This window comes from Paenibacillus sp. FSL R5-0378 (assembly GCF_038009285.1).
GTDB classification, from domain to species: domain Bacteria; phylum Bacillota; class Bacilli; order Paenibacillales; family Paenibacillaceae; genus Paenibacillus_AQ; species Paenibacillus_AQ favisporus.
Genome location: NZ_JBBPAY010000001.1, coordinates 2,725,101 through 2,782,771, shown reverse-complemented (window position 1 = coordinate 2,782,771; position 57,671 = coordinate 2,725,101). Strand labels below are relative to the sequence as shown.

At 52.1% G+C, this 57,671-nt stretch carries 50 protein-coding genes (2 of these 50 cut by a window edge); 22 read left to right on the top strand and 28 right to left on the bottom strand.

What is annotated here, in order from left to right; translation table 11 throughout:
• The 19 genes from MKY74_RS13050 to MKY74_RS35715 form a co-directional block, all read right to left on the bottom strand.
• Nucleotides 1–1,337, bottom strand: partial view of a hypothetical protein gene (locus tag MKY74_RS13050; RefSeq protein ID WP_076169078.1) — the 5' portion only. The gene continues 1,063 nt to the left of window position 1, outside the view; the window shows 1,337 of its 2,400 coding nt (coding positions 1–1,337); the start codon lies at nt 1,335–1,337; the stop codon falls past the left edge of the window.
• Nucleotides 1,338–1,437: 100 nt separating this feature from the next.
• Entirely contained in the window at nt 1,438–3,066 is a 1,629-nt protein-coding gene (locus tag MKY74_RS13045; RefSeq protein WP_076169080.1) for an extracellular solute-binding protein, read from the bottom strand.
• Between the two features lie 6 nt (nt 3,067–3,072).
• Nucleotides 3,073–3,969: a carbohydrate ABC transporter permease gene (locus MKY74_RS13040; protein ID WP_084203807.1), complete on the bottom strand. Its 897-nt coding sequence runs from the start codon at nt 3,967–3,969 to the stop codon at nt 3,073–3,075.
• Between the two features lie 25 nt (nt 3,970–3,994).
• On the bottom strand, nt 3,995–4,909 hold the full coding sequence (locus MKY74_RS13035) for an ABC transporter permease (protein WP_076169082.1): 915 nt from the start codon (nt 4,907–4,909) through the stop codon (nt 3,995–3,997).
• A gap of 160 nt (nt 4,910–5,069) precedes the next feature.
• On the bottom strand, nt 5,070–6,788 hold the full coding sequence (locus tag MKY74_RS13030; RefSeq protein WP_076169085.1) for a sensor histidine kinase: 1,719 nt from the start codon (nt 6,786–6,788) through the stop codon (nt 5,070–5,072).
• A gap of 3 nt (nt 6,789–6,791) precedes the next feature.
• Nucleotides 6,792–8,315: a response regulator transcription factor gene (locus tag MKY74_RS13025; RefSeq protein WP_244169248.1), complete on the bottom strand. Its 1,524-nt coding sequence runs from the start codon at nt 8,313–8,315 to the stop codon at nt 6,792–6,794.
• 605 nt (nt 8,316–8,920) lie between these two features.
• Entirely contained in the window at nt 8,921–10,381 is a 1,461-nt protein-coding gene (locus MKY74_RS13015) for a multicopper oxidase family protein (protein ID WP_076169089.1), read from the bottom strand.
• 121 nt (nt 10,382–10,502) lie between these two features.
• Entirely contained in the window at nt 10,503–10,715 is a 213-nt protein-coding gene (locus MKY74_RS13010; protein WP_076169091.1) for a hypothetical protein, read from the bottom strand.
• Between the two features lie 276 nt (nt 10,716–10,991).
• Entirely contained in the window at nt 10,992–11,342 is a 351-nt protein-coding gene (locus MKY74_RS13005) for a VOC family protein (RefSeq protein WP_076169093.1), read from the bottom strand.
• 117 nt (nt 11,343–11,459) lie between these two features.
• Complete coding sequence (locus MKY74_RS13000) at nt 11,460–11,867, bottom strand: DUF6220 domain-containing protein (protein WP_076169095.1); 408 nt, start codon at nt 11,865–11,867, stop codon at nt 11,460–11,462.
• Between the two features lie 18 nt (nt 11,868–11,885).
• Nucleotides 11,886–12,614 carry a VOC family protein gene (locus MKY74_RS12995; protein ID WP_076169097.1) on the bottom strand — a complete coding sequence of 243 codons (729 nt, stop codon included), beginning with the start codon at nt 12,612–12,614 and terminating at the stop codon, nt 11,886–11,888.
• Nucleotides 12,615–13,844: 1,230 nt separating this feature from the next.
• Entirely contained in the window at nt 13,845–14,756 is a 912-nt protein-coding gene (locus MKY74_RS12990) for a hypothetical protein (protein ID WP_076169099.1), read from the bottom strand.
• Between the two features lie 226 nt (nt 14,757–14,982).
• Nucleotides 14,983–15,471 (bottom strand): VOC family protein, encoded by a 489-nt coding sequence (locus MKY74_RS12985; protein ID WP_076169101.1) that lies wholly within the window; start codon nt 15,469–15,471, stop codon nt 14,983–14,985.
• A 62-nt stretch (nt 15,472–15,533) separates the two neighbouring features.
• Nucleotides 15,534–16,421: an RNA polymerase sigma-70 factor gene (locus tag MKY74_RS12980; RefSeq protein WP_076169104.1), complete on the bottom strand. Its 888-nt coding sequence runs from the start codon at nt 16,419–16,421 to the stop codon at nt 15,534–15,536.
• 12 nt (nt 16,422–16,433) lie between these two features.
• Complete coding sequence (locus MKY74_RS12975; RefSeq protein WP_076169106.1) at nt 16,434–17,723, bottom strand: phytoene desaturase family protein; 1,290 nt, start codon at nt 17,721–17,723, stop codon at nt 16,434–16,436.
• 126 nt (nt 17,724–17,849) lie between these two features.
• Nucleotides 17,850–18,341: a DUF3995 domain-containing protein gene (locus tag MKY74_RS12970; RefSeq protein ID WP_076169610.1), complete on the bottom strand. Its 492-nt coding sequence runs from the start codon at nt 18,339–18,341 to the stop codon at nt 17,850–17,852.
• A 76-nt stretch (nt 18,342–18,417) separates the two neighbouring features.
• Nucleotides 18,418–18,702 (bottom strand): sensor histidine kinase, encoded by a 285-nt coding sequence (locus MKY74_RS12965; RefSeq protein WP_076169109.1) that lies wholly within the window; start codon nt 18,700–18,702, stop codon nt 18,418–18,420.
• Nucleotides 18,703–18,728: 26 nt separating this feature from the next.
• A complete protein-coding gene (locus tag MKY74_RS35720) occupies nt 18,729–18,980 on the bottom strand; it encodes a histidine kinase dimerization/phospho-acceptor domain-containing protein (RefSeq protein WP_445671807.1) in 252 nt (83 codons plus the stop codon).
• 6 nt (nt 18,981–18,986) lie between these two features.
• Nucleotides 18,987–19,148: a HAMP domain-containing protein gene (locus MKY74_RS35715; protein ID WP_445671806.1), complete on the bottom strand. Its 162-nt coding sequence runs from the start codon at nt 19,146–19,148 to the stop codon at nt 18,987–18,989.
• 802 nt (nt 19,149–19,950) lie between these two features.
• Between MKY74_RS35715 and MKY74_RS12960 the strand changes: the two genes are divergently transcribed.
• The 4 genes from MKY74_RS12960 to MKY74_RS12945 all read left to right on the top strand — a co-directional run bounded on the left by MKY74_RS12960 (nt 19,951) and on the right by MKY74_RS12945 (nt 24,184).
• Nucleotides 19,951–20,952, top strand: coding sequence for a ketoacyl-ACP synthase III (locus MKY74_RS12960; protein ID WP_076169114.1), 1,002 nt, complete (start codon nt 19,951–19,953; stop codon nt 20,950–20,952).
• A gap of 263 nt (nt 20,953–21,215) precedes the next feature.
• Nucleotides 21,216–22,115 (top strand): LysR family transcriptional regulator, encoded by a 900-nt coding sequence (locus MKY74_RS12955; protein ID WP_076169116.1) that lies wholly within the window; start codon nt 21,216–21,218, stop codon nt 22,113–22,115.
• A gap of 158 nt (nt 22,116–22,273) precedes the next feature.
• Complete coding sequence (locus MKY74_RS12950; RefSeq protein WP_076169118.1) at nt 22,274–22,759, top strand: DUF1572 family protein; 486 nt, start codon at nt 22,274–22,276, stop codon at nt 22,757–22,759.
• A 255-nt stretch (nt 22,760–23,014) separates the two neighbouring features.
• Nucleotides 23,015–24,184: an MFS transporter gene (locus MKY74_RS12945; RefSeq protein ID WP_076169120.1), complete on the top strand. Its 1,170-nt coding sequence runs from the start codon at nt 23,015–23,017 to the stop codon at nt 24,182–24,184.
• A 257-nt stretch (nt 24,185–24,441) separates the two neighbouring features.
• On the opposite strand, the gene MKY74_RS12940 is transcribed toward MKY74_RS12945, so the two are convergent.
• Entirely contained in the window at nt 24,442–27,171 is a 2,730-nt protein-coding gene (locus tag MKY74_RS12940) for an alpha-L-rhamnosidase (protein ID WP_076169123.1), read from the bottom strand.
• 290 nt (nt 27,172–27,461) lie between these two features.
• Between MKY74_RS12940 and MKY74_RS12935 the strand changes: the two genes are divergently transcribed.
• Nucleotides 27,462–28,334 carry an AraC family transcriptional regulator gene (locus MKY74_RS12935; protein ID WP_076169125.1) on the top strand — a complete coding sequence of 291 codons (873 nt, stop codon included), beginning with the start codon at nt 27,462–27,464 and terminating at the stop codon, nt 28,332–28,334.
• Between the two features lie 143 nt (nt 28,335–28,477).
• Here MKY74_RS12935 and MKY74_RS12930 read toward each other — a convergent pair whose 3' ends face one another.
• Both MKY74_RS12930 and MKY74_RS12925 read right to left on the bottom strand, forming a co-directional pair.
• Entirely contained in the window at nt 28,478–29,239 is a 762-nt protein-coding gene (locus MKY74_RS12930) for an SDR family NAD(P)-dependent oxidoreductase (protein WP_076169127.1), read from the bottom strand.
• 322 nt (nt 29,240–29,561) lie between these two features.
• Nucleotides 29,562–30,050, bottom strand: a complete 489-nt coding sequence (locus tag MKY74_RS12925; protein ID WP_076169129.1) for a MarR family winged helix-turn-helix transcriptional regulator — start codon at nt 30,048–30,050, stop codon at nt 29,562–29,564.
• 404 nt (nt 30,051–30,454) lie between these two features.
• Here MKY74_RS12925 and MKY74_RS12920 point away from each other — a divergent pair, with 404 nt between their 5' ends.
• The 11 genes from MKY74_RS12920 (at nt 30,455) to sigJ (ending at nt 45,928) form a co-directional block, all read left to right on the top strand.
• A complete protein-coding gene (locus MKY74_RS12920; protein ID WP_076169131.1) occupies nt 30,455–31,387 on the top strand; it encodes an AraC family transcriptional regulator in 933 nt (310 codons plus the stop codon).
• A 94-nt stretch (nt 31,388–31,481) separates the two neighbouring features.
• The gene (locus MKY74_RS12915; protein ID WP_076169133.1) at nt 31,482–33,368 is read left to right on the top strand and encodes a class I mannose-6-phosphate isomerase; all 1,887 of its coding nucleotides are present in this window, start codon (nt 31,482–31,484) and stop codon (nt 33,366–33,368) included.
• A 41-nt stretch (nt 33,369–33,409) separates the two neighbouring features.
• On the top strand, nt 33,410–34,330 hold the full coding sequence (locus tag MKY74_RS12910; protein ID WP_167372857.1) for an ROK family protein: 921 nt from the start codon (nt 33,410–33,412) through the stop codon (nt 34,328–34,330).
• A 72-nt stretch (nt 34,331–34,402) separates the two neighbouring features.
• Nucleotides 34,403–36,922: a glycoside hydrolase family 38 N-terminal domain-containing protein gene (locus tag MKY74_RS12905; RefSeq protein ID WP_076169138.1), complete on the top strand. Its 2,520-nt coding sequence runs from the start codon at nt 34,403–34,405 to the stop codon at nt 36,920–36,922.
• A 566-nt stretch (nt 36,923–37,488) separates the two neighbouring features.
• Nucleotides 37,489–38,811 (top strand): ABC transporter substrate-binding protein, encoded by a 1,323-nt coding sequence (locus MKY74_RS12900; RefSeq protein WP_076169141.1) that lies wholly within the window; start codon nt 37,489–37,491, stop codon nt 38,809–38,811.
• A 115-nt stretch (nt 38,812–38,926) separates the two neighbouring features.
• A complete protein-coding gene (locus tag MKY74_RS12895) occupies nt 38,927–39,820 on the top strand; it encodes a carbohydrate ABC transporter permease (protein WP_076169143.1) in 894 nt (297 codons plus the stop codon).
• Nucleotides 39,820–40,653 (top strand): carbohydrate ABC transporter permease, encoded by an 834-nt coding sequence (locus tag MKY74_RS12890; protein WP_076169145.1) that lies wholly within the window; start codon nt 39,820–39,822, stop codon nt 40,651–40,653. The genes MKY74_RS12895 and MKY74_RS12890 overlap by 1 nt, the downstream gene beginning before the upstream one ends.
• A gap of 29 nt (nt 40,654–40,682) precedes the next feature.
• Nucleotides 40,683–42,491: a cache domain-containing sensor histidine kinase gene (locus MKY74_RS12885; RefSeq protein ID WP_076169146.1), complete on the top strand. Its 1,809-nt coding sequence runs from the start codon at nt 40,683–40,685 to the stop codon at nt 42,489–42,491.
• A gap of 30 nt (nt 42,492–42,521) precedes the next feature.
• The gene (locus MKY74_RS12880; RefSeq protein WP_076169147.1) at nt 42,522–44,015 is read left to right on the top strand and encodes a response regulator transcription factor; all 1,494 of its coding nucleotides are present in this window, start codon (nt 42,522–42,524) and stop codon (nt 44,013–44,015) included.
• A 176-nt stretch (nt 44,016–44,191) separates the two neighbouring features.
• On the top strand, nt 44,192–44,851 hold the full coding sequence (locus MKY74_RS12875) for a peroxiredoxin-like family protein (RefSeq protein WP_076169148.1): 660 nt from the start codon (nt 44,192–44,194) through the stop codon (nt 44,849–44,851).
• 213 nt (nt 44,852–45,064) lie between these two features.
• The gene (gene sigJ, locus MKY74_RS12870; RefSeq protein WP_076169149.1) at nt 45,065–45,928 is read left to right on the top strand and encodes an RNA polymerase sigma factor SigJ; all 864 of its coding nucleotides are present in this window, start codon (nt 45,065–45,067) and stop codon (nt 45,926–45,928) included.
• An 82-nt stretch (nt 45,929–46,010) separates the two neighbouring features.
• Here sigJ and MKY74_RS12865 read toward each other — a convergent pair whose 3' ends face one another.
• Nucleotides 46,011–46,844, bottom strand: a complete 834-nt coding sequence (locus tag MKY74_RS12865; protein WP_076169150.1) for an SDR family oxidoreductase — start codon at nt 46,842–46,844, stop codon at nt 46,011–46,013.
• A 233-nt stretch (nt 46,845–47,077) separates the two neighbouring features.
• Here MKY74_RS12865 and MKY74_RS12860 point away from each other — a divergent pair, with 233 nt between their 5' ends.
• Nucleotides 47,078–47,863: a glucose-1-dehydrogenase gene (locus MKY74_RS12860; RefSeq protein WP_076169611.1), complete on the top strand. Its 786-nt coding sequence runs from the start codon at nt 47,078–47,080 to the stop codon at nt 47,861–47,863.
• A 44-nt stretch (nt 47,864–47,907) separates the two neighbouring features.
• On the top strand, nt 47,908–49,593 hold the full coding sequence (locus MKY74_RS12855) for a glycoside hydrolase family 13 protein (protein WP_076169151.1): 1,686 nt from the start codon (nt 47,908–47,910) through the stop codon (nt 49,591–49,593).
• Between the two features lie 104 nt (nt 49,594–49,697).
• On the opposite strand, the gene MKY74_RS12850 is transcribed toward MKY74_RS12855, so the two are convergent.
• Entirely contained in the window at nt 49,698–50,576 is an 879-nt protein-coding gene (locus MKY74_RS12850; protein ID WP_076169612.1) for a sigma-70 family RNA polymerase sigma factor, read from the bottom strand.
• A 211-nt stretch (nt 50,577–50,787) separates the two neighbouring features.
• Here MKY74_RS12850 and MKY74_RS12845 point away from each other — a divergent pair, with 211 nt between their 5' ends.
• Nucleotides 50,788–51,213 carry a VOC family protein gene (locus MKY74_RS12845; RefSeq protein WP_076169152.1) on the top strand — a complete coding sequence of 142 codons (426 nt, stop codon included), beginning with the start codon at nt 50,788–50,790 and terminating at the stop codon, nt 51,211–51,213.
• 163 nt (nt 51,214–51,376) lie between these two features.
• Here MKY74_RS12845 and MKY74_RS12840 read toward each other — a convergent pair whose 3' ends face one another.
• Entirely contained in the window at nt 51,377–52,012 is a 636-nt protein-coding gene (locus tag MKY74_RS12840) for a CBO0543 family protein (RefSeq protein WP_143811823.1), read from the bottom strand.
• 121 nt (nt 52,013–52,133) lie between these two features.
• On the opposite strand from MKY74_RS12840, the gene MKY74_RS12835 reads away from it, so the two are divergent.
• A complete protein-coding gene (locus tag MKY74_RS12835; RefSeq protein ID WP_076169153.1) occupies nt 52,134–52,919 on the top strand; it encodes a hypothetical protein in 786 nt (261 codons plus the stop codon).
• Nucleotides 52,919–53,416 (top strand): hypothetical protein, encoded by a 498-nt coding sequence (locus MKY74_RS12830; protein ID WP_341012256.1) that lies wholly within the window; start codon nt 52,919–52,921, stop codon nt 53,414–53,416. The genes MKY74_RS12835 and MKY74_RS12830 overlap by 1 nt, the downstream gene beginning before the upstream one ends.
• On the opposite strand, the gene MKY74_RS12825 is transcribed toward MKY74_RS12830, so the two are convergent.
• Nucleotides 53,411–54,340, bottom strand: coding sequence for a phosphotransferase family protein (locus MKY74_RS12825; protein WP_076169154.1), 930 nt, complete (start codon nt 54,338–54,340; stop codon nt 53,411–53,413). The two genes, MKY74_RS12830 and MKY74_RS12825, sit on opposite strands and share 6 nt — an antisense overlap.
• A gap of 268 nt (nt 54,341–54,608) precedes the next feature.
• Between MKY74_RS12825 and MKY74_RS12820 the strand changes: the two genes are divergently transcribed.
• The gene (locus MKY74_RS12820) at nt 54,609–56,156 is read left to right on the top strand and encodes an MFS transporter (RefSeq protein WP_076169155.1); all 1,548 of its coding nucleotides are present in this window, start codon (nt 54,609–54,611) and stop codon (nt 56,154–56,156) included.
• A 75-nt stretch (nt 56,157–56,231) separates the two neighbouring features.
• Here MKY74_RS12820 and MKY74_RS12815 read toward each other — a convergent pair whose 3' ends face one another.
• Nucleotides 56,232–57,029: a TetR/AcrR family transcriptional regulator gene (locus MKY74_RS12815; RefSeq protein ID WP_076169156.1), complete on the bottom strand. Its 798-nt coding sequence runs from the start codon at nt 57,027–57,029 to the stop codon at nt 56,232–56,234.
• A 138-nt stretch (nt 57,030–57,167) separates the two neighbouring features.
• Nucleotides 57,168–57,671, bottom strand: the 3' portion of a protein-coding gene (locus MKY74_RS12810; protein WP_076169157.1) for an AraC family transcriptional regulator. 303 nt of this gene lie beyond the right edge of the window; only the last 504 of its 807 coding nucleotides appear in the window; its start codon lies off the right edge, out of view; its stop codon occupies nt 57,168–57,170.

The window sequence follows — 57,671 nt, the reverse complement described above, 5'->3', positions numbered from 1 at the left end:
ACATCATACGGATGATCCCATAAACGGCCGATTTCCGAACCTTCCAGATGCGGGGCCGGGGCGGTTCCGTGTATGCCGCGTTTGACACCTGTCAGCTTCCACGGAGCGTTCTCCGAAACACCGCCATACTCGATGAGTTCCTTATCAATTTTGGCCGTACGCCGGAACAAGTTGGCTGTAAAAGGGCGAGGATCCTCAATCCCGATCTCCTGGTCGAGCGATCCGATCGATGCCACCAGCCTCGCCGTGCCGACCTTTTCCAGTCCTTCATCAGGAACGGGAGCAACATAAGGATCGTTCAGCGTTGTGAAGTTGGACAAGGTATGAACGCCGACATGCACCCCTTCGTTCTCCGCCAGCTCGACACATCGCTTCAAGCTTCGGTCTCCTTCAGGGAAATGCTTGGGCTTCAGCTTGAAATGCCCCCAGTTCTCAAACGGATCCGGATGGTATACATAGTTCAAACCGGCAAGCCTCGTATACCGTACGGCCGCTTCCATCGTCTCCTCAGAAAAATCGGTAATCAAATAAGACCGGGTAGCCACGAGCGACGTTTTCCCCCAGACACCGTCAAATTCCGGATGAGGCAGCCCTTCCCCAAGCTCAATCGCTTCAATTGTCGCCAGCACCCGATCAACCGTACAGCCGAACAAGGCAATTTTGGTTCCCGGAATATGGGCGTCATCACCGTCCATGCCCTCTACTTCTGCATTCGGCAAATTCCATACCGGGCGATGCGCGGGTTTGGTCCTGTTGCGGGCGAATGACTGCAGCAAGCTCCCCCCTTTGACTACAGGCCAGGCCGTGGACACTTCGTAGTCGAACTTATTGTCGGACAGCTGCCGTCCGCCGGAATCCGTATTGTCGCTGGCGGCATAGGTCGGCTGGACAAATGCCATCCTCTCCAGCTCGGCTGGCCATCCCCCGACAGTTTTCATATTCAGTGCCTGCATCCCGATGGCAAAATCACCGCCTTGAACAACGCCTACCGATTCTCCGATCGAGGCGTCAATCGACATGACGATCGGTCCCCAGATCAAGGTATCTGGATCTGCACCGTCGATACGGATCACTTCAAAGGTTGCGTAACATTCCTTGCTTGCTATGGAAACGGTCACGATAGCTCCACTAGGATAATGTAACGTCAGCTCCCCTGACGCTGCATTGTATTTTGCCGCTGAAGGCGCTTCTAACTGCTGCCCGGTTGCAAGACGAATGAGCGGCGAGTTATACGCTGTGTTCGCATACGATTTCTCGCCTTCTGCATCTGATAGCGTCGTCACTTCCCCGGTATCGCTGATTCGAATAGCCATCGATCCAGCCTGTATATTAAGCATGGTTTGGTGTCCTCCTTAATGACCTCTAACGTTTTAGGGAATGTAAGGAGGCCCCCTCATCATCTAACGCCGGAATAAGGCCTCCCACTTTTCTAACAAATTATTTTAAATTTTCATCATATATTTTTTGAGCTTCTTCCAGCACCTTGTCTCCGCCCATCTTCTTCCACTCGGCAACAAATTTGTCGAATTCATCGAGAGATTTGCGACCTGTAATAAAGTCGATGTAGGTGGTAAGCGTGAACTGTTTTAATTTATCTTGATAATCGTTGTATACCGGCTTATTGAACGGTGATAAAATATCGATTACTTGTGTACCTTTCGCCCGGGTATCTTGCGCCAAATTGCGCAAGTCTTGATCCGACGTATATGCGGTTTGGAAATTGTAGTCATTGAAGGAGCCTGGCAAAGAGAAACCGCCGATTCCTGCTTTTTTGCGTACTTTTTCATCATCGTACGGCGGGATGAATTCGATCGTGCCTTTATCACTCTTCTTCCAGTGCTGACCTTCCACGCCGAAGTTCATCAGCTCATACTTAGCCGGATCAAACTCCGTAGCTTCAAATACCTGCATATATTTGATCAGCTTGTTTTGATCCTGTGCCAGCTGCTTGCCGAACATGATGCCGGAAGCGTAAGCCGGATTGTATTGCGAGATACCGTAGCTGCCATTTGGACCCTTGACGCCGCCCACCGTTTCAAAATTAAATTCCGGGTGCTTCTTTTTGAGCTTGTCATACCATTGTTCGCCGCCCAGGAAAGCATTGCCCGGAAGGAATGACCACCAGTAGAATTCTATGGCGCCGATCTTGTCGGCCAGCACTTTATCCTCAACGTTGCTCCCTTTGTTAACGACAAATTCAGGGTCGATCAACTCATTCTTATACCAGCGGTTCAGCACGGTAAGCGCCTCTTTGGCCCCCGGCTCAATCTCGCCGCGGACAATCTTGCCGTCTTTTTGCCGGAAAATATTCGGATACGCATCAAAGGCGCCAAATACGGAACTGAACATCGCTTCGACATTATCTGCCGAAGCGGTGATGCCATAGGTATCCTTTTTGCCATTGCCGTCCGGGTCGTCATTTCGGAATTTGGTAAGCGCTGTTTCCATTTCTTCCAGCGTTTCCGGCGTTTTGGCGATACCGACCTTCTTCATCCAGTCACTGCGGAAAGCAAGCTGGATCCCGTCGATTCCGATATCCCATATAACCGGCAGTCCATAGATTTTGTCTTCTCTTCTTACATATTTGAAGGGATCATCGCCAAGATATCTTTTCAACCATGCAACGTATTTGGGCATATACTGCTCGATTAGATTCTGCGGGATCTCAGTCGCAACCCCTTGCTCTATCAGCTTGTCGTAATCCGGAAAGTTCGGTTCCTTCCACCAATCGGGGATCTCGTTAGAAGCGATCATCAGGTTCAGTTTTTCTTTCATTGCATCTCTTGATGAACTAATAAAATCAATATCGATGTTGTACTCCTGTTTCAGCTTCTCAACAATCGGTGAATTCGTGGTTGTCGCATCATCCAAATTCCAAAATGTCAGCTTCATCTTCTCCTCGGCCTTGGTTCCATTCTCCGAGGCGCTGCCGGGATCGGCTCCCTTGGTGGATTCCGACTTGCTGCAGGCCGACAGGACTGAGATAAGCAGGGCGCCTGCCAATATTCCGTTCAACCAGCTTCTCTTCAATTTAATCATCCCTTTCTTGAGATCGCTTTCAAGCATGATTAATCAACCTTTAACCGCGCCGATCATAACGCCTTTAACGAAATATTTCTGAATAAACGGATATACCACGAGCATCGGAATAATGGAAAGCATGACGACCGTCGCCTGCAGCTGCCTGCCGGAGAAGACAGTCTCCTTCCCTATGTTCTGGATCACATTATTGATATCTGTCATATCGTTCTGAATGATGATTTTGCGCAATACAATTTGCAGCACCTGCTTGTGCGGATCTGAAATATAGATCATGCTGTCGAACCAGGCATTCCAGTGCCCGACTCCGACCCACAGAGCAATGGTGGCAAGCACGGGTTTTGAGAGAGGAATGACGATTTGAACGAATATTCGAAGATAGCCGGCGCCATCGACTCGGGCCGATTCTTCCAGTTCATGTGGAATGGATCTGAAGAAATTTCGCATAATCAGTACGTTGAATGTTCCGATCATACCGGGGATGACAAGTGCCCACAGCGTGTTCAGCATATGAAGTTCTTTGATGATGAGGTAAGTAGGGATTAAGCCGCCGCCGAAGAGCATCGTGAACAGGATGAAGCTGGTCAGCGTCCGATTGAACGGAAGGTCTCTTTTGGCCAGCGGGTAAGAGGACAGCGCCGTAAAGAATACGGATACAACGACGCCTACGGTCGTACGAACAATGGTATTCCAGTACCCTCTCCACAGTTCATCGAACTCCATGGCCAGTTTGTAGCTTCCAAATGTCCATTGCTTGGGGAAGAGAACCAGGCCCGTGGCATAAGCGGCTCCTTCCGTATCCGCTCCGTCAAGCGAAATGACAATTTGCGTCCAGAACGGGTACAGCGTAGCGATCATGATCAGCAGCATAATCAGATACAGCAGGGCGTCCACCACTTTGTCCCCCGTCGTCTTCTTGATGTTCATCATACCGACCGCTCCTTCGTTAGAAACTCTACCATAATGCGTGCTCCTTCCCGCCCAGCCGCTTCACTACAGTATTGACGGTAACAATCAAGAGCAAAGCGATGACCGATTTAAACAACCCTACGGCTGTAGCATAACTGTAGTCCATTTCAACCAGGCCTTTGCGGTACACATAAGTGTCGATAATGTCCGCGACGTTATACACTTTGACATTGTACATATTGAAGATTTGATCGAATCCGGCATCCAGTATGCCCGACATGGACAGAATGAGCATGATAGCGATTACAGGAGCAAGCATAGGGATGGAGATGTGGAACATCCGTTGAAAGCGTCCGGCGCCATCCATGACAGCCGCTTCATGCAGTTGGGGATCAATATTCGATAATGCAGCGAAATAAATGATCGAGCCCCAGCCAAAGCCCTGAAAGATGGACGTAACCACAAGAATTGTCCGAAAATATCGTTCATCTGCCAGAAAGAGCGCTTTCTCGCCGCCAAACAGGTGGACAATCATATTGACCGGACCATCAAGCGAGAAAATCGTAAAGAAAATTCCCCCTAATACAACCCAAGAGATGAAGTGCGGCAAATACGATACCGTCTGTACCACCCTTTTGAATTTCGTACTGGTAATCTCGCTTAGCATTAAGGCAAACAGAACCGGAACGGGGAAACCAAAGAGAAGCTTGTATACACTGATAATGAGCGTGTTGCGTAGTACCGTGTAGAAGTAGGGATCTTCAAAAATCATTTCAAAATGCTTGAACCCGACCCAAGGACTTCCTAAAATCCCCTGCGTAATCTTGAAATCCTTAAAAGCCAGCAGCACACCATACATCGGAGCATAGTTAAAAATGATGTAATAAATGACCGCTGGGACCATCATCAGCAGCAGGACACGATACTGCTTGATCTTTTTTCTGGTAACTTTTGTCATCATGCGTTATGCACCTTGGATGTACACGATTCTTTCATTGTCATCACCCCTTTCTATAGTGAAAACTATAGCAGAGGCTCAAAGTAAAGAAATTATCAAATATTTTCGAAATGATTCAGTTTTTTACGGACTTCATGGGGCTTGTCAGCTGCCAAAATTCGTATCATCCATCCATGGTATTTTGATGATATTGCGGGACGGTGATGGTCATGATCGTGCCTCGCCCTAGCTGGCTGCTGACGGAAATCCCGTACTCCGGCCCGTACAGAAGCTGTATTCGGTCATTCACATTTTTTAGCCCGTAGCCGGTGGAATACACCGTCAGAATTCTCTCGGCCGTATCCGGCGGCATTCCCGGCCCGTTATCTTCCACGTCAAAGACTATCGCGTTGTCACATAATCTTGCCCTCACTTTCAGCAGGCCGCGTCCCGCCTCCTTCTGGTCAATGCCATGGAGGATCGCATTCTCGACAAGCGGCTGAAGGATCAGATGGATCGTGTAGCAAACGTATACCGCTTCCTCAATTTCATATTCAACGTCAAAGCTGTAGTCACGCATGATCTGGATAATTTCCACATAGGACTTCATATTTTCGAGCTCATCCCTGACGGAGGTAATATTGTTCCCCCGGTTGAGCGCCGTCCGGTAAAACTTCGAAAGAGAGGTCACCACGTGGCTGATCTCATAAGAGTCGCTTTTTATCGCCTGCCAGTTGATGAAAGATAACGTGTTGTACAAAAAATGCGGGTTGATTTGCCACTGCAGCGCTCTCAGCTCCGCCTCCTTCTGCACAATTTTGCTGCGGTAGGATTCGTCAATCAATTCATTAAGCCTGATCAGCATTCGTCCGAACCGGTTTGTCATCTCTCCGATCTCGTCTCTGGACGTGCTTGCCACCCGAAGGCTCAAATCCCCCATCTCTACCCGCTTCATCATAGAGTTGAGCGCATAAATGCGCCGAATCATCGTTCGGGAGAAAATATAAATAATAACGAGCAACGCAGCAATGCAGATCAGAATCAAACCCAGGGTAACCCTGATAATTGAGCCGGCTCCCTCTGTTAATTTCTTCGTTGGGACAAAGCAATAGAAGGTCCAGTTCGTCTGCTGGATTTCCTTCTTGACCAGAAAAAATGAAGTTTGCCCGTCCCTGATCAGACTACCGTCTTCATTCGACAAATCCCCGGACAGCAGGTACTGACGCTGCTTAGCGTTTGGGTTGGCATAGATTAATCGCTGATTCTCATCTGCGATGAAAATAGCATTCTCCTGTAGTGTATTCGATAAATTAAACAAATCCTTCGAATTGATCCTCATATAGACGAGGTTCGTATTTCCTTTCGTATAAAAGCTGGGGAACTGCGCAGTCACGATCAATCCGTCGTCGAAAAACCATTGATTCCGGTTCGGAGCCGCCAGAAGGGCATCATGGTACCACCGCTCCTCGCTAACCCGTGATGCGGAGAGAAGAGCATCTCCATATTCCGGAACGGAGCTTTGAGTGTAGAACGTGATCTGTTCAATGTTCTGGTCCATGTTTTTCATCATGTTAAAATACGGCATCAAGTAGCCGTTCAGATCGCGGGACAAATTAACGAGGTCGATATAGTCGTTCGTCACAATTTTCTCAAAGGTCGTATTATAAATAATAGATTGTATCGTATGATTGTACCGTTCCAGAGACTTCTCAATGCTCTCCGTGATCGTGCCCGCGTTCTTTTCAATTCCCTGCAACGCCTGATACTCCAACATTTGCTTGGACTGATGATAGGCGTATAGCCCGAGCACCAGAATGGGGATAATGATCACCGTCAAATAGGATACGAACAGCTTGTGCCTGAAACGCATCCCGTCAAATAGACACAACCGCTCCCGTCTCATGGCTCAAATATCTCCCCGGTATTGTGATGGTGATACGCCATAATGGCTTTTGAACAACGAACTGAAATAGGGAAAATTGCTGTATCCCACATCCTGACTGATGTCGATAATTTTACGGTTCGTCGTCAGCAGCAGTTCCTTGGCTTTCTCCATTCGGTACATGGTGATGAATTTGTTGATACTGATCCCTTTTTCCTTTTTGAACAAGTAACTTAAGTAGCTTGGAGACAAATAGACCTGCTTCGCCAGCCATTCCAGCGATAGATCGGTTTGGTACCTGGTATGTATCATCCGAACGACTTCCTCGATCGCCTTCGGCATCCCGTCCCTGTAACCTTCGCCAGAAGGAATATGCTCATCCAAAATAACCTGCATCACTCTGCGCAAATCGTGCAATCTGGCCGCGTTATTGATTTTCTCAAGTTCTTTCTTGAACAAGCCGGGTTCTTTGCTCGAAGTTTCGTCAAAGATCGATCCGACGATCTCCATGCATACATATTTGATGTAGACGACGGAGAGCTGCTTGCAGTTCTGTACGGTGTCGAACAATTGCTCGAACCTCAGTCTGACAATACTCCAGCGGCTTAGCTGGATATACTGCTTGATTTCCTCCATGGCATTATGGACGGAAGCCATCATATCGCCCTCCCCCGTCAGGAACGTCCGGTTTGCCTGCAGCACGGTTCCTTCCTCCAGAAAAAAAGAAATCTCCAGAAGGGGCTCCAGTTCCTGGTAAGCCTGATACAGCTGATTGGCCTCGTCAATCGGACCGCTAACAGCAACCATCATGTTCTGGCCGTAATCTTCCTTGACCCGGTTGATGATTTCCAGACCCAGCTCTGTAAACACCTCAACTGACTCATCCGCAGCAGCTTCAACGAGAAGCAGCCCCTGAAACTCATTCAAATGAATCAATTCAGATCCACGGTCTACCGCCTCCGCCAGCTTCACTTCAAAATCCTCCCGGTCAAACAGCCGGCTGCGCGAAGTTAACATTAGCATACGGATCAGGGAATAGCCGCATATGCTGCTGATCGGCATCGTCACCGGTTCCTTTTCGGTTTGCCCTAGAATGAGATTGGTGAGTACCTTCTGCTTCTCGAAACGGACCTCCTTCAAATAGGCTTCCTGCATCCGCTCCTGCTTCTCTTTCTGCAGCCGTTCCTGTTCACACTGCTGAATCACATTGGACAATACCTTGACGAACTCTCCAACCTGAACCGGCTTCAGCAAATAGCGTACCGCCTCCAGGCTGATGGCGCGCTGTGCATACTCGAATTCGCCGTAGGCGCTCATGAAAATAACCTTGATAGGCCGTCCGGTTTCCCGTACTTTCTCTGCTAGCTGCAGTCCGTCCATTCCCTTCATCCGAATGTCGGACAGCAAAATATCGACGTCATGGTGATCCAGATAAGAAATCGCCTCTTCGCCGCTTCCCGTTTCGGCGATTTCCAGATCAAATCCATATTTCTCTACCAAAAAACGGACACCATCCCGCTCAAACTTGTCGTCGTCAACAATGAGCATCTTTAGCACATCTTGCACCACCTTATACCCAAACATAATGAATTTAAATGGATGGCATGTACGACCAACTCTGCACGCTCACTCAGCAAAGTTCTCCATCCTCGCGCACAAAGGCCAAAATATAAAGCGTTTACAATTCGGAACAATTCTAACACAAATGTATAGGTCGAATAAGATCCTCGATTATCATTTTGTGCCCTTTTCCCGGAACTGGTGTTTGATGCATCTGAGGGATAAAATGAAGATCGGGGTAATCGGTATTTCAGGAAAAGGAAAATCAACTCTTTTGAATTTTCCCCCGAAAAATGCAAAATTTCTATAAAGTTAAGCTGCCTAAAGATCTTGAAGAGGAATACTTTGATTGGCGCCTCAGAAAGGAGCGAATACAATATGATATTTACAGTTCCACTTCGTATGTGCTTGTCTGCTCTTGTCCATCCTTTTTCCTCCTTGCTAAGTTTGAGCGGTTGGCAGACCAGCTCTAGCTTATCATTAAAGGTCAAAGGATGACTACTCATAGCTATAAGCTTGACTGAATCCCCAGTCGAACTGGGGGGGTTCTTGCACAAATAAAAACGGCAGCCAAGCAGCCGCCGTGTCTTATATTAATTTTCATGACTTCCCTTGCTTAACTCTTTCGATACTTGGGATTCGGTGCCTGGTTCGACAATGACAAACTGCCCCATCATCCCGCTATCCTCATGATACAATAAGTGACAGTGATACATGTACGGTGTATCGGGATCAGGATAGCTTCCAAAGTCAACGGCCAGTCTGACTGTTGTGCCATTCGGAATAAAAACCGTATCTTTTCTCCCACGCTCATATAATGGTGGCAATTCTCCATTCTTGTCCATTACGGTGAATGCTGCATCATGAATATGGAAGTTATGATCCCAACCCTTATTTGTGATCTCCCATATTTCACGTGCGCCAGCCGGAATAACCTCATCAATACGATTCATGTCCATTTCCTTGCCATTAATTGCAGATTTCGTGGTGAGCTCAAATTTACGGACCTTTACGTTTTCGGGAACATCGATCAGCGGCTCAGCAGTCAGGTGATTCGGGAGTGGCGAAGAAGCCGATAAACTTGTATCCGCGATCATCTTGACGAGATCAAATTCCCCATTCTCGATCCCGTCTTTTCCTGCAAAGCTGTGCAAGATCGTTTCTTCGCCAGGTTCAAACTCCACCACGATCTCTGTACGTTCACCCGGACTTAGCAACAAACGATCTAATAAAACCGGTTCAGGTAAAAGTCCCGCATCATTGCCGAGCAAATAAAATGAACGATTATCCGAAAAGCCGATATTATAAGCTCTCGCATTCGAACCATTCAGCAATCTAAAACGAACCTGACTTGCAGTGATCTCCAGGTATGGATCGTATGTCCCATTGACTAAGATTTGATTGCCTAACAACCCAAACGGAGTCATACTCATATTTTCGTTAAAAGAACCGTCACCCTTAATTAATTTATCCTGGATGATCATCGGGATATCGTTAACACCATATTCCGAAGGCAGCTTTTTAGACTCCTCATCTTCAACGATAAATAATCCTGCAAGACCGCGATAAACGTGCTGCGCTGTCTTCCCATGCAAGTGGGGATGATACCATGTAGTCGCGGCTGGCTGCTCGATTGTCCAATGAGGTTCCCAGGTTGCTCCTGCTTCGATCATCTGATGCGGTCCGCCGTCCATGACTGCGGGTAATCGCATCCCATGCCAATGCAAGGTTGAGGTTTCATTCAATTGATTGATCACATCGAAAGAAACTTGGTCGCCGCGCGAAACCCGGAGGGTAGGACCTAAATAAGATCCGTTAATTCCCCAAGTGGGTGTCTGCTTCCCTTCCAAAAACTCAGTCGATCCTGACTGCATGGTTAAGGTAAAGTGTTTCTTCCCCTCTGAATCCGTCCTTGGCTCAAGTATTGGCGGAATTTGCAATGGATTCTTAAATTCGAGCTTACCGACGTTCGTGGTCGTATCCTCATCACATCCAGCTAATGAGAATGCGGATAAAATGAGCAGCAGCGTGAGCAGTTGAAGGTGTTTTTTCATGTTCTATACTCGCTTTCCTCATTGATGATGAAATCAAATTAAATTTTGAACATCTTTTTAATTACTGACGCAATCAATCCTGAGCATAATCCCCAAATGGCATGGATAACGATGAATACACTCAATCTTGCCCAGCTTTTTTTGTAAAACGTCTGGTCAGCATGACGGCGGCTATCCCCCCGGCTAAAGGTAATATCATAGAAAGAGCTCCGATGAACGTGACCGGCAACGTGTTCATTTGCCGCAACACGATCCGCACGATGAATTCAAAAAGGATAAACCCTACTAACATGCCAGCAACAAAAGCGAGAAACAGCATTCCCGTCTTCTTCATTCCTATGTCTCCCCCATGTCTCCTTTTATTCTCAATAAGTCTACATGTGACTCGTTTATGTAATGATCATATTAGAGGAATATTGTGAACTTATGACGATGAGTTGCGGTACCTGTGAACTTTTAAAAAGATATTTTAGAAGCAGGTTAATTACGAAAAAACAATGTAATACGAACACAAAAAAGGCCAACCAAAAGTTTCTGGCTAGCCTGATAATACGAACCGCTAAAAAGCACAGTAAAAGATTTTGAATTGCAACTATTTTCAATGAATTATTTAAAGATGGATCAGAATATTGATAAGTTTCCCGAATGGGTCTCTGACAAAAAAGCGCCGAACTCCCCATGGCTCATCAGTGGGTCCATACTCGATGTGAATGCCTGCTTCTTTTATACGAGTTAACGCGGCATCAAGATCATCAACCTCAATTGACAGATCAGGCACAGGTGCCCCGGATCCTCCCTCTGACAGGAAACTAACCTGAGCGCCCATTTTCCCATGCGAACCGTATGTTGCAATAAAACCCATATCCATTAGTTGATCAAGTCCAAGTAACTCTCCGTAAAAATACGAAGCTTTTGAAGTATTCTGCGTCTCAACATTTGCAACAATTCGTTTGATCTTCATTTTTCATCCTCCTAAAGTTTGATATCCAATTTTTACTCAACCATAGTCCCGTTCGAGGAACAATTTAGGTCCTTCTGTTCTCCCAATTATTTTATCCATGCTCATGTCTCCGCTCATCTATACTTTCGCCATTTCCCTCATCATCAACAACGCGTTCAAGAACAAGCCTAGCGATATGACGGGATGAACCGCAGCCGCATATCCGATTTCTTCCGAGAAGACAGCCGTCGCGAAGATCAAAAGGATTAGGCCGATCAGCACCAAACTCTTAATTTTAATTCCCTTGGGCAGTCTGGCCGGAAAAGACAATATAAACAACAAAACGGGGATGGGCGCGAAATACATGGCAAAATTGCCGTGCATCCCCCATTGTGACGAATCTACAAACAGTGCGAATCCAGCCAAGAACACCTGTAACGCGATGCAGATAGAAAAAAGTATGTTCAATATGATAAAACCCAGCCGCGCGTATTGAGCTGCTGCCGGCAGCGAAGAGCGGGTTGCGGTCAATTTCTGTACATCCATCGTTTAACGATTCCTCCCTTAGATTGGCCTTTCGGAAACCGCACGAATGGTGTAGGGGTACGGATCCAATTGAAACTCCCCTTCTGTAGGATCGAGAATCGTCATTCGAATCGGATGAACTTCTGGAATCTTCATCGAAGGATACCATCCGATGGCCATATCCCCCAGGATGAACATTCCGTACTCGTCACCGAGCATCTGAAACGTCTTTCCGTCACCGACATAACGCGTGACATCAAATCGAGAATCTAGGCGCTGAATTGCCTCGGATACGCTGCCGCGAAGCGGAAATCCGATCTCGCTGACATTCAGAATGGATTTGTGATCGAATGGCTCTGTTAAGGCATTGTCCATTCGATGCCGAGCGATGAACTCCACCAGATTCCCCGAAGGATCTTCGAAGTAGAAGGCATGCGCATCCGTTCCTTCGAAATAAGCGATATCCTCGTTTGCCTGAATTCCTGCGTACGGAAGGGGCGCAGCGGAAAGCACCTGACATCCCTTGGCCAGAAGCCAGCTTTTCGCCTCGCGAATTTGGTTCTCGGGGATATTCATTGCAAGATGGTAGGATGGCGGTACCTTTTCCTCCTCCTCCTCATCGCGAACGAATGTCAACCGCGTTTCACCAGCAACGATCGTAATTGAATGTTCCGTTATATCTGCTATAGCGAATCCAAGTCTTTCTGTGTAGAACTCCTTCAGTTCAGCTAAGCGGGCGGTTCTCAGTTCCAATTCAATAATTCTCATCTCACTACCTCCTTCAGATATTTGAGTATGTCAGGATTTGCAGCTGCATAGAATCTCCTTCATACGCTCTCATTAAGCAAGACAGGAAGGGGGCCGATAATGTGACAAAATAAAAACGGCGGATAATAGTACATATCATTAAATCTTCTAAATAATAATTTTGGGGACAACAGCGCAATGAAGAAATAAAACTTTCGTGCGCGACAGCTACTTAAAAAAGTCACAACCATGATTCATAGCTGTGACTTTTCGCATCATCTCGTAATGCTTTTATACAAGACCCGCGAAGGCGAGATCAAGGCGGCCGGGGGCAGCAATTTCCTGCCTGGTCGTTTGATGGAACTTATCGTACGCCTACGTTGAACAATTGATTCGATCTTTAGTCAAGGTTTTTAAGTGCCTGTTTACTTACATCGTCCAGCTTGGTCGCTTCCTCGCTAACTTTCTCTAACTTCTCCTGGTACTCACTCGCGCCTGAACCAACTCGCGCTCCCGCTGCACATCGAGCTTTTTCTTTGAGGCGTTCCATTTCTTCCGCATGACGGAACCCGACGTCTTTCCGGGGTCGCTTGGGATTTAGGGCCGGTGAACCGGGGGAACCGTAATCCTTCATTCAGATTTTGATGATTTTGGATCCACTGGCCACAAAAAAACGATCGGCTTTCCGCCGAGATCCACGCAACTCTTTCCAGCTGCAGAAGATCAATTCCGCAAAAAAGCCGAACGATCCGGTTCGTGCCGAACGCCGCATAAAGCTGCGGAACAATAAAAAAGCCACAGCGCAAGGCCGAAGCTCAAAGAAGGGTAGAGTAACCGGAGTTGATGAAACCGCCCCCTTGATGCGGCATTGGACGATAAGCCTCCCATAGACGGTATGCCGGTGGTCGTTAGCAACCCTATGCGTCTACTTCAAGTCACTGGCCTTCCGGAGCGAGCTGCGATCAGTTGCGCATTATCTGTTCGTCGAAGCATTAAACGGCGGTGTCCGGACCATCCGGATTAATCTGTTTTAGAAGGAGGCTGCGAATCTCGCCCCTATTGCTCCCGACGCTTGACCGCCTGCCGGTAAAGTCGTCAAAATCATCAGAGGGAGCTGATCAGAAATGAGAACTAAAGACATCATCAGAGAAAACTTGCTTTTTATCCTCGGACTCGGCGCAATAGCGCTTATTAGACCGATCATGAAAATTACGGGGATCATGGACTGAATTGGCCAACATACACTAAGCCTCAAACTGACTCGCCGCGCATGGCACGTCTGCGATCATGCAGAACCAGAAGGAGTATCATACCCATCATCACCCCCAGGACGGTGCCTGCCTCTGTGGTCAGCACTAGTGCCAGCGGATACTCCGGGGCGGGCTGGGCATCGGGGCGAGAGTTGGACAAACGGTTAAAGAGATTGTAAGAGAACAGCATTCCCGACGAGATCCATACCGCTGCCATTGGGGGTAGGAACCTCCGCGAGCCACGTCGGGAAGTAAGCACCAGCAAGCCCCACGCTCCCGCAAAGGCCCATACACCGGTACTCAACGAGAGCAGGCGCCACCATATATCGCGGTCATCCATCTTGGAAGGCTCGATACCGAGAGTTCCGCCTGCCGCCCAGAATATCTTAATAATTGCAAGCAAGATGCAACCGCCTGCGACGAACCTGGTCAGGGTAAGCTGGAGTTTCCGGGTATCTCCCGGCAAATTCCCGCAATCGATCCGACCGCCAAGCGCCTCTGGCCACCGAGCCTTAGCGTACCCTACCAATGCAATAGGCAAACAGATACCGACCCCGACCAGCGAAACCATGACGAAGATCTGCTCGTAGACCCAAAAATCGGCCGTACCTGCCTCCATATCCCGATTAATGGCTGCCGGACCGAGTATCGGGGCTATCAGCAGCATGGGTACTAGAAGACCGGTGCCCACCCACACAGGAAGGGCCACCAGCCACGAGGGCAACCGCTCACCCCACGGCCTACAGAACGACATAGCTAACAAGATACAGGCCGCGGCGAGAACCATGGTTACTGCATTGGCAATGCGCCAACTGGGGTCGCCCATTTGATCGGTCGGCATGAAGAGACCAAAGGTCCAGGCAATTTTAATCAACAGATACGGCGATACCGCTATGGCAGTGCCATATCCCAAATTCTTCGCACTCTCATCAAACGTAAGCCTTTATCCTCTGTCGTTACAATCATCTTGTCAATCCTTTCAGTTTCCAATAGTTTGATACATATATATTATATTCGTGACCTAGATCCAAGACCTCTTTCGAGGGTCTTTTTCTTTTTAGGAGGTATGGAGATTGAGAATCATCAAAACAGAGCAAGACATTATCATCTTGTGACGCGCGGTGCTACCTGCGGCGATCCTAGATCATGTCGAGGACTTCTTCAAAGTTGGCATGCGTCCCCCGTTGCTTCGAATCTACGAACAAAGCGAATCCAGCTAAGAACACCTGAAATCCGATCCCGAGTGTGAATATCCAGTTCAGCAAACAATTCTTCATCGAATGTCTCGCGATAAGCTCGACCAGATTTCCCGAAGGATCCTCGAAATAGATCGCATGTGCATTCGTCCCTCTGAAGAAAGCAATGTCTTCGCTGGCATCAATGCCCTGAAACTCCATTGGCGCAGCATTCAGCAACGGACAGCCCTGTCGAAGAAGCCATTCCTTAGCTTCAACAATCTGGTTCTCGGGAATGTTCAAGGCGTAATGATAATGGGGGCGAACCGCCCCGTCATCACGAACAAAAGATAGAGCAGTTTCCCCTACACGAACCGTGAACGAATCCTTGGTTTGAAATTCAACAGGGAAACCAAGCTTGTTTGCGTAAAACTCTTTCATTACTGCCAACATGTGGGTTCTGAGCAACTACTCAACGATTCTCATCCTCTACACCTTCCTATTCATAAAATGGTTTATGACAACATGGGATTGACATGTTTGAGTTTATCCGGGTTCGCGACGACATAGATTGATTGGATGCGATCACTTCTGACTTCAAATGAGTACACGTAGGCCACACGGTTATCTATCGTTAATACAATTCCTGTTCTTCCATTGACATCGGTCATTGAATAGGAAAATCGACTATCGGGTTGCTTGAACCAGTCCGTCCACTCTCTATAGAACCGAATCACATTCTCGATCCCCATGACCGGGTATGGTACAGCTTGGGCCTTGCCCCCTCCATCGGTATAATGGACAGCATCTGTAGTTAACAGCTTCATTAAGCTTTCCATATCACCCTCTAGCAGAGCGTGAAGAAATAGCTGTACTTGGGAGTCTGTGACGGATTTCGTGGAATGATTCGGTGATTTATGATGCATGCTCTTTTTCGCCCGATGGAAGATTTGCCGGCAGTTGAGGGTGCTCTTCCCGACAATTTCTCCAATCTCGTCGTATGGGTATTGAAAAATTTCTTTCAGAATAAACACCGCTCTCTCGACCGCGCTCAATTGTTGCAACAGCAGCAGATACGCCGTTGAAATCGTTTCTTTCCGTTGATAGATCTCGGAAGGATTCAGGTTGAAATTCTCCGCCTCCACTAAGGGCTCAGGTAACCAAGTCCCTACATATACCTCCCGCTGTTTAGCAGAGGATTGCAGCAGATTTAGACAACGATTCGTGACGATTTTGCACAGATAAGCTCTATCGTTGCGAATATTCGTTTCTGGGGGCAGCTGATCGAAGGTTAGGAACGCTTCTTGTATGATATCTTCGGCATCCATTACGCTTCCAAGCATTCTGTAGGCAAGTGAAAACAATAAAGGCCGGTAGAGTTGATACATTTTTTCCGTGTCCATAACAAGTCCCTTCTATACCCGCATTGGTTCACGGGAGAGGATATGGCATGCGGCCCGCTTGGCGCTCGCCGCCGCTCCATCTACTAAATATTCGCCATGCGTTGCCCAATCTCCGGCTACGTATAAGCCCCTGATTTCCGGAACGGCGGGTCCTGGGTTTTCCGTCCGTTTCATATGCATGAAATCGTGAACGACCGTCATTTTTGGGAAATATTGCTCCGCAACCACCTCTCGGCGCCAGTTCGGTTGAACGAGATCCATCGCCCGCTCCAATTGTTTGCGATCTTCCTGCGGATCGCTGCTTTGTCCTAGAAATTTAATCATTTGGAACAACTGTATATCGCCATCATCACTTAATTCCAATCCTTTGACCCGTGAAGCGTTAACCATAAGAATCGGTTGATCGACACCGTAAACAAATTGATATTTAGGATTAGGGAGGCTTCGTAATCCGATATCCAGACATGCGGCCGTAATCGGAATCGCTTGTTGTTCCCAGAGCTTGAGCGAGGTATGTTCAGCATGGGGGATCAATTTCAGAAAAACCTTCGGCGAAGTCGTCAATATGACATGCGATACATCAATCACTTCGCCATCCGCACATTGAACGTGCTGTACTTGCCCATTACGGTGTTCAACGGATCTTACCTTTTTAAGGGGCAGCAAGGTTACGCCTAAACGCAGTGCTTCCTTGCACAACTGATCAACTAGAGAGCCCCATCCTTTTTTCACATAATACACACCTTTAATCGAACGCTGCATTTGTTTGAAGAGAGGACCGGCTACTTGCAAATCAGGAGCTTGCACATACGTCCCCCCCCGAGCGAGAACATACAAAAGATTACGAATCATCGGGCTGTCCACATTCTCCTCCATCCAGGAACGTAAACTCATATAGGGAATCGAAGCCGTGTCTAATTTGAGGACTTTCATGAGGATGGCCCCAAACTTGACTTTGTCCGAGAGCGGTAACAAGGGGGACTTTAATAATGAGCTGATGCCTACGGGAAAAGGGTACACCTTCTCCTTCCATATTCCATACGGCGTGAACTCATCAACTCGCTTGAACAGATCCGGCATGAGATTAAGCTCTTGGAAAATAGCATAAGCTTCGCCGAAATATAAAGCATGCGAGCCTAAATTAAAACGCACCCCCTCCTTCTTGTTGGTGATCGCTCTTCCACCCATTTGCCCCTGACTCTCCAGAACTGCGACACTTTTGCCCTCTTTCGCCAAACAAAGTGCAGCCACCAAGCCAGCGATTCCTCCGCCAATAATGACCACATCATACTTCGCTGTCATCTGAAGCACCTCTTTCTTGTCTTTATAATCAAGACAATGAAGCGATGGTTAATGTTACAGGATGGGGCGCAGGCTAATGTTTCTAAATTACTTGGCGCGGCGAACCAACATCGTTAATAACCCTGTCTATTCGCGATGAACCAATGATTTCGTCATTTTGCCTTCAAAAAATGCAGCAAAACCAAGCGAGATACCCCAACCTAGGAACAGTGCATACCATACATATCCCCATGCCGCCATCGGGCTTGCATCCTGTTCGACGAAAGAAGGAGCGGACACGACACGTCCGATCGCAAACTGAAATTTCAGAACAAAGAAGCTACAGCCCCATAGGGATAATCCAATACACCCGATCCATGCGGGAATGAGCTTCAACCGCCTCGGCAGCTTATCTCCCCACTTATACACGAATGACAAGCCGAATAGGGCAGCAAGCACCGCCAACACACCCATAGACCAGTAACCGATGACTCGCGTCAATAATTCGTCTGGGACTTTTGCAAAATCTCCCGGGAAACCGAATGAAAATCCCAAGCCCCACCAAAAGTGCGGAAGTGCATACAATAACCCGCACATGCATGCTATATACCCTGCCCGATTTCTTTTCTTAATGTCCATTCTCATCACCCTAATAGCTATCCTAACATCCTTAGGTTGGCTTTAATGTGACCTCAAGTTTAAGCTTTGTTTAATTTTATGTACTGATGTAAATGGTCGTTCCGTTGTTCCCGGAGTCGATCTTATACTTCAAATTCTTATCTCTAATCATTAAAGAAACGATGGATAGACCGATTTCCGCCCCTTTCGCATCCGAGCGGTACGCCATGCCCGGGCCACGATCTCGTATCCCTACAACCATTTCACCATCCTGCTCACGGCAGAAGATTCCGATATACCGTCCCACCTTAGCATGTCGGATCACATTCTGAAACAAATTATCGACGATGATGCGGAAACAGAACGGGTCGATGCGCCACATGGCAGGTTGCTCCGGCAGGTCAATTTCTACTTCCAGACCTTCCTCTTCGAAGACCAGTCCGCGGCCGCATTGCGAAGCTCTTCCGTTATGTCGGTTTTACTTGCAGATAATAAGGTATACGGCAGAAGATTGTCCATCAGCTTTCCGATATCGTCCAGTTTTCGATTTATGATACGTATCGAACCGTGATTCGGATCAGAGGGCATTTTGAGGAGGGTATGCACATGCTGCCTTATCACGGTTAACGGCGTTCGCAAGTCATAGGATAAATTGGCGATCAGTTGCTAGCGAAATGCCTCCTCTTGCCTTTCATTCTCCCTCATAATTTTCAATTGGCTGCTCATCGCGTTAAAGGATTGTTCCAATCTTCCGATTTCGTCATTCCTGCCGGAGATATTAAAACATGAGGTCCACGAAGCAGCAGCGCGTTTCATACCTCGCTCAATTCTTCTAGTTCCGTTGAAACAACATAAATGATCCGACAGAGGGGCACTTTTTAAAGTGTCCTTTAAAATTAGTACAGATCAAAGTGCCCCGTTTGTACCTATTTATTAAATAACCTGGTTGCCTTATTTCGGTATACAACTCAGAGAACCTTCGATACATGCTATGTTCCTTCACAAAATACTGCAATTTCAGAATTCCGACCAGAAAAGCAATCAAACTCGCAATTCCTTATCTGCAGCCGATCTGTTTCTTTTTTTAATATATGATTAATAACAAGATCTTCATGTTTTTCAAACGGTTGCTGAAAAGCACCAGTAAAACTGTCTGGTCCATCCAATTGCCGCTGCCTATGCTCAAAAAGTTAGAATTATATTAAAGACTGGTGAAGCAATAGAAGGTGAGGCCCAATTATCAGGGGATCCGATTCGGGCAAAAGTGCGCACTTATGATGACCTATTATGGGATACCCTATGAAATTGAATTTGTTGAACGCTTAATAAAGCTGAATTGATTGGACGCCCTAATGGCGGTCTTTTTGACAACCTTTTTATTTATATATACTCTTGCACTTTCTCACTAATCGTGAAAATATTACTAATCGATTATGAAAAAATGATCACTAAATATGACAACACACAGCCTCCGCCGCCCTATTGACCTCTCCCCCATTTATCTCTATAATTAGTACCAGATACTAATACTTGATGTCAACAAATTGGCCTTATTTTTTTAATTTCCTAATATACACCCCATCCCTTATACCCTAAAGAACTCATCTTTTACTAAAAGGAGCGATTGATCATGAACCATACGGTTTCGACAGCCCGCATTACTGCTATTGGCAGCTATGTTCCTGAGAAAAAATTGACGAACGCGGATTTGGAGCAAATGGTGGATACGAGCGACGAGTGGATCGTTCAGCGGACCGGTATGCGGGAACGGCGGATTGCCGGTGAGAACGAATACTCCTCCACAATGGCTTATAAAGCCGTGGAAGACTTGGTCAGCCGCTACGGTCAGGACTTGACCGACGTGGACTGCATCATCGTGTCGACGACGACGCCGGATTACGCTTTTCCAAGCGTGGCCTGCCAAATTCAAGGGTACTTTCATATCCCCAGCACTGCGGCATTTGACCTGAACGCCACCTGCGCTGGCTTCACCTATGCGCTGCATATGGCCAACGGCCTGATTACATCCGGTCTGCACCGGAAGGTCCTGGTAGTCGCGGCCGAGACGCTGTCCCGCGTAACGGATTATACGGACCGGTCGACCTGCATCCTGTTCGGCGATGGAGCCGCGGCCGTTCTGGTCGAGAAGGATGAGCAGCGCCCAAGCTTTATCGCGGCCCATCTGGGCACGAACGGCGAAGGCGGCATCCACGTCTATCGCACGAACCTTTCCAAAACGATGAATGGTGAGGATCTGCTAACGAGCGAGAAAATGGTCCAAAACGGACGGGAAGTCTACAAATGGGCGACGCGCACCGTACCTCAGGGCGTAGAATCTTTGCTGGAGCAGGCGGGAATGACGGCCGGGGACGTGAATTGGTTCGTTCCCCACAGCGCCAATTTCCGCATGGTCGAATCCATCTGCGAAAAAGCCGGCATCCCCGTGGAAAAGACACTGACCAGCATGGAGTATTACGGCAACACGTCTTCGGTTTCGATCCCGTTGGCTCTCCAGTTGGGACTGGACGAAGGCAAGCTGCAGAACGGAGATACGCTGCTGCTTTACGGATTCGGCGGCGGCTTGACCCACGCCGGACTGATCCTGAAATGGGATGTGGATGACCGCGGTTGATCAGCGGCAAAGAGTATAACGTAAATGTTTAAAGGGCTTCCGACCATGTCGGTGGCCTTTTTTCCATAAATTCTTTAATGTTTGAGCCTCTCTCCTGCGACCTTTACGGCCAGCATTTTGCAAAGTACAATAAGAACAACTCATCGATCTGATGGATGCAACATTTCGACGCATTAAAAAAATCGATGATTAGGTCATAAACAAGTATACAACTACAATTAATTGCAATTTGAATACAATCCAACGACAAAGGTGGGAAAAGGATGAATCTGCACGCATTGCGCGTATTCGCGGAGGTGGCTAGTACGGGAAGCGTGACCCGGGCCGCCGGCAAGCTGCTGCTCAGCCAGCCCGCAGCCACCGCCCAGCTGCGGAATCTGGAGCAGGAGCTCGGGATGAAGCTGGTAACCTCCAAGGGGCGCTCCATCCAATTGACGCCAGCCGGCGAGCGGCTGGCTGCCCGGGCACGGCAGCTGTTTTCGCTGGAATACGAGATGGAGCGGGAAATGAACGCACTCAAAATCGGGCTCGAAGGCAGCCTCCGGATCTGCGCCACAGATCTGCCTGGCCGGACGGTGCTTCCCGCTTGGATCGTCCGCTTCAAGCAGCAGTATCCGAAGGTGCATGTCCAGTTGACCCGGGGCAGCTCCCGTATCGCAATGGAGCGGCTGCTCGACCATTCGGTGGACATCGCGCTCATCTGCGGTGAGGGTCCGAAGAATTCCGGTTTGGAATACATCACACTCATGGAAGATGAGCTGATCTTCATCGCCCACCCGGACCACCCCTTAGCGGGTGCCGCCACTACGCTCCAAGAGCTGATGGCAACCGCCTTTATCCTCCGGGAAGAAGGCAGCTATACCCGCAGGAAGCTCTTCTCCCTCTGCGATGCCTACGAAGTACCGAAGCCGCGAACCGGGATCTGCATTGAAGGGATGCATGAAACGATTGAAGCCGTCAAATCGGGATACGGCGTTTCTTTTGTGCCCTCCCTTGCGGTAGCCCGGGAGCTCAGATCCGGCGAGCTGGCGGAGGTGCGCGTTCCCGGGATGCGCGTCAAGGACCCGATCCGGCTGTACACCCGGATTGGCGAAGAGCCTCTGGCGCCGGCGGCTAACTTTATGGCCATGGTTGCACCGCCGCTATCCCAGGTCGGATCATAAATCATCAATTATTTTGATGATACTGCTTGATATATATATTGGATTTATACTCAAAATCTCATTATGCTGAAAGCACAGCACGGTCATGAAACCGCTGTGGAGAAGGCATGGATGAGATTTTTGTTTTTCAGACCGATATCCCAAAGGAGGCACAACCTATGACATCAACACTGTTCACAACATATCAAAGCGCGGTCAAAACCCGACTGGAAGAAATGAAACGCACGGCCGAAGCTGCCATCGGGCAGCTCGAGGATTCTGCCCTTGCTTGGGCCCCGGAACCCGGTTCCAACAGCATCACCGTGATCGTCAAGCACATGAGCGGGAATATGATTTCCCGATGGACCGAACCGTTTACCACCGACGGGGAAAAACCGGACCGAAACCGCGATGCGGAGTTCATTCATGAAGAGCTCGACCGCGCAGCCCTGCTGGATCGCTGGGAACATGGCTGGAGCCTGTTCCTGGGACAAATCGCCGCGCTCCGGGAGGAGCAGCTGCTGACGGAAATCACGATCAAAGGCCGGTCCGTCACCGTCATCGAGGCCATTGAAAAAAGCCTGTACCATAACGCATACCACATCGGCCAAATCATTTATATCGCCAAGCAGTACCGCAAGGATCAATGGGTCAGTTTGTCGTGATCCGTGGGCGGCGGTGTCTTTCAAAACAGGGGCATGCTGGCATGCCTCCCTGTTCCTTTCCATACCGCACGAATTAAAGCAGCACATTCACTAGGTGGGCATACCCGAAACACTTACGGTTACGGCGGCGCTTCCCGCGCTGTTTGGCAATTTTTGCACCCTCAAAGTTCATGACAATAATTGTCACTATTAAGCGATACAATAGCAGCAAGAACACCCTCTCTAAAACCACGAAGAAGGAAAGGAGAAGTAAATATGAAACTTACTGCGTTGTTTTTTCTGATCATGTTTATGATAGGGACGGATACCTTCCTCATCTCCCCGATGATTCCAACGCTTCAGGACCTGTACAGCGTCCCCACGGGAATGTCCGGCTGGATGATGGGCTCCTACACGCTAGGCGCCGCGGTCTTTGCCTTGATTGCCGGCCCGCTCTCGGACGGTCTGGATCGGAAAAAGGTCATGCTGCTCGGACTGCTGGGCTTTGCGGTATCCACCGCGCTGTGCGGAATCGCCGCAGACTTCTGGATGATGTGCCTGTTCCGGCTCCTGGCCGGAATCAGCGCGGCTTTTACCGCACCGCAGGTTTGGGCTTCCATCCAAACGCTGCTGCCCGCAGAGAAAAAGGGTAAAGCGATGGGGCTTGCCTATGCAGGTCTCGCGGTATCCCAAGCGTTCGGCGTTCCGATCGGCAGCTGGCTGGCCGCAGCCCGCTGGTCCCTCCCCTTTTTCGCGATCGGAGCCCTGTCCCTGCTGCTTGCCGGCGCCGCCTTTTTCATCCTGCCTTCCATGAAGCCGCAATCGAATGCCGTTTCATCGCGGCAGGCCTTCTGGCGCAGATATGCACCGCTTCTCGGAAGCGGCAGGGCTAGAGGCGCCTTCCTGGCTTATTTCCTGATCCATCTGGGCAGCAATGCCGCGTTTGCGTTTTTGGGCAAATGGTCCGCGGAACGCTTTCACCTTCCCGTTGACCAGATCGGGACGATCATGATTTTCCTCGGCGTGGGCAATTTGGCCGGCAGTCTCGTCAGCGGATATGTCAACAACTTGTGGACGCCGTCCAGGATTGTGGCCGCTGCGGTGCCGCTCCTGATGATCGGCTATGCCGCGCTCCCGCACCTGCCGTCTTTCATGGCTGCGTCGGTCATGTATTTCGCCATCTTTTTCATCCTGGGTATTCTTTTCCCGATGATTATGGGCGTCCTGAACAGCCTGAATCCGTCGCTGCGGGGGACGATTTCAAGCACGGCTACGGCGACGATGAACGCCGCCACGACGGTCGGCGCCTCCCTTGCAGGCCTGCTGTACGCTGGATCGGGCGGGTATGCGGCCGTCGGCCTGTTCTCAGCCTGCTGCTTCGCCGCGTCCCTGCTTATCTTTGGCACGAGCCGCGTGCTGGCGAAAGAGCCGGTACCGCAGGTGTAAAAAGCTATCCACGCACATTCTAAGCATCCATGCCCCTTTCAACGGAAGTTTTTCTTTAATGACATAAGAAAATCCTTGTCTCTGAAGCTTATGCTCCCTTATATCTAAAAAAGCCCCGCCGACTCTGTCGGCGAGGCTTGCTTTCTTTTACAACGAAACCTAACAGCACGGGTAGGAACAGGAAGCAAGGGCATAAATGAACCAATCCGTTCGTCCCAAGCTCGATGCTATTGATCAACCCATACCATGCCCTAGCCTCACGCCCCGGACAATGCTGGACTCTGCTGCTGGACGGTCACCCGGTATACGCCGGATCCAAGCTCCAGCTTCAGCACTCCAGCGTCGTCTTCCTTGGCGCTCAGTACACCCGATGCCTGATCCGCCGGCTGCCCATTGACCTGCGTTGTAGCGATCGAGGCGCCCGGCAGTTCGGCCTCAGCGGTCGTGTTCGGCGGAATTTCGAATTCGTAGGACGCCAGCGGGCTGTCCCCGTCCCCGTCCACGTCCGTCAAGCTCCATTCGCTCCGGATCGTGCCGTACATCGAATCCAGCGCAGCTTTGGCATAAGACAGCGCCGCGTCCGTCCGCGGACGAAGCCGGATCCGCTTGTAACCCGGTCCTTCAGCTTCATTCAAATCCAGCCCCGCCACGGCCCGGTACAGCCAGTCGCCGATAGCGCCGAAGGCGTAGTGGTTATACGAATTCATGTCATCGCTCCAGAACGAGCCGTCCGGCTTGATCCCGTCCCAATGCTCCCAGATCGTGGTCGCCCCCTGCTTGACCGAATACAGCCAGGACGGATAATCCTCCTGCATCGCCAGCTTCACGGCCAGGTCGTGGTAGCCGTTCTCCGTCAGCACATGGCACAGGTACGGCGTACCGACGAATCCAGTGGTCAAATGGTGGTTCTGTTCCTTGACGTACTCCGCCAGCGTAGCAGCCATCCGGCGCTGAACCTCCCCTTCCACCAGCCCGAACATCAGCGGAAGGATCATCGCGGTCTGCGTATGCGCGGCCAGCCTTCCGCCCGGCGTGACGAACTCGTTCAGGAACGCTTCGGCCACACGTTCGTACAGCTGGCGGTAAGTTGCGGCATCCTCGGTACGCCCGAGAACTTCGGCGGTCTTTACGAACAGGGAGGTCGAATATGCATAGAAGCAGGTGGCGATCAAATCCCTCGGCGTCGCCCCGACGTAGCTGCCTTCCTTCGCGTCAAGCGCCAGCCAGTCGCCGAAATGAAACCCGGTATTCCACAAATATTCGTTGTCCCCTTGGGCGCGGATATGGTCGACCCATGCCTTCATGCTGTCATATTGCTCCTCCAGAATCCGCTTATCGCCATAACAAAGATAGATCGTCCAAGGGCAAATGACGGCGGCATCTCCCCACGCTGCGGAAGAGCAGGCGTTATCGTCGAGAACCTGCGGTATGACATGCGGCACGCCGCCATCCTCCCGCTGGTCGGCCTTCAGGTCGTGCAGCCACTTGGAGAAAAACGGTGCCACGCCGAAATTAAACGCGGCGGTCCGCACAAACACCTGAGCGTCCCCGGTCCATCCCAGCCGCTCATCGCGCTGCGGGCAATCGGTCGGAATGTCCAGGAAGTTGCCCCGCTGGCCCCACTCGATGTTATGCTGCAGCTGGTTCAACAGCTCATGCGAGCACTCGAACCGCCCTGTCTGCGGCATATCCGTGTGCATGACACGGCCTGTAAACCGGTCCGGATTCAGCGGTTCGGCATCCGGCCAGCCCTCGACCTTCACATAACGGAAGCCCTGGAAGGAGAAATGAGGCTCATACGTTTCCTCACCGCCGCCTTTGCAGATATACGTTACGGACTGCTTGGCCTTGCGGAGATTGCCCGTGTAAAAATTCCCGCGGCTGTCCAGCACCTCTGCGTGCTTTAGCGTAATCGCCGTGCCGGCCGGCAGGTTCAGGCGCATATGCATGCAGCCCACCATGTTCTGTCCCATATCGAGTACGGTATCCCCTTCAGGCGTCCGCAGAAATGTAACCGGTTTCAAATCTTGGATGACCCGCACCGGTTCATTTTCCTGCATGACGAGGATGTCCTTGGCGTGATCCAGCTTCACCATCCCTGTCCAGTCTGCATCATCAAACCCGGGCTGGCTCCAGCCGCCCGCCTCCAGCCGCGCATCATACGTTTCGCCGTGGTAAATTTCCGACATGCGTACCGGACCGGTCGACGCTTTCCAGGAAGGATCGCTTCCGATGATTTCTGTACTGCCGTCCGCAAATTCAAGATGCAGCTGAAGCAGCAGCGCCCGCTGGTCACCATACAGGTTGCGATGGTTCTCCCAAGCCAGATTGCCCTTATACCATCCGTTGGCCAGCGCCGCACCGATGGCATTGTCAGCCCGGGATCGGATCAGGTCGGTGACGTCATAGGCCTGAACCTGCAGCCGGTGCCGGTAGCTGGTCCAGCCCGGTGTGAATGCCCAGTCGCCCACCCGCTCGCCGTTCAGCTCCAGCTCATAGAAGCCAAGGCTTGTCGCGTATATTCGTGCCTTCCGGACGTCCTTACTCACATGGAACGCTTTGCGAAGAAGGAACTCTTCCTCCGCCTGGGGATCGATTCGTCCCGGTTCGGGCGTAATCCAATCCGCACTCCAGTCCGACATCCGCAGCAGTCCCATCTCAAAATGTGACGTGTCGCTCCATTCCGACTCCTGCCCCTGCTGGTCCCACACTTTGACGCGCCAGCTGCAGCGTTGTCCGGACTGAAGCGCGGCACCCGCATATTCGACAAGCACCGATTCGTCCGAGTCCACGATACCCGTGTCCCAGATCAGATGATCCCCGGCAAAATCCCCTTCCTCTCCCGCCACCTGAAGATGATAAGCCGACTGCAGCACATGCATCCGGCCAGACGTGAGCTGCCAGCTGAAGCGGGGACGCTCCGTGCCGAGCCCAAGCGGCTCGCTGCGGTATTCGCAGGTCAATTTCGTAATGCCTAGCGTTGACATAGACTTCCCTCCCGTTTTTTGCGTTGGATGCTAACCAGGGTCTCTGGCCATGTGTTTCAAGCGTCAATCGACGTACCTTCACAGAAGACAGACCGCCTAATTTTTCTTGCAATATCAGGAAGCCGCGGCTCTGGAGTTTATACTTGCTGATATTATAAAAAAGGCTGCTTGGCGATACAGGCGGTGATCTGGACGAAAATATAGGCTGATCTGGACTTATCGCGAATGATCAACTAGGATAGGAGCAAAGGTTGATTTTCAGAAAATCCACCATCGAGGGGAGAAGGCAAGTGAGCATAAAACGAAGCCAGGCCTTGCTGCGGATGGACGCTTTTTTCGAGCCGGGGGTGCCCTTCTACGTCAACCGCGTGTCCGAATCGTTCGATATGCTGGAACACTCGCACGAGTTTGTGGAGCTGACCTATGTCAGCGAAGGGTCGGGCGTCCATTATATCAGCGGAGAAGCCTGGCCGGCCGAGCAGGGCAGCCTGTTTCTCATCCCGGTCGGACTCTCGCATGTGTTCCGGCCGAAAACCCCGCGGAAGGACCGGCAGCTGGTCGTGTACAACTGCATCTTTCCGGCCGATTATCTCCGGGAGCTTGAAGCTGCTTTTCCGCGCGATCGGGAGGTGTTCGCCGCCTTTCTGGATCCGGCTATGCCCTGGCTGGAAATTAAAGATCAGAGCGGCGAATACCACGCTTTGTTCCGTGAGCTTTACCGGGAATATGCCGGCCGAAGCCCCGGCTGGCTGCTGCTGCTGACCTCGCTGCTGGTCCGCGTGCTGACCGGCCTGTACCGGCACCGGCTGCAGCTGGATCCGCCAGCCGTCAGGCGCCAAGGCTCGTTGACGATCAACGAATCGATCGCTTATATGGAGCGTCACTTCGCCTCCGATTTGCGGCTGGGCGAGCTGGCGGCGCAGGCCAGCCTCAGCCCGAGGCATTTCAGCCGGCTGTTCACCCGCCAGACGGGAATGAGCTTCACCGCCTATTTGCAGGGCATCCGCATGGACGCCGCCTGCCGTATGCTGATCGAAAGCGACGGCAGCGTGAGCGAAATCGCCGCCCGGGCCGGGTACAGCGATTTGAAGTTTTTTCATCGGCTGTTCAAGCAAAAGACCGGTCTCACGCCCAGGCAGTACCGACAGCGGTGGAAGGGCTGAGAGACGGGTGTCAACTGGAATTCATTGAATAGTTAGCAGAGGCCCCGTACCTCCCTTTTCAAAGCGTTATTACCGTAACATTCCAGGGTACAAAAAAGCCTCCTCAAGAGAGGGGGCTGAAGTACTTCATTAACCTTTTACTTTTATTTTCCTCCGGTAACCCGAATCAATTCGCCGTTAATATTCCCGTTTGCCTCAGACCCGAGAAAGACGACCAGGTTCGCGATATCCTCAGGTGCACTATGTTTGCGCGTAGGCACGTTCTCCCGCTCTTTCTCGATCATCTCCGCCGGAAAAATCGCTAGGGCTTTCTCCGTCATCGTCCAGCCCGGCATCACCACATTCGTCAGGATTCCGGCGGGTCCCAGCTCTTTGGACAACGTCGCCGTCAAACCGTGCAGACCAGCCTTGGCCGCTGTATACGCCCCGCCTCCAGCCATGCCGTCCTCAGCCAGCTCCGAAGAAATATTGATGATCCTTCCCCAGCCGGATGTCCGCATCAATGGCAGCACTTTCTGAATGGTATAGTAGTATCCCTCAAGATTTGCGCGTATGGTTTGTCTCCAACCGCTTGCATCCGTGTCTTCAAAGGCAAGGCCCATGACGCCGCGGTCTCCCCACAGAACAGCATTGTTAACGAGTACCTGAATACCTCCCCACGTCTCGGCAATCTGATGTACGGCTTGATCCATGGAACGATCGTCCGTTAAATCATAATGAACTGCAATGGCCTCTGCGCCATGGCTTCTGATTTTCTCTGCCGTACGTTCCGCCGCTTCCCGCCCGCTCGCATACGTAACGGCAACCTTGGCCCCTTCCAAACCGAATTTTTTAGCCGTCGCCGCTCCGATTCCGCTTGAGCTTCCAGTGATGACTACAACCTTGTCTCTAAGTCCCAGATCCATCCCGATCTCTCCTTTATAAATGAAAATGAATCATAAATTGAGCTCTATTTTATTTAGTTACTTAAATCTTTAGTTATCCTAAATATATATCCAAAAGAAAAACGTCACGAATCACGATGCGTGCTTGCATCCCCGATTCTCCGACGCTTCCTGCCGGCTGTCCTTGATGGCAACCGCCAGGATACCTCTGATGCCTCCGCTGCTCTGCTACCTCTGTTATCCCCGCTACCTTCGCTCTCCGCTACCTCTGTTATCCCTGCTACCTTCGCTGCTCTGCTACCACTGTTATCCCTGCTACCTCCGCTATCTTCGATACCTTCGCTTATTCCGAATCATTCTCAATAAATAATGAATGCAAGTCTTTCCCTCGATCCTCTCCTCCTTCCATCACGCCGTTGTGGATCTTTCTCAGCCAAACAAGCATCAATGCGCTCTCCTCCGGGGTCAGCTGCTGTTGGATTCGTTCTTCGATGTCCTCCACGATACCGCCGCAAACCTGTTCTAACGACCGGCCGGCGTCCGTAAGAAATATACGCTTCACCCTGGCATCCTCTGCATCCTGTTTACGGATAACCCAGCCTCCCTTGACCAGCGGATCCAGCAGGTTGGTCAGCGAAGCTGGCCGAATGCGAAGCCGCTCATGCAGCTCTTTCTGGGTCAGCCCATCCCCGACGTTCCACAGTTGGACAAGGACCCCAACCTGCGAAGTGGTAATGCCATACTGGGCCAACCGCTGATCGTAAAGCCTGCTGGTCTCCCGGAAAATTAGTTTGATCCAGTACCCGATATTGTTTTGATATGAGTGCGACATTTATTTAGTCTCCCTAAAAATATATTAAACTCATCGTCGTCTGTCAATATTTCTTTAATACACCAACAGTTTAGCACAAACAGGCGGTTCAGACACAACCATGCAGGTCTCATTTCGCAGTGACGATCCTGCGCCTTTTTAAATGCCTCCCCAAACAATCCGATCCAGTTTCCTTAAAATGATATTACCGTTCATTCGCCCCGGACCCGCAAAAAACGACCTGGTTTCACGTGGCCATCTCCCTTCATTTCTCCCCTAACACCCGACTGTATTTTGGAAACGGAATGGTCTAGAATGGCATGTAGACTTACATTTCCGTGAACTATCGCTTATGGCTGTTCCACCCGCAGCTTAACACAGCATCTTCAGAGTTCACCCATCATTCCAAAGGAGAAACGCCTGCCATGACGATCCAATCCGTTTTCCGCCGGGCCAACCAAATCTGTAACCGCGAACTGACCCGGCTGGAGGAAGCCGGCCTGTCCATCGCCATTATGTACTGGGGGTTTATGCCCACGCACTATGACAATTCCATGCACCGCCACTCCTTCTTTGAAGCCTGTTACGTTGTGGACGGCGAAGGCGCATACATCGAACAAGGCAAAGAATACCCGCTGAAGAAAGGCACCGCATTCCTGTCGCTGCCAGGCGTCTGGCACCAGATCCAAAGCGAGACGGGTCTTACGCTCGTCTATGCCGCTTTTGAGGTGGATGAAAAGCATACCGGGAGCCCATACCTGGAGGCTTACCGGCACTTGGCCGAGCATGGGCAGCCGGTGGTGGACGGTGCGGACGAGCAGCCCGCCGGGCATTTGTGGGATGCGCTCATTTCTATGTTTTTGACTCCAAAACCGGCCCTCCAACCGGTACTCAGCCACGTCTCGATGTCGCTGATGCTGTCCATCCTCTCCCTGCACGGAACACAGCAGCAGGATACGCCGGACGCCGGCTCGGATGTGGCAGCCGCCGAAGAGAACTCACTGTTCCGGCAGGTCAAGCTGTTCATTGACGACAACCTGGGCGAAGAGCTGACACTCGCCTTGGTTGCCGGGCACCTGCATATTTCCTCCCGCCATTTAACGAGGTTGTTTCAGGCCAACCTGAGCCAATCGTTCGTCCATTATATTCAGGAACGCCGGGTGCGCCGGGCTTCCCAGCTGCTGCTTCAGAGCGACCTGCCCGTCAAGGACATTGCATCGCAGTGCGGTTTTCAGTCGGTCCATTATTTCACACGAATATTTACCCGCCGGCTCGGTGTATCCCCCGCGAAATTCAGACGTTCCCAGTTCACCGAAGGGCGTTCGGGCAAAGAACATTTCCCTCCGAACATGTCCTGATTGTACAAAAGCTGTTCTGGATCGTTTAAAGACGCTTCCTCTCTCTCGTCTTACAATGTTACACATAACGACAGACAAGAGGGAGGAAGCACCCATGACTGCATCAGTACCCCCATCCTTTAATCCGTTACCCGTCAATTCCATTCCCGTTCACAGCCTCGAGGAACCTTCTCTTATTCTGGACGGCTTCTCTAAAGATTACGATACCTTAGTGGCCCGGCTGACCTCCATGTACAAAAATCACGGCGGAGAGGCTTTTGTCGTCGCGATCGATGCGGCGAACGGGGCCCAGTACGGCCGCTGGATGAACCGGCTCCGCACTTACTGCGAGGAAGAGGACGTTCCCTGGATCGGAATCGATACTGCCCGTTATATGAAGAAACCGGAGGATCTTCTGCGGCAGTTTCATCCCTATCTGACCGATAACCGCGCGTTTGGCAGAATCGCCGCCGACGTTTCGGAAGACGGCTATTTTCAGGAAGGAGCCGGGAAAAAGTGGCTCCAGGACGTTCAGCAGAAGCTGAAAATCTGCAGCGAAGCGGTCAAAGCCGGCGAAACTCCGATTCCGATGGTCGTGACCGCCGGTCCCGGGGCGCTCTTCCTCTGCCCCTCTCCGGATGTTTCCGTCTACTGCGACCTGTCCAGGGAGTATCAGCAGAAGCTCCACCGGATGGGCATGGGCAGTCTTGGCCTAGGCGAAAGCGCCGATCCGGTTGAGACATACAAACAGGCCCTGTTCCTGGAATGGCCCGTGTGGGAGAACTATCGGAATCGGCATCTGTATGATTTCGATGTGTATATCGATATGAATCAGCCGGAATCGCCGGCCTGGGCTACCCTCCCGGCGCTCAGGGAGCTGCTGGCCGCCGCCGCCCGACGCCCGTTTCGGGTCAAGCCGTTCTTCGCGCCAGGCATATGGGGCGGGCAGTACCTGAAGGAGCTGTGCGGACTGCCTGAAGATTGGCGCAACTGCGCCTGGGCATTCGAGCCGATCGCCCCGGAGAATACGCTGTTGATCGAAGCAAATGGCAGCGTCATCGAAGTGCCGTTTCCGCTCCTGCTTACCTCCCACCCGGAGGAAATCATGGGAGGGCGCAACGTGGAGCTGTTCGGGGATTATTTTCCGATCCGCTTCGATTACCTGGATACGATCGACGGCGACAACTTGTCGCTGCAGGTCCATCCGCAGCAGGCATACATCGAGCGGACGTTCAACGAAACGATGACGCAGCAGGAATCCTATTACATTATGGAGCAAAAGCCGGGGTCCTCCCCCATCGTCGCCTTGGGCTTCCGGGAGGGAACGGGCGGCAGCGACCTGCTTCAGGCGGTGGATCAGGCTCATGAGACGCGACAGCCGCTGGACATCGGTCAGTATGTTAACGTATGGGAATCCCGCAAAGGGGATCTTTTTCTGATCCCGCCGGGCGCCGTCCATTTTTCCGGCAGGGACAATCTCGTGCTCGAAATATCGTCCACCACCTGGTGGTTTACCTTTAAAATTTACGATCACCTCCGCCTTGACCAGGACGGCCTGCCCCGTCCGATCAACCGGGACCATGCGGAGCAGAACATGATCGACACTTTCGACACCACGTATGTCCGGGAGCATCTGATCGCACAGCCGAAGATCAGCCGCGTGCAGGGAAACAGCACCGAGGAGCTGCTCGGCGAGCGGGACGACCTGCTGTTCCAGGTCAAGCGGCTGCGTCTGGACGGACCGTGGGAGGATCATACCGAAGGCGGTTTTGTCATGTACAACCTGGTCGAGGGGCAGCGCGTCCGTCTGATTCCGGAACGCGATGAGGAAGCCGCCGTGGAATGGGGGTATGCAGAAGCCTACATCGTTCCCGCCTCGATCGGCGGTTACCGGCTCGAGCCGGTTGGCCCCGGGCCCTGCACCTTGGTCCGTGCCCAGGTTTCGCCGGGCTGGAATACGCCGCTCCTTCCGCACCACTGGAAGCCCGGTGAGCGGGCATGAGCGGGACCCCCGGCAAAACGCCGGCTGGGAGGGTCGCCACATTGGCCATCGACGCCGGCGGAACCTTCATGAAAGGCGGCGTGCTGGAGAACAGGATCCTTCTGGCCGAGCCGTATCTGGAGCAGCCTTCACGCTCGGAATCGGATGCCGAAAGCTTCATCGCCCATTTCGCCAGCCTGATCATCCGGCTTGCCGGAGCATACATGAAGGGAAGCGGCACCCCGGAGCACGATGTGACGTTTCGCATCGGGACGGCTTTTCCGGGCCCCTTCGATTATGATCACGGCATCAGCCGCATCCGGGGGCTGGGCAAATACGAGCAGTTGTACGGCGTGCCCGTAGGTCAGCTGCTCAAGAAGGAGCTTCGCCGCCGCGCCGGGCTGCCGGGCAGCGCCCCATGGATGCGGACACTCGCGGAAGCAGACATTGCCTTCGGCAACGATGCCGTCCTGTTCGGCATGGGCGCCGCCAAGCGCTACCCCGGCGAGCGGCTGCTCTGCCTGACCTTGGGCACCGGTCTCGGCTCGGTCTTCATGGACCGGGGCCGGACGGTCAGCGGCTCGGACGGCGTGCCCGAGAGCGGCATGCTGTATGCCGAGACGTACGAGGGCGCGCCGGTCGACGGCCAGTTTGGCAGGCGCGGCGTGCTGGCGCTGGCGGACGCGCTTCAGGCCCGGCGGCAAGGCGCTGATGTCATCGACCTTGCCGCCGCGGCCGCCCGGGGCGAGGCCGCCGCCCTCCGGGTCTGGCGCACCTACGGCGAGCGGCTCGGACGGATGCTGCGCCCGTATGCCGCCAGCTTTAAGCCGGACCGCCTGATCCTGGGCGGCCAGATTGCCAAAAGCCTGCCGCTCTTCGGCGCTTCCCTTACGGACGCGCTGCTGCCGGTACGGCTGCCCGTGCTGTATGAAGATGATCTGCTGCGGCTGGTCTTTTACGGAGCCGACATGCTTTTTGACTAATACGGATCCTTTTTCCCTAAATCGGCTTTCGCTGGATGGCCAATACAACTCTCCCCTTAAGGAGGATATACGATGACACTAGAACAACAGTTAAAACAGGCCGACGCGCCGCTGCCCGCCCGTAAGTGGACGATTTACGCCATTCACCATTCCCACACCGATCTCGGATATACCGATCGTCAAGAGAAGATCGAGCAGTACCATGTCGATTTCATCCGCCAGGCGCTGCGGATCGCCAATGCCGCTCATACAGGTGCCAAACCCGAATGGAAAGGCTTCCGCTGGACGTGCGAAACGTTCTGGGCGGTGGAGCAGTTTCTGAAGGCGGCTTCGCCCGAGGAGCAAAAATCGTTTGCCGAAGCCGTCCTCCGCGGCGACCTCGAGCTGTCCGGCACCTATCTGAACATGACGGAGCTGCCGGACGAACAGCTGCTCAGCAGCCTTCACAGCAAAGCCCAAGCCTACGCCGCCTCCATTGGCAGCCGTGTGGACAGCGCCATGACCGCAGATATCAACGGGTACGGCTGGGGGTATGCCGACAGCCTGCTGAACCATGATATCGAGCATTTGTTCAGCTGTATCCATACGCATCACGGCATGTACGCCCTTGGCCGCAAGCAGGCTCCTTTCTGGTGGGAAACGCGCGACGGCCGCCGCCTTCTCGTCTGGAACGGAGAGCATTATATGATTGGCAACGAGCTGGGCCTGTGCCCCGGAGCGCTCGGCAAATACATGATCCGCGACGAGTTCAATCACCAGCTGGTGGAACCGGAAGCGATCCATGACGGCATCGCCACGGTCCGCATCCGCCGGTACTTGGCTCAGCTGGAAGCCGAGCAGTACCCGTATGCGTTCGTCCCCGTCATGCTCTCGGGACTCGGCACCGACAACGGCGCGCCGAACAGCCGGATCATCGAATGGATCCAGGCCTGGAACGAGCAGCACGGCGATCGGATTACGATCGAAATGACCAGCCTGAGCGGCTTTTTTGCCCGCCTGAAGCAGGAAAATCTGGCCGAACTGCCCGTCCACCGGGGAGACTGGCCGGACTGGTGGACGGACGGCGTCAGCTCTACACCGATGCATACCCAGGTCTTCCGGGATGCCCAGCGGACGCTCCGCAAGGCGGTCAAGCTGGACACTGAAGCTGAAGCAAGCGTATTGAGCCGGGCCGAGATCGATGAGACAGAGGAAGCGCTGGCGCTGTATGTCGAGCATACGTGGGGCTACCATTCCTCTATTTATGAACCGTGGCATAAAAACGTCCAGCTGCTGGAGGTCCGCAAGCTGGCGCACGCCGCCGAAGCAAGCCGCCGGGCCTACCGCGCCTTGGACAAGGTGCTGCTGCAGCAGGGCAGTGCCACGCTGTACCCGGATCGGCCGTACCGGTTCCGGGTCAGCAATCTGGCCGGGCGCGAAGTGACGGAGCTCGTCACCCTCCAGCTGGACGGCTGGGAGCCCGGCGCCCTGCGCGAAGGCGTCGAAGTCGTGCGGGAGGATACCGGCGAAGTGCTGCCGCAGCAGTCCGTCCATCCGCACACCATCGTCACCGAGCTCAAGCTGCAGGCGCAGGAAACCTGCTTCCTGCTTCTGCGCCCGCTGGCTCAGGGACGGCAGCAGGGCACGACGACGACCAACACCCGCCTGATCGGAGCAGACCAGGTATACGACATGGACGACATGTTCCAGGGGGCTTCCGGCGCTGCCGGCCATCCGCCGATCCGCATGACCCGGAACGGCCTGGAATCCCCGTTCGTCCGTCTGGCCTGGTCCGACAGCGGCATTCATTCCTGGTTCAACAAGGAACTGGACACCGAGATGCTGCGCAGCGGCAATCCGTACGGTGCGTTCACACCGATCTACGAAGTTACCCGGCCGGCGGATGAGACGGACGCCTCCCAGGTATGGAGCACCCGGGCACGGATGGGCCGCAACCGCAAGGGGCTCCACGCCGAGCGCTCCGCCGGGCGCATTACATCGGTGCGCACCGTGGAGAACGGACCGCTTTATGCCACGGTAGAAATCACGTACCAGTTGAACGGCTTGTCCTACTTCGCCTTGTTCCTGCGGGTCCACTCCAACCGGAACCGGGTCGACGTGTCGGCCCGCTTCCATAAAGACAGCGTCTGGTGCCCGGAGAACGTCTACCTCTCGCTTCCTTTTACAAGCGGGGACACCTTGCGGGATACGCTGTATGCGGATAAACCGGGAGGCGTGGTGCGTCCGTGGAAGGACCAGATTCCCGGGACCTGCCTCGATTATGCCTGCGTCCAGGAAGGCATTGCCTGGCAGGATGACCGAAGCTCGCTGCTGCTGGCTTCGCCGGATACGCCGCTCATGCAATGGGGCCCGCTGGAGTACGGCACAAGACGCCTCCACACCCAGCAAGCGGAGGACGAGAAGCCGGAATCGTACGCCTGGCTGATGACCAACTATTGGGAGACCAATTTTAAAGCGACGCTCGGCGGCTTTTACGAATTTCAATACCATGTCAGCTCGGAGCCGGCGCTGCCGGAGGATGAGCTTGCGGCGGCTATCCGGGCGCTGCACGAACCGTTTGTCGTGTGCCGGATGCGTCCGGAAGGCGTGTAAGCGCCCAACAAGGCGCAATATTTGAAGGACGTCCATCGACGCCAGATTCAAAGAAGACAGACCGTATTTAGCGGAGGTTTTTCTTCCATATAAGAAAGATCACTCTCTGGAGCTTATACCTTCTTATATCTACAAAAGGAGCTGTCCCTCATGGGACGGCTCCTTTCTTGTTTGTTCTTCTGCTCATGCCAAAATGTACACACCGCTCCGGCGGAACTGCGGCGAACCAGCGCTGCAACTTCGCCCTTCTTCTTCGCTCTTTAAGTCCGCACCATCCCCTTCTTCCCTTTCTCTATGCACTTTAGCTCGTCACGAACAATCCCCTTTCTCCCCCACACTTATACAGCAAAATAATGCTATTCTCCGCCAACTCTCTTTAACAGTATTTTCTTCTTTCTCCTTCAATATTTAATTTGTTATTATTTTGTTATATAAATAACACTAATTTTTATTGTGATTAGTATAATAGAAGACAATAAATAACAAATGAGTACATTTAAAAAACGCATTCAAAAAGCTATAATAGCAATGCAAACGCTAACATATTCGAAATGGGGAGAGTAGAAATGAAAAAGAAATCTGTTACGTTGTTAGGATTTGTTATGATCCTGATGCTTTCCATGTCCCTGTCCGCCTGCGGATCAAGCGGCGGCAGTGATGATTCGGCCAGCAGCGGAGGAGGCACGGACACCACCGGCACTTCGTCCGGCGGATCTACCGGAAGCGGAACCGAGCTGTCGGGCAAAATCACGTTTTTGACTAACCGCACCGACATGATCGGCAAAGAGTATGACGATTATGTAAAGCGCTTTAACGAGAAATACCCGAATATCAAAGTGGAATTCGAGGGTTCGCAAACCGATTATAACCAGCAGGCCAAAGTGAGAATGGCCGGCGATGAGCTTCCGGACGTGATGTTTATCCCGACGATTCCGAACTCCGACCTGCCGAAGTATTTTGCTCCGCTTGACGATCTCGGGCTGGATGACAAGATTACGTTTAAAGACTTCAGATCTTATGAAGGCAAAGTATACGGGATCACAACAGGCAACTCCACTTCCGGTATCGTGTACAACAAAAAAGCGTTCGCCGATGCAGGCATTACGGAAATCCCGAAAACTTGGGACGAATTCCTGGCGGCTTGTGAAAAGCTGAAGCAAAAGGGCATCGTGCCGCTGGCTTCCAACTTCAAGGATAAGTGGCCGCTGAACAACTGGGTGTATGACCTGCCGCGGCTGATCGAGAACAATGCGGACTTCCCGAACGCGAAGCTGAACACGGACACGCCGTTCACGATGGACAACGGTTACGGCAAGGCGTTCAGCCTGATCCGTGAACTGAATGAAAAAGGCTACCTGGAGAAGGACATCAACTCCACCAACTGGGAGCAGTCCAAGAAGGATGTGGCATCCGGCAAGTTCGCCATGTACTTCCTTGGCAACTGGGTCATCAATCAAGTCGTCGGTGCAGGAACGACTTCGGACAACGTCGGCTTCTTCCCGCTGCCGTATGACAACTCCGGCACGCTGCGCGCCGCCCTTAGCCCTGACTTCTTCTATGCCGTATCCAAAAACAGCAAAAACGTTGATGCTGCCAAAGCTTTCGTGAAATGGATGATCGAAGATTCCGGTTACGAAGATTTCGCCGGATTCATCCCGCCGCTGAAAGACAAAGAGTCCAAGTTGGCTCAGCTGAAAGAATTCCAGGCTACCGGCGTGGAGCTTCAGGAAGGCACACCGGACGACGCGACGGTTACCGACATCCTCAATAAAGCCCAGATCGATTTGCCGGCCATGGTTCAGGAATTCGTCCTTGCCAAGGATCCGCAAAGCGTCCTGGATAAATGGAACAAGGCGTGGGCCAAAGCCAAGAAAGACCTCGGCAAATAACGCCTGCTTACAGAAACAGCCCGGCAAAGTGGATTATCCGCCTTAGGAGGTAATCCGCTTTGCTGTCGGCTTGCATCCAAGAAACGCCTATAAGCTTGCAGAAAGAAGGTATAGCATGTTCGGAACGCTCTCGTACCGCAAACAGAAGACGATCATTATCGTCTCTTTTTTACTGATTCCATTAATTCTACTAGCCACCTTCACCTACTACCCGGCGATCAAGCTGATCTATTACAGCTTTACGAACTGGGACGGCTACAGCCCGGAGAAGCCTTGGGTCGGCCTGGACAATTACCGGGAAGTGTTCTCCAATTCGGATATTTTCAAAGTGTTTGAGCACAATTTCGCTTACTTTGCGATGGGGATCGTCCAGAATATCATCGCCATTTACTTTGCTGTCGTCCTGAACAGCCGGCTGCGCGGCCGGAACGTGTTCCGGATTCTGCTGTTTCTGCCTTACATCATGAACGGCGTGGCGGTCGCTTTTATGTTCGGATACGTGTTTGACACAACCAACGGCTCGCTGAACCTGTTCCTCTCCAGCCTAGGACTGAAGCATCTTGGCGAAACGAGCTGGCTTGGCACGGAAGGGCTTGTCAACTATGCGCTGGCCTCTACCGGACTGTGGCGCTTTATGGGCTACAACATGGTCATTTACATCGCTTCCCTTCAGGCCATTCCGAAGGATATTTACGAAGCGGCGAAAATCGACGGTGCCGGCTCTTTGCAGACACTGTGGAAAATTACGCTGCCGAACATGAAGCCGGTTATTCAGCTGAACCTGTTCCTGACCGTGACGGGCGCGCTCGAAGTGTTCGACCTTCCGTTTGTGCTGACCAAAGGCGGACCTGCCGGAGCGAGCCAGACCTACGTGCAGCGCGTCGTGGAAACGGCCTTCGCCTACAACAACTATGGATTGGCCTCGGCGATGAGCGTCATCTTATTGTTCTTTGTGGTCATCGTACTTGCCGTTCAGCAGCTTGTGCTCAGCAGAGGAGGAAATAAATAATGCATTCGTCCAAATTCCGGATCCAGGATCTGATTAAATACTTGACCCTGCTCATCGGGGTATTCGTCGTCCTGTTCCCTCCCTATGTCGTCATCATTAACGCATTCAAATCGAGGGATGAATTTAACAGCAGCAGCTCAATGTCGCTGCCCCATAACTTTTTGAATTTCGAAAATTTCAAGGTCGTGTTCGAGCGCGGCGGCCTGCTCAGCGGGTTCGGCAACATTCTGATCATTATCGTCGTCTCGCTCGCGCTGAACATTTTGTTCGGCACGATGGTCGCCTATGTCCTGGGCCGGTTCGATTTCAAACTGAAACCGATCGTGTTCGGGGCTTATCTTGTCGCTACCATCATCCCGAGCATCACGACACAGGTTGCCACATTCGGCATTATCAAAAGCCTCGGGCTGTACAACACGATGGGTGCCCCGATCGTCCTGTACATCGGAGCCGACGTGATCCAGATCATTCTATACCTGCAGTTCATCCGCAACATCCCTTATGACCTGGACGAAAACGCCATGGTGGAAGGCGCATCCCTGTTCAAAATTTACCGTTCGATCATTTTCCCGCTGCTGACGCCGGCTACGGCGACGCTCATTATTCTGAAAACGATCAGCATTTATAACGATATGTACATTCCATATTTATACATGCCAAAGCAGAGCCTCGGCGTCGTCACCACTGTATTGATGCGGTTCCAGGGCGTCAACACGGCCGATTGGAACCTCATCTGCGCCGCGATTCTGGTCATCCTTTTGCCTACGGTCATATTGTACTTTTTCCTGCAGCGTTATATCTTTGAAGGAGTAACCAGCGGAGCGGTTAAATAAGACAAGCATCAGGGAGTGGACTATCGGTTATGAGTACTGCAATCGGCCGCATCATACGCAGGGGATGGCTCTTTCTGGCCAATCTGTCATTGGAGAAAAAGCTGATTCTCGTATTTGTCTTTCTGTTATCGCTGCCCATCACTTATGTCAGCTACCTGTCGGCAAGGTCCACGTTCAATTCCGTGCTGCAGAACGCCACCAACAACGCGGGACAGATGGCCGACAACGCCTCCGATACGATCGACCGGTACGTGGACGACCTGAAGCGCTACACGGCGCTTCCCCTGTATAACAAGGATGTGCAGTACTATCTCGGACAGGAACACACCGACTGGTACAAGAACGAGAGTATGGGCATGTTTCTCAGCTATCTGAGCCATACCAAAAAAGATGTCGTGGCTGTCTACCTCGTTGACCGGTACGATCATATTTTTTATGACAAGAACGGGAACATCAACGATCTGTCGGCCGAAAATCAGCTTCCCGGCTGGAAGAAGCTCTTAGGCGAGGCGGGCGGAGCCCGTCCGATCCTGGAAGGCCGCCACCCGATCACGGTTAACGGCAGCAGTACGATGGATGTCATCAGCGTACTGCGGACCATTAACTCGGCCAGCTCGCTCCAATATCTCGGCATCATCGTCCTGGATATCGATATCCGTTTGTTTCAGGGCATCGTCGAGCCAATGGATCGGGTGACCCAGGGCAGCTCGCTCATTATGGATGAGCAAGGACAGTTGGTGTACGCTAGCGGCAATGCGAATTCGGTTCAGGATCGGCTGACCGCGCTGATGACGGCGGCCAAGGGTCAGAAGGATGGCCATTTTGAATCGACGATACACGGAACCCGTTATCTGACCGTCTACTACACGTCGGATCAGACCGGATGGACGACGTCCGTCACGATTCCGCTGTCCAAAATTTTGTACAAGGTCCAGCAGAACAGCCGGGCGCTGATGGTTACGACCTTAATCCTGCTGGCGATCGCCCTGTTCGTCGCAACCTTCTTCTCTCACGCCTTGACCAAACCGCTGAAATCCATGGTTCGACTGATGCGCAAAGTTCAGCACGGCAACCTCGACGTCTGGATTTCGCCTAAATACAATGATGAGATCGGCATGCTGGGCAGCCATTTCAACCGGATGATTTTGCGGGTCAAAGACCTGCTCACCGAAATCAAGCTGACGGAAAAACGCAAGCAGACCGCCGACATGAGGGCGCTGCAGAGCCAGATCAACCCTCATTTTATTTACAATACACTCGAGTCCATCCGCATGCTGGCCGAGAGCAACGACGATCCGCGCGTCGCCAAGCTGACCTACCTGCTGGGAAACCAGATGAGGTATTCCATCGTCCGCAGCGGGGACCCGGTGACCATCCGGCAGGAGCTGGAGCATGTCCGCAACTATTTCGATCTGCTTGCCATCCGTTTCCCGGATAAATTCCGGCTCATCATGGATGTGCCTGAGCCCTACCTCGGCCTGTCGGTGCTCAAGCTGGTGTTCCAGCCGATTGTGGAAAATTCGGTCTTTCATGGGCTGGAGCGCAAGCCCGGACTCGGCACCATCACCATCACCGCTTCGCGCGAACAGGACCACGTCGTCTTCGTGATCGGCGATGATGGAGTCGGCATGGATGCCGATACCGTCCAGCAGCTGAACCGCAGCCTGAAGCACGGCGACGCGGGCGGTGCATTCGGCATCGGGCTGCATAATGTGGCCGAGCGGGTACGTCTGCATTACGGCGGCACCTGCGGTCTTGAAGTGGAGAGCGAGCCCGGGCACGGAACCCGGGTCATTGTGCGCATTAAGGAAGAACTCCCCGACGAAGACCAAGAGTAAACATCATTACAGCAAAGGCGGGAGAGAAATATGCTTCGAATTGTGATTGTGGACGATGAAGTTCTGATTCGCGAAGGCCTGTCGCGCATGATCGAAAAGGAAAGCGGCCTCTTCCGTGTGGTCGGGCAGTTTCCGGACGGCAAGGATGTACTGGACAGCCTTCCCGGCCTGGAGGTCGATGTGGTTATTACCGATATCCGGATGCCGATTGTGGACGGTCTAGATCTGATCAAGCAGCTGAAGGCTGCCCGCCCGCACGTCCGTTCCATCCTGATGAGCGGTTTCACTGAATTTAACTATGCCAGGGAAGCGATCCGCGCTTCCGCGGTCGACTATCTGCTCAAGCCGATCAACAAAGAGCAGCTGTTTGAGCTGTTGTACCAATTGGACGAGGAGCATCAGTCTTCGCTCGAGAAAGAAGCCTTGAGCCGCAAGCGGCTGCTTCATTCCTGCTTTCTGAGCGAGTCTCCCCTCCCCTATCTATCCGAGGATACCGGGCTGCCCCTGTCCTGTTATGCCACGTTCGTTCAGAAAGGCGGGTCGCTGGAAGCCGCAGCCGGGCGGATCCAGCAGCACCCGGAGCTCGTCTGTGACTGGGTCTCGGTCCAGGAGCGCATGCTCGCCTGGGTCTTTTATTTTCCGGAAGCTCCGGGGCATAAACAATTGGACCGGATCGCCCGTCTGCTGGGCGGCGCGGAGGAACAAAGCGAGGAGGAAACGGCGGTTCATATCGGATTCAGCCGCATCCACAACGGCACTGCCGAACTCAGAGCCTCCTATGAAGAAGCCATGCGAGCCTGCGACCTGGGCTTATACTCAGATTCGGCCCTATATTATGCCGACGGTTATGCCGGGGAAGCTTTCGGAGACATCGTCGAAGCGGAGGATGCCGTCAGCGGCATGAACCTTGCCGAGCAGCTGCAGCTCCTCCATATTCCAGCCGTGCTGGAATGCGTCCGTCAGGGCTTTGAGCGGCTGAAAGAGCAGCGTGCAGGTACCGGGACGATCGTCCGCGTCTGCAGTCAGCTGGAGGATATGGCATGCCGGGAAGTGCAGGAGTACCGGGAGATTCGGAGCAAAGAAGCCCGCGCCCGGCTGGAGACGCAGCTGCGAGCCTGCATGAGCTTCTCCGGCATGGAAGAATGCTTTGTGGAGGTGTTCAGGTCGGCGCTGGAGAAAGTGTACGGACTGCGCAGCGAGATGGGCGGTAAAGCCGTAGAGATCGTCAAGCGCTGGATCGCCGAGCATTACAGCGAGCATGCCGAGCTGAACACACTGGCGGCCATGGTGTATCTGACACCGAGCTACCTCAGCAAGCTGTTCAAACAGGAAACCGGTCTGACGCTGACCGAGTACATCACCGACGTACGACTTAAAAACGCCAAACGCCTTCTGCGGACCGAGACAAACATGAAGGTGCACCAAATCGGAGCGGAGGTAGGATATGCGGATCCCGCTTACTTTAATAAGCTGTTTAAGAAAGTGGTCGGCGTCACGCCAAATGAATATAAAAAGTGGAAATAGCCGCCAATAAACAAGCGCCCTGAATGATCAGGACGCTTGTTTGTTTTTATCCGCCGTTTTTTTTCGTTCCCCATGTCACAAATCAGACCCTTACCTTGTTATATGTGCAGAACGTCATAAAGCTGAAGAATGATCATTGGATTTACCCCACCATTTTTTCAAGGGAGTGTTGTTCCATGGCGGTCAAAGCATTATTGGATCAAGCAAAGGAAGGTTTTGTTGTCAAAGCGCCTCAAGAGGTGCAGTCGCAAGTTTTTCGGCACATTCAGGAGCAGCAGGAGTCCGGCGTCGTTTTCGGTCTCACGGAAGAGGACAAAGCACCGGATTTTACGCTAACGGGTCCGCTCGGTGAACAGGTGAATTTGTATCGCGAGCTTGCGAAAGGTCCGGTCATTCTGACATTTTACCGCGGCAGCTGGTGTCCCTTCTGCAATATCCAGCTTCGGGCTTATCAACAAATGCTGCCGGATATTGTGAAACTTGGTGGCCGACTGATCGCCGTTTCCCTGCAGAGCCCCGACAACTCGCTGTCGCATAAGGAGAAGGAAGAACTAACCTTCCAGGTGCTGAGCGATCCGAACGGGCGTGTCGCAGAAAGCTACCGAATCCTGTATGAGCTGCCGGATTACCTGCAGGATGCCTACAACAATTTCGGCCTGGACCTCACCGAGTTCAACCAAACCGATCGCTGGATCCTGCCGCTTACGGCCACGTTTATTATAGATCAGGAAGGGAATATCCGCCGCGCTTATGTCAATCCGGACTTCATGAAGCGTATGGAGCCTCAGGAAATTATCGATCAGTTGATAAAAATCCAAACCACCCACGAACGATAGGCAGCATCGTGCAGCTGCGGATTTCAAGACAAAGCTGTCCCAGATGTCATGATGACAAATGGGGCGGCTTCTTCATATTAACCAGACCTGAATTTCGGCAGCCGGTGAGTTTTCACTGCCCTTTTTTTCTTGACGTAAATGTGGTTTTTTATTGAAAATGAAAGAACTGGCATGGAAACTCCGCATGCACGCCCTTGAAAAGGAGAGACACGAATGGAGGAGCTGTACGGGAAATATAAAGCACTGCTGTTCACGCTGGCTTATCAGTTGACAGGGTCTGCGGCTGACGCGGAAGATGCGGTGCAGGACGTGTTCTTAAAGGCGTACGGCTTGCCCCCCGAACGTTTGGAGGAGCCCAAAGCGTATTTATGCAAAATGGTCACTAATCACTGCCTCAATCTGCAAAAGACGGCGCGCAAAAAGCGGGAAATGTACGTCGGTCCGTGGCTCCCTGAGCCGATCCGGACGCCGGAAACGGATACGCTCGAGACGGCGGTCGTTCGCCGCGATCTGCTGTCTTACGCCATGCTCGTCATGCTTGAGCGGCTGACGCCGACAGAGCGGGTCGTTTTCGTGCTGCGCGAGGCGCTGGGCTTCGATTATCCGGAAATTGCCGAAATGCTCGGCAAACAAGAAGCAAATTGCCGCAAGCTGATGGGCCGGGCAAAGGGCAAGCTGGGCATATCCGAAGAGGAGACGATCTCAGCCGAAGCCGCCGATATGGAATGGGTTGGCCGTTTCCTCACGTCGCTGAAGCAAGGAAACATCGATCATGTGCTCTCCCTGCTGACTGAAGACGTCATGCTCGTCTCCGATGGGGGCGGAAAAGTAACTGCGGCCACCCGTCCAATACAGACACGCGATCAAGTAGCCCGATTCCTTGCCGCCGTGTTCGAGGGTATACAGCCCTATGATCAAGGAAATCTTCACTCCGAGATTGCCCCTCTGAATGGCGGGTCCGGCATCGTCATCCGTTCGGGGGACGATACCGTGAAAGCTGTCTTTATGCAGCTCCGAGGCGGCAAGCTGTCCAGAGTCTATATCGTACGAAACCCGGATAAGCTTACCAGGGTTTAGCCCTTGCTTCGCATGACCAGATCATGAAAGAGCGGCTAACGAAGACTTATCGCCTACATTAGCCGCTATGTTCAAATGGAAATCAGTCAAAATCGGTTGAAAAAGCGAGATCCTTTTGCTGTTCCAATTCCGCCAGCCGCTCGGTAAGAGCTTTATGAATCGTCGAATAAGCGTCGCTGCCCAGTACGATTCTTTTAGGCGCAGGATTCCGGTCTACACTGTTGATCATCGCAGCAGCCATTTTGGCAGGGTCCCCCAGCGAGGGTGCCTTGGCTTCTTCGATAATCCGCCGCACATGGATGGCCGGGGAGGCCTCATAAGCATCTATCTTTGGTGCCAGCGCGGAGCTTTGATACCGGAAGTTTGTCCTTGCACTGCCCGGCTCCACAATAGTGACGCCTATATTAAAAGGGGCAACTTCAGCCATGACGGATTCGGCAAACCCCTCAATTCCCCATTTGCTCGCATGGTACAAAGAACTTCCCGGGAAAGCGGACTGGCCGCCTACGGTCGACAGCTGGAGGATCCGCCCATAGCCTTGCTTCCGCAAGTGTGGAAGAGCCGCACGCACCACCTGGATGGATCCGATCAGGTTCGTTTCAAGCTGATGGCGTATCTGCTCATCTGTCAACTCCTCTGCCGCGCCGAAAAGGCCGTAACCCGCGTTGTTGACTACGACGTCAATGCTGCCTAGATCATGAAAAGCGTGGTTTACAACCCGGTGTATGGCGGGTGTATCGGTGACATCCAGTTTGGAAACCCATAATAGGTCGCCGTATTTTGCTTGCAAATCATTCACAGCCTCCATATTGCGGACCGTTCCCGCAACCCGTTCCCCGCGTTTCAAAAGCTGCTCCGTCATTTGACGTCCAAAGCCGCTGCTAATGCCGGTGATCAACCAAGTACGTTCATTCATTGTCGAATCCTCTCCCACTCTCTTAGTATACGCCATTAGCTTTTATAACTAACTGGTTAGTTATAAATTACACCTATCGAACGATATTGTCAAATGGAAATGACTCATAGACTGATTCCGATACTATAATGACGTTTCTTCGAAGGAAGTTATGACCCCGCCCTGTTGAACCATGCCCGTTCCGGTTAAATACTATTGTAGTCATTTTGATGGGACGACAGGAGGGAATGATTGTGTACAAGGATCTTGAAGGCAACACAGCCATTATTACCGGAGCTTCTTCCGGCATCGGACGGGCAATGGCGCTGAGGTTCGGTCGGGAAAAGATGAATGTGGTCATTAACTACCGCAGCGGGAAGCAGGAAGTGAATTCGATCGTACAGGAGATTGAACAAAGCGGCGGTCAAGCGATAGGCGTGTACGGCGATGTCACCCGTGAAGAGGATGTTAAAAAGCTGGTAGCCGCCGCGCATGAGCATTTCGGCTCGCTGGACGTCATGGTCAACAACGCGGGCATCGAAAACGAAGTCCCCTCGGAGGACTTGACGCTGGAGGACTGGCGCAAGGTGCTGGACGTGAATCTGACCGGAGCATTCCTCGGCTGCCGCGAGGCGATCGATTACATGCTGGAACACGGGATCAAGGGACGGATCATCAACGTTTCGAGCGTGCACGAGATGATTCCGTGGCCCCATTTCGTGCATTATGCCGCGAGCAAGGGCGGGATCAAGATGATGACGGAGACGCTGGCGCTGGAATTTGCGCCGAAGGGAATCCGCGTCAACAGCCTCGGTCCCGGTGCGATCGATACGCCGATCAATGCCGCCAAGTTTTCCGATCCCGCCGCCAAAGCAAGCGTTGAGGCGCTGATCCCGCTCGGGTATATCGGCAAGCCGGAGGAAATCGCGGCTGCAGCCGCCTGGCTGGCCTCCTCCGAATCCAGTTATGTTACGGGCATTACCCTGTTTGCGGATGGCGGGATGACCAAATACCCCGCTTTTCAAGGGGGACACGGTTAATTCCCGTACAACCCATTTCATGCACGGACAGGAGGAATGCGCACATGAACGAAACCTGGTGGAAAGAAGCCGCCGTGTACGAGATTTATCCCGTCAGCTTCATGGATACCAATGGAGATGGCAAAGGCGACCTTCGCGGAATCATGTCCAAGCTGGATTATTTAAAGGACCTCGGGATCGATGTCATTTGGATCTGCCCGATTTACGAGTCTCCCGGCAAAGACAACGGATATGACATCAGCGACTACTACGCGATCAATCCTGAATTCGGCACGATGGAGGATTTCGATGATTTGCTGCAAGAAGCCCATGCCAGAGGAATGAAAATCATGATGGACCTCGTGCTGAACCATACCTCCGACCAGCATCCCTGGTTTAAGGAATCGAAATCGTCGACCGACAACCCCAAGCGAAGCTTTTATATTTGGCGCAAAGGGGTCAACGGCCTGTACCCGAACAACTGGGAGTCCTATTTCAGCGGCTCGGTGTGGGAGATGGATCCGGAGACGGACGAATACTATATGCATCTGTATTCTAAGCATCAGCCGGATTTGAACTGGAGAAACGAAGAAATGGTACATGAATTGTACCAAATGATCCGGTGGTGGCTGGAAAAAGGCGTGGACGGCTTCCGCTTTGATGCCATCGCCCACATCGTAAAGGCGAAAGGACTGCCGGATGCCGACAATCCCCAGCATCTCCCTGTCGTGAGGGCGTACCAGCTATTTTCCAACCTGGAAAAAGTCCATTTTATGCTCAAAAAGCTGAACAAGGAAGTGCTGATGGACTACGACATCATGACCGTCGGCGAAACCTCGGGACTCGGCCCGGAGCAGGCTTTGGAGTATGTGGGAGACCAGCGCCATGAGCTGAACATGGTGTTTCAGTTCGAACATATGACGCTGGACTCCGCCTCAAACGGCACCGGTAAGTGGGAATCCCGAGCGTGGACGCTGCTGGAACTCAAAAAAGTGATGAGCCGTTGGCAGACTACACTGCATAACCAGGGCTGGAATGCGAACTACCTCGGCAATCATGATCAGCCCAGAGCCGTCTCAAGGTTCGGCAATGACAAGCAGTACCGCGTCCAATCAGCCAAAATGCTGGCGACCTTCATGCTCACCCTGGAAGGGACGCCATACATTTACCAAGGCGAAGAAATCGGGATGACCAATGCAGCCTTTGACCAAATCGGCGACTACCGGGACGTGGAAACCTTGAATTACTATGAGCAGTCCCATCTTCAAGGCAAGCCGATCGACCAGACGATGCAGGCCATCCAGGCGAAGAGCCGGGATAACGCCCGCACCCCGATGCAGTGGGACGACGGGCCTCAAGCCGGCTTTACAACCGGCGAACCTTGGATCAAGGTCAACCCCAATTATACCGATGTAAACGTGGCTTCGGCGATGAAGGACCCGGATTCCATTTATCATTACTACAAGCGGATGCTCTCCCTGCGTAAGACCCATAAAGCGTTGATCTACGGAGAGTACAAGCTGCTGCTTCCATTGGATCCGGATCTCTATGTTTACACCCGTACGCTGGAGCAAGATACCATCCTGGTCATCCTTAACTTTTTTGATGATACGCCGGTCATGGAATGGCCGAAAACGCTGCGGGGCATGTCGCGAGACCTGCTGATCAGCAATTACGATCTGCCGCCTGACGCGGAAGGAGACCGCATTGAGCTGCGCCCCTATGAAGCCAGAGTATACCGGTTGTCCTGACCGGGGTTTGGGAACAAAAAAAGGCACCCGCTGCAAGCCTTACGGCTGCAAACGGTGCCTTTTCCTTGCTTCAAATGATCTTTTCTCCGTGTTCTTTATACCCGTTAATCGTTCAACAAGGCCAGGTCAAGCTGACGCAGGCGCGCCGGATCGGCAATCATTTCGATTTCGGTGATTTTATCATTCTTTACCGTAAATACGAGTACGAACAGGATTCGATCAAGCGGACCTATAACGGCGCCTACGGAACCGTTCACGAGCACAGGCTGGGCGCCTTGGGCACGGCCGGCGAATTGCTTGGCCGCAGCTTGCGAACCATGAACAACCGGCGCGTTTGCGGCCGGCGGAAATGCCGGATCGTTTCGTGTCACGACATTCGGGTCCAGGATAAAGAGAAGTTTCTCAAAATCTCCGGCGCGCGATGCAGCAAGGAATGCATCCACCAGCTCCCGTTTGCGCCTGAGCTCTTCTTCTCTCGAAGCCGATTCATCCCCTTTCACCCGTTGACGTGCACGGCTGGCAAGCTTTCTGGCAGCCGCCTCGTTTCTCCCCAGGATGGAAGCGATATCCGCGAAAGACATGCCGAAAATATCGTGCAGCACGAACGCGATTCGTTCGGCGGGACTTAATTTTCCCAAGACCACAAGCATGGCATGCCCCACAGCATCGGCCATCAGCGCTTCATACTCCGGGTCGCTTCCGTCACGGAAGTGGGTAACCGGCTCTGGTGCACGATCCATCGTCAGATCCTCATGCCGTGATTTACGGGCTCGGAGCATATCCAAACAGACCCGCGAGACGATCGTCGTCATCCATCCCCCGATATTTTCCACGCAGGTCGTATCCGAACGGCTAAGACGTATCCATGACTCCTGTACGGCGTCATCCGCCTCATTCTGTGATCCCAGTATTCGGTAAGCCACAAACTGAAGGTGATTCCGATGCGATTCGAATTGTTCTGCAAGCCCGTCGTGATCGTTCACGCGCCCCAACCCTTCCTTTTCCTTATTACTCATATGTCGTAAGAAATCTAACGGATGTGACCGAAATCGTAAAAAAATTGCAAAAATATTTTTTACCTTTAACGGTCACGTTTCCCTGCCGGTGAACGACATGGGTAGTGAAGGGAATCCCGCTGCCCAATAAAAGGTCCGTCGGTATCCCGGTAAAAAACATGTACAGGAGATGATTGCTGTGAGCACGAGTTTAATCCCTTTTATTGAAATGAATGGTCAAGCAAATGAGGCTATCGATTTTTACGTCAAAGCGCTGGAAGCCAAGGTTGTCTATGCACAGCGGCTGGGCGATTTACCGGAAGATCCGGAGTCCCCGCTGCCGCCGGAGAAAAAGGACTGGATATCCTTTGCGGTCTTGGTCATCGGCGAATCGCAGCTCCAACTGTCCGACCTTGTTACCGGCAGCAGCTACCAGAAGGGCTCGCCAGTGACCATCGTTGTGCAAACTGATGACAAAGATCAGGCCGCCCGATACTTTGACGCCTTGAAACAGGGCGGTCAAGTGAACACGCCGCTTGAAGCCAGCTTCTTCAGTCCCGCTTACGGCAATGTAACGGATCCATTCGGCATTACATTCCGGATTCTTGCCAAAGGACAACAGTAATCTATGCGCACAGCTCTCCCTTTTCACGAAGGTTAAGCTAACCGGTTTCAGAAAGTGGAATCGTATAACAAATCATAAAATAACGCATCGAATCCGCCTTCGATGCGTTATTCAGTCTATCAATATTGTATCCTGGAACTAAAAGCGGGCTCAATGCCCTCTTTTAGTTCGCAGGTTTTTGTTGTGATCGGTTTGCCCTGGATAGCATGAACTCCAGCGACCACTTAACAAAACAGGCTTTAGCTATATATAGCGGGAACGAATAAATCGATTTCCAATGGTCCATGTCATAAATATCAATCCAGACAAAGAAAGGCTCTGCAATGAAGGCAGCTCCTAGGGCCAGTATGACGTTGGCAACAAAGAATGACTTCCAACTTCTGAAATACTGATAGATCAACATATGAATGACAGGCAATACGGAGTAATCAATCGGGCTTAAGCGAGGAATCAGCCTGAAGACTTGATGAGGGTAAGACCATAATCCGAGCTCACTTCCAATATCATCCAGAAGAACAATAACGATGGTTATTGCAAACCCGTAAAGTAAAATATCCTTCAGTCTTGATTTATCGACCACTTTCCACCAAATGATCCATGGCACAATCAAAAGCACCAACAAAAACCACCATTGAATCGAGAACAGGTCATGGCGATAATAATACAGTCTTCTCATTTCAGTAAGTTTACGATCTACATCTTTGATTTCTTCAAAGGAAGGATATCGGTCTGACAAAAGTAATGCAGCTCCTTTTTTTGCACCATTCATCGTCCATGGATTGACCTTAAACTTCCCCAAAGTAATCCCGCTAATTCCATGTCTTCTTTAAGCCAATCGCGTTATATCTCCCAAAGAAGAATAATCTTTCGCCAATTGACAAAAAATTCGATTACACTGTATTCCATTGGAGCGTTGAAAAGTGGATAACTTTAGAGCCAAATATAGAAATCGTTATTATCATGCCTTTGTCACGACGTTCGGCACCATCCAGCTACACCAGCGTAATCCCCTGGTCGTAGCGTTATGGTCCGTAGCATTTCCTGGATTCGGCCACATCTTATTACACAAATTCATTTCCGGCTTTGCATTGTTTTTTTGGGAATTTTATATCAACCAAAAGACTCAGCTGAATACGGCCATTGTGTATTCTTTTAACGGAGATATCGCCCACGCAAAGGCTGTATTAAATGAAAAGTACATATATCTCTATATCCCCGTTTATTTATTTGCCATATGGGACAGTTACCGGACCACAGTCGATATCAATAAGATTCACCTGCTGGCGAAAAGGGAAAATGCCAAATACCCGAATTTTTCGATGAGCCCCTTCGAGGTCAATTATCTGGACAAGAAAAAGCCATGGATTGCGTTAGTCTGGGCAATGACAATTCCAAGTCTTGGACAACTATATATTCATCGAATCTTAGCTGCTGTTCTGACGCTTGTTATGACTATGATGATTGTCATTCAGTCCAATATGATCGAAGCGCTGCATTACGTTTTGCTGGGAGACTTCCCGAAATCTAGAGAAGTGATTGGAGTTCAGTGGTTCCTTTACTTCCCCTCGGTCTATTTCTTTACCATGTATGATTCTTACACGAATGCCGTAGAGCTGACAAAACTGTTTGATTGGGAACAAGCCGATTATTTGAAAGAAAACTATCAGCCGCAAAATTTTGTACTGCATAAGGGAGAAAAAGTCTAATGGGAATCCAGTTTTTCTCTACATTTCAGCATTCACACTACGTTGAGCTGGCTATAAGCAAGCTTAAGGAAAACGAGGTCGTCCAGATTTACGCTGTACCCCTGGATAATCGTTCGATGGATATGAAGTTGGTTGATACGATGCATGGTACGGACGGAACCTCGTTAATCGATATCGGGCTTATCCTAGCCATGATGGGCGGGACCATTGGGGTATCCAGAGGATTTGTTCTCCATTGGGGTCCGGTCTATTGGGGGCTAATCGGAGCGGCTGTGGGATTTGCTGTTGGCTTTGTTTACGATTTGATCAAAAACCTTGTGAAACGAAAAAAGATCCGAACGGTCAAGAAAACTGCCGGTGAAGTGATATTGATCGTCCAATGCAGAGCGGAGCAAGCCCCGTTTGTTGAACAGACACTGTGGGGGAACAGGGCACTCGGAGTTGCCAAAACACAAATGCAAACCGTTCCATCCGAGCCCGCTACAACAGACTTATGATTTGTCCAAGCCCAGAAGGAAGTTGCGTGTATATTCGTAAGCGTCGGTCCATCCCATTTTGGCATAGAAGCGAAGTCCGTCCAGTCCTTTGAAGTAATAAGCGCCCTTTAATCTCTCATTGAAATCGGGAATGACGATTCCGGCTTGCGCTTGATGGTCCTGATAAGCCTGTACGACGTTGTGCCCGTCCATGTGCCGGTCCAAAATGGCCAGATCCACAAGAAAGTCGCCGTAAGCGCAGTTGCAATCCAGAATTCCCGTAATCCGGCTGCCGTCAGACAAGATGTTCCACTGGTGAAAATCCCCATGTATAAAATAGCGGTACGGTTCGTTAAAGTGTGAATAAGCCGTTAACCGGCTGTAAATTTCATCGAATACCTCTTTCTCCAAACAGGAGGTATGGAATAAGGCGTACCAATTCTCCCAGAAGCTGCCCGTTTGGTCTTCCGCATAGACGGATTCCCAATAATCCTTCCAGGTTGGGAACGCACCGTCACCGCCCGCCCCGATCCAGCCGTATCCACGGGCTCCACCCAGGTCAATATGGTTCAAGTGCGTCAAAATCCGAATAAGCTCCGGAAGCCGGCGGCGCTGCTCCTCAGCCGAAAAATCCGCCAGATTGCGGCCTTCTATCTTTTCCAAAATGGAATAATCCAAATTCCCTGTCTTTCCATGTCCGATGCACCGGGGGAAAGGTATGCCCTGGCTGGACAGCAGATCCGATACGAAGATTTCCGATTGGTACGCCCCCTCCAGGTCGCTGAACTTGATCACGTACCCTTGACCTTCATGGTTAAAGGAAAAAACGCGGCTTAAGTTCCCCCCTTGCAGCGGCGTGATTTCTACCGCTCCATCACCCAGATGCTCACTGATCATCTCCTCGACCAAAGTGATGTCCACGATTGGTTTTTCGTATTCGGTCATGCCGTCCGCCTCCCTTTCACTTCCATATCGTTCGATCGGTTACCAGCGATTCCGGATTGAACCCATTATATCCCGGATTGTCTCATAGAAAAATGGGGTCGGGCAATAAAAATATGGTTTATCATGCGGCTCTTCAATGCTCCATAGAGCTCCGCCCGTACCCGTGAAAAAAATACATTTCTTTTGTGTTGACCATATACTGTTTATATAATATACTGTTTTTAAAAGTTACTGTTTATACAATAAACAATAAGGAGAGGGATTTTAAATGAGCATTTCAACCCCCGCAGCAGCCAAATTGGCCGGCCGCAAAGAATGGATCGCGCTTTGCATCCTTTGTCTCCCGCTGATGGTCGTCTCGATGGACGTGTCCGTCCTGTTCTTCGCGGCACCGGCCATTGCCGCGGATCTACTGCCGACCGCCACCCAGCAATTATGGATTTTCGACGTTTACGGCTTCATCCTCGCCGGGCTGCTGCTGACGATGGGCGCCGTCGGCGACCGGATTGGACGGCGGCGCCTGCTGATGATCGGTTCCGTCGGATTCGCCCTAAGCTCTTTGTTCGCAGCGTACGCCCAGTCGGCCGAAACGCTGATCCTGGCCCGCGGGATACTGGGGATCGCCGGTTCGACCCTCATGCCGTCGACGCTGGCGCTCGTCCGCACGATGTTCCAGGACCCGGCACAGCGGACGAAGGCGATGGCCATTTGGAGCGCCGTCATGGCGGGCGGCGTCACCGTCGGGCCGATTATCGGCGGCCTGCTTCTCAACTCTTTCTCCTGGGGATCCGTGTTCCTCATCAATATCCCTGCCATGGTCCTGCTGCTCATCATCGCGCCGTTTTTGCTGCCGGAGTCCCGCAGCACGGCAAAAGTCAAAGTCGATGTATTCAGCTCAACACTCGCGCTCGCCGCGATCCTTCCCGTGACTTACGGCGTGAAGACGCTGGCGGAAGACGGCTGGGCCATCCTTCCCGCTGCACTGCTTGCCGCAGGCTTGCTCATCGGCATTCTGTTCGTACGGCGCCAGTTGACCATCTCTAATCCGCTGCTCGATATCCGTGCGCTGATGGAGCGGCGGACCGGCGGTTCGATCCTCGTAAACTTTATCGCTACGTTTACGCTCATGGCCAGCTCGCTCATCAATACCCAGTTCCTCCAGTCGGTTCTTGGATACTCCCCGTTCGTCGCTTCCCTCTGGAGCGTGGCGCCTTCTGTGGTGGTCGGGGCAGCGGCACCGATTGCCGGTAAACTGTCGCAAATCTACGGAAGACCGCGCGTCATGGCCGGCGGCTTTCTCCTGTCGGCAGTCGGATTCGGCGTACTGACCCAGGTCCGCCTGGAAGGCTTCTCGCCGCTGACCGTGCTGCTCGTCGGCGCCGCCTTGGTCGCCGCGGGCATCGTATCCGTCATGACCCTCGTCACCGATTATGTCGTAGGCGTCGCTCCGGCCGATCGAGCAGGAGCCGTCGGCGGCCTCATTGAAACGTCCAACGAGCTCGGAGGCGCATTCGGCATCGCGCTCCTCGGCTGCGTCCTTGCGGCCATTTACCGCCACGCGGTCACCCCGTTCCTGCCCTCAGGACTCGCGCCGGATGCGGCCCAGGCAGCAGGGCAGACCATTGCTGGCGCATCGGCCGCCGCCCTGCATTTACCGGCGGATGCTGCGGCGCAGATCATGAAGGCTTCCCGTGAAGCGTTTATCACCGCCATGCACGCCACCTGCCTGATCTCCGCCGTCATCCTGCTCCTGGCCACCGCAGTCACGCTCGGAATGCTTCGCGAACAGAAGAAGGCCGTCCACACCGCTGCGTAAGATCAGCGCAAGTGAAATGAATAAAGGCTGCTTCCAAGGAATTATCCCTGGAAGCAGCCTTTTTTAGCGGCAGCTTTATTTGTGTATGCTGCCGCTAATTTTCCGGTTCAAATACTGTTCAATCCCGTCCAGCAACCGCTCCAGCCCGAATTCCAAATCATCGCCTACCGTATTTTCGGCCTCGTTCTCGCCCGAATAAACCCCGGACATGACGATCGGGTACAGGTTCGGATATTGTTCAGGCTTCACCAGCGTCTGAAGCGCCACCGAATAATTGATTCCGCTGAACTCCTCCTCGCTCGAACCCGCCTGAACGGCCCGGTCGATGTCGCGCTGGAGCATCCCGCAATGACGGGCATAGCCGCTCAGCAGAAGAACGATCGACATTTTCTCGAAATCGTCCAGAGGCATGTCCCGCAGCGGCCGGAGCGCCCAATCGACGATCCGTAAATTGTTAGGCGTGATCGGAATGCCGAGGATCGGAATATCCCCATACCATGGATGTTTCCGAAAAATAGCGACCGTTCCGAGTACATACTCGCGCATACTCTCCCGCCATTCATGCGGGGGACGCTCAGGAGTCAGCGGAATATCGCATGCCGCATCCTGCATGAGGATGAGCAGGTCGTCTTTGCTTGGGATATAACGATAAAGGGACATCGCCGTAAAACCGAGCGCCGACGCGATCCGGTTCATCGAAACGGCGGCGAGGCCGTCCTGGTCCGCGATTTCAATCGCCTTCGACACGATCTGGTCGATGCTCATCTCCCGCTTGGGCCCCCGCTGTGGAGGCTTCACCAGTCCCCAGCTCAGCGCTGCGCCGGCAGGAAGCATCTTCGCCGCTTCTTCCGGTGTCACTTCTTCATTACTCATCAGATCTACCCCCTAGTCGTCCTAAGCCATTATGCGCCCAAAAAAATGTATATACCATAAACAGTATATCACATTTGACTGCATTTTAAAAAGTCACGGGAGTCATTCCCCCATACTTCTGTCCCCCGCCTTTTTCACTCACCGGGCCGATTCGTTCTTAGGCATCCCCTCCAGGAGGCTTCGGCGAAATTCGTTCGGAGTCATGCCGTATTCCTTTTTGAAGACGCGGTAAAACGAACGCAAGCTGTTGAAGCCGGAGTCAAACGCAATCTCGGTGACCGGATCGGCGGTGGACAGCAGCAGCATGTGGGCGTAGGCGGCCCGCTGACCGTTGATATAATCGCGGAACGAGACGTGAAACTGCTCGGAGAAAATTCGAGAAATGAGGAACTTGCTGATCCCGAGTTCTTTGGAAAGCGTGTCCAAGTTGATGGCCTCCAGAAAATGAAGGTCGATATAAGCAAGGATCTTTTGGAAGAGATCCATATCTTTTGTGTAATCCACCCTTTTCAGGGACAGCAGCGGCAGCACATGCCCTAATAATACCGAAATGTATGCCTTGAGCAACCGGCTGTCGCCAGGTTCGCGATACAGCTTGTACAAGCTGGTCAGGGTGCCTGATACGACCGGATGTTTGTGGAC

Excerpts from the sequence above, each read along its gene's own strand:
- MKY74_RS13045 (WP_076169080.1), bottom strand. The coding sequence starts at position 3,066 with ATGCTTGAAAGCGATCTCAAGAAAGGGATGATTAAATTGAAGAGAAGC.
- MKY74_RS13040 (WP_084203807.1), bottom strand. The coding sequence starts at position 3,969 with ATGATGAACATCAAGAAGACGACGGGGGACAAAGTGGTGGACGCCCTG.
- MKY74_RS13035 (WP_076169082.1), bottom strand. The coding sequence starts at position 4,909 with ATGATGACAAAAGTTACCAGAAAAAAGATCAAGCAGTATCGTGTCCTG.
- MKY74_RS13030 (WP_076169085.1), bottom strand. The coding sequence starts at position 6,788 with ATGAGACGGGAGCGGTTGTGTCTATTTGACGGGATGCGTTTCAGGCAC.
- MKY74_RS13025 (WP_244169248.1), bottom strand. The coding sequence starts at position 8,315 with ATGCTCATTGTTGACGACGACAAGTTTGAGCGGGATGGTGTCCGTTTT.
- MKY74_RS13015 (WP_076169089.1), bottom strand. The coding sequence starts at position 10,381 with ATGAAAAAACACCTTCAACTGCTCACGCTGCTGCTCATTTTATCCGCA.
- MKY74_RS13010 (WP_076169091.1), bottom strand. The coding sequence starts at position 10,715 with ATGAAGAAGACGGGAATGCTGTTTCTCGCTTTTGTTGCTGGCATGTTA.
- MKY74_RS13005 (WP_076169093.1), bottom strand. The coding sequence starts at position 11,342 with ATGAAGATCAAACGAATTGTTGCAAATGTTGAGACGCAGAATACTTCA.
- MKY74_RS13000 (WP_076169095.1), bottom strand. The coding sequence starts at position 11,867 with ATGGATGTACAGAAATTGACCGCAACCCGCTCTTCGCTGCCGGCAGCA.
- MKY74_RS12995 (WP_076169097.1), bottom strand. The coding sequence starts at position 12,614 with ATGAGAATTATTGAATTGGAACTGAGAACCGCCCGCTTAGCTGAACTG.
- MKY74_RS12985 (WP_076169101.1), bottom strand. The coding sequence starts at position 15,471 with ATGTTGGCAGTAATGAAAGAGTTTTACGCAAACAAGCTTGGTTTCCCT.
- MKY74_RS12980 (WP_076169104.1), bottom strand. The coding sequence starts at position 16,421 with ATGGACACGGAAAAAATGTATCAACTCTACCGGCCTTTATTGTTTTCA.
- MKY74_RS12975 (WP_076169106.1), bottom strand. The coding sequence starts at position 17,723 with ATGACAGCGAAGTATGATGTGGTCATTATTGGCGGAGGAATCGCTGGC.
- MKY74_RS12970 (WP_076169610.1), bottom strand. The coding sequence starts at position 18,341 with ATGGACATTAAGAAAAGAAATCGGGCAGGGTATATAGCATGCATGTGC.
- MKY74_RS12965 (WP_076169109.1), bottom strand. The coding sequence starts at position 18,702 with ATGTGGCGCATCGACCCGTTCTGTTTCCGCATCATCGTCGATAATTTG.
- MKY74_RS12960 (WP_076169114.1), top strand. The coding sequence starts at position 19,951 with ATGAACCATACGGTTTCGACAGCCCGCATTACTGCTATTGGCAGCTAT.
- MKY74_RS12955 (WP_076169116.1), top strand. The coding sequence starts at position 21,216 with ATGAATCTGCACGCATTGCGCGTATTCGCGGAGGTGGCTAGTACGGGA.
- MKY74_RS12950 (WP_076169118.1), top strand. The coding sequence starts at position 22,274 with ATGACATCAACACTGTTCACAACATATCAAAGCGCGGTCAAAACCCGA.
- MKY74_RS12945 (WP_076169120.1), top strand. The coding sequence starts at position 23,015 with ATGAAACTTACTGCGTTGTTTTTTCTGATCATGTTTATGATAGGGACG.
- MKY74_RS12940 (WP_076169123.1), bottom strand. The coding sequence starts at position 27,171 with ATGTCAACGCTAGGCATTACGAAATTGACCTGCGAATACCGCAGCGAG.
- MKY74_RS12930 (WP_076169127.1), bottom strand. The coding sequence starts at position 29,239 with ATGGATCTGGGACTTAGAGACAAGGTTGTAGTCATCACTGGAAGCTCA.
- MKY74_RS12925 (WP_076169129.1), bottom strand. The coding sequence starts at position 30,050 with ATGTCGCACTCATATCAAAACAATATCGGGTACTGGATCAAACTAATT.
- MKY74_RS12920 (WP_076169131.1), top strand. The coding sequence starts at position 30,455 with ATGACGATCCAATCCGTTTTCCGCCGGGCCAACCAAATCTGTAACCGC.
- MKY74_RS12915 (WP_076169133.1), top strand. The coding sequence starts at position 31,482 with ATGACTGCATCAGTACCCCCATCCTTTAATCCGTTACCCGTCAATTCC.
- MKY74_RS12905 (WP_076169138.1), top strand. The coding sequence starts at position 34,403 with ATGACACTAGAACAACAGTTAAAACAGGCCGACGCGCCGCTGCCCGCC.
- MKY74_RS12900 (WP_076169141.1), top strand. The coding sequence starts at position 37,489 with ATGAAAAAGAAATCTGTTACGTTGTTAGGATTTGTTATGATCCTGATG.
- MKY74_RS12895 (WP_076169143.1), top strand. The coding sequence starts at position 38,927 with ATGTTCGGAACGCTCTCGTACCGCAAACAGAAGACGATCATTATCGTC.
- MKY74_RS12890 (WP_076169145.1), top strand. The coding sequence starts at position 39,820 with ATGCATTCGTCCAAATTCCGGATCCAGGATCTGATTAAATACTTGACC.
- MKY74_RS12885 (WP_076169146.1), top strand. The coding sequence starts at position 40,683 with ATGAGTACTGCAATCGGCCGCATCATACGCAGGGGATGGCTCTTTCTG.
- MKY74_RS12880 (WP_076169147.1), top strand. The coding sequence starts at position 42,522 with ATGCTTCGAATTGTGATTGTGGACGATGAAGTTCTGATTCGCGAAGGC.
- MKY74_RS12875 (WP_076169148.1), top strand. The coding sequence starts at position 44,192 with ATGGCGGTCAAAGCATTATTGGATCAAGCAAAGGAAGGTTTTGTTGTC.
- sigJ (WP_076169149.1), top strand. The coding sequence starts at position 45,065 with ATGGAGGAGCTGTACGGGAAATATAAAGCACTGCTGTTCACGCTGGCT.
- MKY74_RS12865 (WP_076169150.1), bottom strand. The coding sequence starts at position 46,844 with ATGAATGAACGTACTTGGTTGATCACCGGCATTAGCAGCGGCTTTGGA.
- MKY74_RS12855 (WP_076169151.1), top strand. The coding sequence starts at position 47,908 with ATGAACGAAACCTGGTGGAAAGAAGCCGCCGTGTACGAGATTTATCCC.
- MKY74_RS12830 (WP_341012256.1), top strand. The coding sequence starts at position 52,919 with ATGGGAATCCAGTTTTTCTCTACATTTCAGCATTCACACTACGTTGAG.
- MKY74_RS12825 (WP_076169154.1), bottom strand. The coding sequence starts at position 54,340 with ATGACCGAATACGAAAAACCAATCGTGGACATCACTTTGGTCGAGGAG.
- MKY74_RS12820 (WP_076169155.1), top strand. The coding sequence starts at position 54,609 with ATGAGCATTTCAACCCCCGCAGCAGCCAAATTGGCCGGCCGCAAAGAA.
- MKY74_RS12815 (WP_076169156.1), bottom strand. The coding sequence starts at position 57,029 with ATGAGTAATGAAGAAGTGACACCGGAAGAAGCGGCGAAGATGCTTCCT.